Source organism: Phyllobacterium sp. CL33Tsu (assembly GCF_900113985.1).
In the GTDB taxonomy this organism is placed as follows: Bacteria; Pseudomonadota; Alphaproteobacteria; order Rhizobiales; family Rhizobiaceae; genus Phyllobacterium; species Phyllobacterium pellucidum.
In genome coordinates this window covers 1,878,839-1,933,108 of record NZ_FORJ01000001.1, presented here as the reverse complement: position 1 = coordinate 1,933,108, position 54,270 = coordinate 1,878,839, and the positions used below count along the sequence as shown (strand labels likewise).

61 protein-coding genes, 2 tRNA genes and 1 pseudogene (1 of these 64 running past the window's edge) are annotated in these 54,270 nt (G+C 59.6%); 41 read left to right on the top strand and 23 right to left on the bottom strand.

Going from position 1 to position 54,270, the window contains the following annotated elements:
- Window positions 1-9 precede the first annotated feature (9 nt).
- Window positions 10-475, top strand: a pseudogene (locus BM074_RS09475) (transporter); the annotation flags it as partial.
- Window positions 476-504: 29 nt separating this feature from the next.
- Window positions 505-663: a hypothetical protein gene (locus BM074_RS22990; protein WP_162737243.1), complete on the top strand. Its 159-nt coding sequence runs from the start codon at window positions 505-507 to the stop codon at window positions 661-663.
- A gap of 236 nt (window positions 664-899) precedes the next feature.
- On the opposite strand, the gene BM074_RS09470 is transcribed toward BM074_RS22990, so the two are convergent.
- Window positions 900-3,131 carry a heavy metal translocating P-type ATPase gene (locus tag BM074_RS09470; RefSeq protein WP_091921291.1) on the bottom strand — a complete coding sequence of 744 codons (2,232 nt, stop codon included), beginning with the start codon at window positions 3,129-3,131 and terminating at the stop codon, window positions 900-902.
- A gap of 67 nt (window positions 3,132-3,198) precedes the next feature.
- Here BM074_RS09470 and BM074_RS09465 point away from each other — a divergent pair, with 67 nt between their 5' ends.
- Both BM074_RS09465 and BM074_RS09460 read left to right on the top strand, forming a co-directional pair.
- Window positions 3,199-3,624: a MerR family transcriptional regulator gene (locus BM074_RS09465; protein WP_081815718.1), complete on the top strand. Its 426-nt coding sequence runs from the start codon at window positions 3,199-3,201 to the stop codon at window positions 3,622-3,624.
- Window positions 3,625-3,635: 11 nt separating this feature from the next.
- Window positions 3,636-4,073: a YkvA family protein gene (locus BM074_RS09460; RefSeq protein WP_091921596.1), complete on the top strand. Its 438-nt coding sequence runs from the start codon at window positions 3,636-3,638 to the stop codon at window positions 4,071-4,073.
- Here the strand turns inward: BM074_RS09460 and BM074_RS09455 are convergent.
- Window positions 4,028-4,112 (bottom strand) — tRNA-Leu (locus tag BM074_RS09455). The two genes, BM074_RS09460 and BM074_RS09455, sit on opposite strands and share 46 nt — an antisense overlap.
- 245 nt (window positions 4,113-4,357) lie before the next feature.
- On the opposite strand from BM074_RS09455, the gene BM074_RS09450 reads away from it, so the two are divergent.
- A complete protein-coding gene (locus tag BM074_RS09450) occupies window positions 4,358-4,948 on the top strand; it encodes a YqaA family protein (protein WP_027231365.1) in 591 nt (196 codons plus the stop codon).
- 27 nt (window positions 4,949-4,975) lie between these two features.
- Entirely contained in the window at window positions 4,976-5,488 is a 513-nt protein-coding gene (locus BM074_RS09445; protein WP_244532754.1) for a disulfide bond formation protein B, read from the top strand.
- 90 nt (window positions 5,489-5,578) lie between these two features.
- Here BM074_RS09445 and BM074_RS09440 read toward each other — a convergent pair whose 3' ends face one another.
- Complete coding sequence (locus BM074_RS09440) at window positions 5,579-6,136, bottom strand: HNH endonuclease (RefSeq protein WP_027231363.1); 558 nt, start codon at window positions 6,134-6,136, stop codon at window positions 5,579-5,581.
- A gap of 108 nt (window positions 6,137-6,244) precedes the next feature.
- The gene (locus BM074_RS09435) at window positions 6,245-6,889 is read right to left on the bottom strand and encodes a DNA-3-methyladenine glycosylase family protein (protein ID WP_091921289.1); all 645 of its coding nucleotides are present in this window, start codon (window positions 6,887-6,889) and stop codon (window positions 6,245-6,247) included.
- Window positions 6,890-6,965: 76 nt separating this feature from the next.
- On the opposite strand from BM074_RS09435, the gene gluQRS reads away from it, so the two are divergent.
- Both gluQRS and BM074_RS09425 read left to right on the top strand, forming a co-directional pair.
- Window positions 6,966-7,829, top strand: a complete 864-nt coding sequence (gene gluQRS / locus BM074_RS09430) for a tRNA glutamyl-Q(34) synthetase GluQRS (RefSeq protein WP_091921594.1) — start codon at window positions 6,966-6,968, stop codon at window positions 7,827-7,829.
- A 64-nt stretch (window positions 7,830-7,893) separates the two neighbouring features.
- The gene (locus tag BM074_RS09425) at window positions 7,894-8,778 is read left to right on the top strand and encodes a DMT family transporter (protein WP_091921287.1); all 885 of its coding nucleotides are present in this window, start codon (window positions 7,894-7,896) and stop codon (window positions 8,776-8,778) included.
- On the opposite strand, the gene BM074_RS09420 is transcribed toward BM074_RS09425, so the two are convergent.
- Window positions 8,745-9,599 carry a YihY/virulence factor BrkB family protein gene (locus BM074_RS09420; RefSeq protein ID WP_027231359.1) on the bottom strand — a complete coding sequence of 285 codons (855 nt, stop codon included), beginning with the start codon at window positions 9,597-9,599 and terminating at the stop codon, window positions 8,745-8,747. The genes BM074_RS09425 and BM074_RS09420 overlap by 34 nt on opposite strands.
- Before the next feature lie 106 nt (window positions 9,600-9,705).
- Here BM074_RS09420 and BM074_RS09415 point away from each other — a divergent pair, with 106 nt between their 5' ends.
- From BM074_RS09415 to BM074_RS09365, 11 genes are all read left to right on the top strand, one after another.
- A complete protein-coding gene (locus BM074_RS09415) occupies window positions 9,706-10,539 on the top strand; it encodes an SDR family oxidoreductase (protein ID WP_091921592.1) in 834 nt (277 codons plus the stop codon).
- A gap of 43 nt (window positions 10,540-10,582) precedes the next feature.
- Entirely contained in the window at window positions 10,583-10,780 is a 198-nt protein-coding gene (locus BM074_RS09410) for a twin transmembrane helix small protein (protein WP_027231357.1), read from the top strand.
- A gap of 9 nt (window positions 10,781-10,789) precedes the next feature.
- Window positions 10,790-11,368, top strand: a complete 579-nt coding sequence (locus BM074_RS09405) for a cob(I)yrinic acid a,c-diamide adenosyltransferase (protein WP_091921285.1) — start codon at window positions 10,790-10,792, stop codon at window positions 11,366-11,368.
- A gap of 23 nt (window positions 11,369-11,391) precedes the next feature.
- A complete protein-coding gene (locus BM074_RS09400; protein ID WP_091921283.1) occupies window positions 11,392-12,153 on the top strand; it encodes a rhomboid family intramembrane serine protease in 762 nt (253 codons plus the stop codon).
- 204 nt (window positions 12,154-12,357) lie between these two features.
- Entirely contained in the window at window positions 12,358-13,107 is a 750-nt protein-coding gene (locus BM074_RS09395; RefSeq protein WP_091921275.1) for an electron transfer flavoprotein subunit beta/FixA family protein, read from the top strand.
- Window positions 13,108-13,128: 21 nt separating this feature from the next.
- Window positions 13,129-14,058 (top strand): electron transfer flavoprotein subunit alpha/FixB family protein, encoded by a 930-nt coding sequence (locus BM074_RS09390; protein WP_091921273.1) that lies wholly within the window; start codon window positions 13,129-13,131, stop codon window positions 14,056-14,058.
- A gap of 97 nt (window positions 14,059-14,155) precedes the next feature.
- Window positions 14,156-15,037, top strand: a complete 882-nt coding sequence (locus BM074_RS09385; protein WP_027231353.1) for a 3-hydroxybutyryl-CoA dehydrogenase — start codon at window positions 14,156-14,158, stop codon at window positions 15,035-15,037.
- Window positions 15,038-15,211: 174 nt separating this feature from the next.
- Window positions 15,212-16,249, top strand: a complete 1,038-nt coding sequence (locus tag BM074_RS09380) for a TerC family protein (RefSeq protein ID WP_091921271.1) — start codon at window positions 15,212-15,214, stop codon at window positions 16,247-16,249.
- Window positions 16,250-16,270: 21 nt separating this feature from the next.
- Entirely contained in the window at window positions 16,271-16,909 is a 639-nt protein-coding gene (locus BM074_RS09375) for an exopolysaccharide biosynthesis protein (protein WP_091921269.1), read from the top strand.
- A gap of 3 nt (window positions 16,910-16,912) precedes the next feature.
- Window positions 16,913-17,386, top strand: coding sequence for a YaiI/YqxD family protein (locus tag BM074_RS09370; RefSeq protein ID WP_091921267.1), 474 nt, complete (start codon window positions 16,913-16,915; stop codon window positions 17,384-17,386).
- A 325-nt stretch (window positions 17,387-17,711) separates the two neighbouring features.
- Entirely contained in the window at window positions 17,712-19,640 is a 1,929-nt protein-coding gene (locus BM074_RS09365; RefSeq protein ID WP_091921265.1) for a DEAD/DEAH box helicase, read from the top strand.
- Between the two features lie 75 nt (window positions 19,641-19,715).
- Here the strand turns inward: BM074_RS09365 and BM074_RS09360 are convergent, their stop codons facing one another.
- A complete protein-coding gene (locus BM074_RS09360; RefSeq protein WP_091921264.1) occupies window positions 19,716-20,393 on the bottom strand; it encodes a thiol:disulfide interchange protein TlpA in 678 nt (225 codons plus the stop codon).
- A gap of 34 nt (window positions 20,394-20,427) precedes the next feature.
- On the opposite strand from BM074_RS09360, the gene argH reads away from it, so the two are divergent.
- The 4 genes from argH (at window position 20,428) to BM074_RS09340 (ending at window position 26,056) form a co-directional block, all read left to right on the top strand.
- On the top strand, window positions 20,428-21,828 hold the full coding sequence (gene argH / locus BM074_RS09355; RefSeq protein ID WP_091921262.1) for an argininosuccinate lyase: 1,401 nt from the start codon (window positions 20,428-20,430) through the stop codon (window positions 21,826-21,828).
- Window positions 21,829-21,907: 79 nt separating this feature from the next.
- Window positions 21,908-22,093 (top strand): LPS translocon maturation chaperone LptM, encoded by a 186-nt coding sequence (locus BM074_RS09350; protein ID WP_091921260.1) that lies wholly within the window; start codon window positions 21,908-21,910, stop codon window positions 22,091-22,093.
- 9 nt (window positions 22,094-22,102) lie between these two features.
- Window positions 22,103-23,368, top strand: coding sequence for a diaminopimelate decarboxylase (gene lysA, locus BM074_RS09345; protein ID WP_091921258.1), 1,266 nt, complete (start codon window positions 22,103-22,105; stop codon window positions 23,366-23,368).
- Between the two features lie 123 nt (window positions 23,369-23,491).
- Window positions 23,492-26,056, top strand: a complete 2,565-nt coding sequence (locus BM074_RS09340; protein ID WP_091921256.1) for a TIGR02302 family protein — start codon at window positions 23,492-23,494, stop codon at window positions 26,054-26,056.
- Here BM074_RS09340 and hpt read toward each other — a convergent pair.
- Window positions 26,053-26,595 (bottom strand): hypoxanthine phosphoribosyltransferase, encoded by a 543-nt coding sequence (gene hpt / locus BM074_RS09335; protein ID WP_027231345.1) that lies wholly within the window; start codon window positions 26,593-26,595, stop codon window positions 26,053-26,055. The genes BM074_RS09340 and hpt overlap by 4 nt on opposite strands.
- Window positions 26,596-26,691: 96 nt before the next feature.
- Entirely contained in the window at window positions 26,692-26,985 is a 294-nt protein-coding gene (locus BM074_RS09330) for a hypothetical protein (RefSeq protein WP_091921254.1), read from the bottom strand.
- Between the two features lie 205 nt (window positions 26,986-27,190).
- Between BM074_RS09330 and ftsE the strand changes: the two genes are divergently transcribed.
- The 4 genes from ftsE to BM074_RS09310 all read left to right on the top strand — a co-directional run bounded on the left by ftsE (window position 27,191) and on the right by BM074_RS09310 (window position 30,481).
- On the top strand, window positions 27,191-27,814 hold the full coding sequence (ftsE, locus tag BM074_RS09325) for a cell division ATP-binding protein FtsE (protein WP_027231343.1): 624 nt from the start codon (window positions 27,191-27,193) through the stop codon (window positions 27,812-27,814).
- Window positions 27,807-28,793, top strand: coding sequence for a cell division protein FtsX (locus BM074_RS09320; protein WP_091921253.1), 987 nt, complete (start codon window positions 27,807-27,809; stop codon window positions 28,791-28,793). Before ftsE ends, BM074_RS09320 begins: the two co-directional genes overlap by 8 nt.
- A 117-nt stretch (window positions 28,794-28,910) precedes the next feature.
- The gene (locus BM074_RS09315) at window positions 28,911-29,612 is read left to right on the top strand and encodes a YdcF family protein (protein ID WP_244532753.1); all 702 of its coding nucleotides are present in this window, start codon (window positions 28,911-28,913) and stop codon (window positions 29,610-29,612) included.
- Window positions 29,613-29,695: 83 nt separating this feature from the next.
- Window positions 29,696-30,481 carry a lysophospholipid acyltransferase family protein gene (locus BM074_RS09310; protein ID WP_091921251.1) on the top strand — a complete coding sequence of 262 codons (786 nt, stop codon included), beginning with the start codon at window positions 29,696-29,698 and terminating at the stop codon, window positions 30,479-30,481.
- A 52-nt stretch (window positions 30,482-30,533) separates the two neighbouring features.
- Here the strand turns inward: BM074_RS09310 and BM074_RS09305 are convergent, their stop codons facing one another.
- Window positions 30,534-31,055, bottom strand: coding sequence for a gamma-glutamylcyclotransferase (locus tag BM074_RS09305; RefSeq protein WP_027231340.1), 522 nt, complete (start codon window positions 31,053-31,055; stop codon window positions 30,534-30,536).
- A gap of 42 nt (window positions 31,056-31,097) precedes the next feature.
- Between BM074_RS09305 and BM074_RS09300 the strand changes: the two genes are divergently transcribed.
- Window positions 31,098-32,135 carry a DUF2125 domain-containing protein gene (locus BM074_RS09300; RefSeq protein ID WP_175498944.1) on the top strand — a complete coding sequence of 346 codons (1,038 nt, stop codon included), beginning with the start codon at window positions 31,098-31,100 and terminating at the stop codon, window positions 32,133-32,135.
- 2 nt (window positions 32,136-32,137) lie between these two features.
- Here BM074_RS09300 and BM074_RS09295 read toward each other — a convergent pair whose 3' ends face one another.
- The 4 genes from BM074_RS09295 to hisC all read right to left on the bottom strand — a co-directional run bounded on the left by BM074_RS09295 (window position 32,138) and on the right by hisC (window position 34,741).
- Window positions 32,138-32,377, bottom strand: coding sequence for a type II toxin-antitoxin system RelE/ParE family toxin (locus BM074_RS09295; protein ID WP_051614768.1), 240 nt, complete (start codon window positions 32,375-32,377; stop codon window positions 32,138-32,140).
- On the bottom strand, window positions 32,374-32,634 hold the full coding sequence (locus tag BM074_RS09290) for a type II toxin-antitoxin system ParD family antitoxin (RefSeq protein ID WP_027231338.1): 261 nt from the start codon (window positions 32,632-32,634) through the stop codon (window positions 32,374-32,376). Before BM074_RS09290 ends, BM074_RS09295 begins: the two co-directional genes overlap by 4 nt.
- 64 nt (window positions 32,635-32,698) lie before the next feature.
- The gene (locus tag BM074_RS09285) at window positions 32,699-33,631 is read right to left on the bottom strand and encodes a prephenate/arogenate dehydrogenase family protein (RefSeq protein WP_091921248.1); all 933 of its coding nucleotides are present in this window, start codon (window positions 33,629-33,631) and stop codon (window positions 32,699-32,701) included.
- A gap of 3 nt (window positions 33,632-33,634) precedes the next feature.
- Window positions 33,635-34,741, bottom strand: a complete 1,107-nt coding sequence (gene hisC, locus BM074_RS09280) for a histidinol-phosphate transaminase (protein ID WP_091921247.1) — start codon at window positions 34,739-34,741, stop codon at window positions 33,635-33,637.
- Between the two features lie 223 nt (window positions 34,742-34,964).
- Here hisC and BM074_RS09275 point away from each other — a divergent pair, with 223 nt between their 5' ends.
- Both BM074_RS09275 and metW read left to right on the top strand, forming a co-directional pair.
- Window positions 34,965-36,152: a homoserine O-acetyltransferase MetX gene (locus BM074_RS09275; RefSeq protein WP_091921588.1), complete on the top strand. Its 1,188-nt coding sequence runs from the start codon at window positions 34,965-34,967 to the stop codon at window positions 36,150-36,152.
- Window positions 36,149-36,763 (top strand): methionine biosynthesis protein MetW, encoded by a 615-nt coding sequence (gene metW, locus BM074_RS09270; RefSeq protein ID WP_091921245.1) that lies wholly within the window; start codon window positions 36,149-36,151, stop codon window positions 36,761-36,763. The genes BM074_RS09275 and metW overlap by 4 nt, the downstream gene beginning before the upstream one ends.
- Here metW and BM074_RS09265 read toward each other — a convergent pair.
- Complete coding sequence (locus BM074_RS09265) at window positions 36,760-37,506, bottom strand: class I SAM-dependent methyltransferase (RefSeq protein ID WP_027231333.1); 747 nt, start codon at window positions 37,504-37,506, stop codon at window positions 36,760-36,762. The two genes, metW and BM074_RS09265, sit on opposite strands and share 4 nt — an antisense overlap.
- Before the next feature lie 146 nt (window positions 37,507-37,652).
- Between BM074_RS09265 and gloB the strand changes: the two genes are divergently transcribed.
- Together gloB and BM074_RS09255 are read left to right on the top strand one after the other, a co-directional pair.
- Complete coding sequence (gene gloB / locus BM074_RS09260; RefSeq protein ID WP_091921243.1) at window positions 37,653-38,423, top strand: hydroxyacylglutathione hydrolase; 771 nt, start codon at window positions 37,653-37,655, stop codon at window positions 38,421-38,423.
- Window positions 38,423-38,854, top strand: coding sequence for a cupin domain-containing protein (locus BM074_RS09255; protein ID WP_091921241.1), 432 nt, complete (start codon window positions 38,423-38,425; stop codon window positions 38,852-38,854). The genes gloB and BM074_RS09255 overlap by 1 nt, the downstream gene beginning before the upstream one ends.
- A 6-nt stretch (window positions 38,855-38,860) precedes the next feature.
- Here the strand turns inward: BM074_RS09255 and BM074_RS09250 are convergent, their stop codons facing one another.
- The gene (locus tag BM074_RS09250; protein ID WP_091921239.1) at window positions 38,861-39,721 is read right to left on the bottom strand and encodes an aromatic amino acid exporter YddG; all 861 of its coding nucleotides are present in this window, start codon (window positions 39,719-39,721) and stop codon (window positions 38,861-38,863) included.
- 39 nt (window positions 39,722-39,760) lie between these two features.
- Complete coding sequence (locus BM074_RS09245) at window positions 39,761-40,570, bottom strand: DUF3108 domain-containing protein (RefSeq protein WP_091921237.1); 810 nt, start codon at window positions 40,568-40,570, stop codon at window positions 39,761-39,763.
- A gap of 278 nt (window positions 40,571-40,848) precedes the next feature.
- Between BM074_RS09245 and rpmB the strand changes: the two genes are divergently transcribed.
- Both rpmB and BM074_RS09235 read left to right on the top strand, forming a co-directional pair.
- The gene (rpmB, locus tag BM074_RS09240) at window positions 40,849-41,148 is read left to right on the top strand and encodes a 50S ribosomal protein L28 (RefSeq protein WP_091921235.1); all 300 of its coding nucleotides are present in this window, start codon (window positions 40,849-40,851) and stop codon (window positions 41,146-41,148) included.
- Between the two features lie 99 nt (window positions 41,149-41,247).
- Window positions 41,248-41,898, top strand: coding sequence for a queuosine precursor transporter (locus tag BM074_RS09235; protein WP_091921233.1), 651 nt, complete (start codon window positions 41,248-41,250; stop codon window positions 41,896-41,898).
- On the opposite strand, the gene BM074_RS09230 is transcribed toward BM074_RS09235, so the two are convergent.
- The 4 genes from BM074_RS09230 to BM074_RS09215 all read right to left on the bottom strand — a co-directional run bounded on the left by BM074_RS09230 (window position 41,871) and on the right by BM074_RS09215 (window position 46,508).
- The gene (locus BM074_RS09230) at window positions 41,871-42,881 is read right to left on the bottom strand and encodes an esterase-like activity of phytase family protein (RefSeq protein ID WP_091921231.1); all 1,011 of its coding nucleotides are present in this window, start codon (window positions 42,879-42,881) and stop codon (window positions 41,871-41,873) included. The genes BM074_RS09235 and BM074_RS09230 overlap by 28 nt on opposite strands.
- A complete protein-coding gene (gene cobT / locus BM074_RS09225) occupies window positions 42,881-44,767 on the bottom strand; it encodes a cobaltochelatase subunit CobT (RefSeq protein ID WP_091921229.1) in 1,887 nt (628 codons plus the stop codon). The genes BM074_RS09230 and cobT overlap by 1 nt, the downstream gene beginning before the upstream one ends.
- A gap of 13 nt (window positions 44,768-44,780) precedes the next feature.
- The gene (gene cobS / locus BM074_RS09220; RefSeq protein ID WP_027231324.1) at window positions 44,781-45,767 is read right to left on the bottom strand and encodes a cobaltochelatase subunit CobS; all 987 of its coding nucleotides are present in this window, start codon (window positions 45,765-45,767) and stop codon (window positions 44,781-44,783) included.
- Between the two features lie 93 nt (window positions 45,768-45,860).
- Window positions 45,861-46,508 (bottom strand): J domain-containing protein, encoded by a 648-nt coding sequence (locus tag BM074_RS09215; protein WP_091921228.1) that lies wholly within the window; start codon window positions 46,506-46,508, stop codon window positions 45,861-45,863.
- 124 nt (window positions 46,509-46,632) lie between these two features.
- Between BM074_RS09215 and BM074_RS09210 the strand changes: the two genes are divergently transcribed.
- Window positions 46,633-46,935, top strand: a complete 303-nt coding sequence (locus tag BM074_RS09210; RefSeq protein WP_091921226.1) for a BolA family protein — start codon at window positions 46,633-46,635, stop codon at window positions 46,933-46,935.
- Between the two features lie 125 nt (window positions 46,936-47,060).
- Here the strand turns inward: BM074_RS09210 and BM074_RS09205 are convergent, their stop codons facing one another.
- The 3 genes from BM074_RS09205 to BM074_RS09195 are packed head-to-tail and all read right to left on the bottom strand — an operon-like array spanning window position 47,061 to window position 50,091.
- Complete coding sequence (locus tag BM074_RS09205; protein WP_091921224.1) at window positions 47,061-48,347, bottom strand: HlyC/CorC family transporter; 1,287 nt, start codon at window positions 48,345-48,347, stop codon at window positions 47,061-47,063.
- A complete protein-coding gene (gene aroB / locus BM074_RS09200) occupies window positions 48,344-49,474 on the bottom strand; it encodes a 3-dehydroquinate synthase (protein ID WP_091921222.1) in 1,131 nt (376 codons plus the stop codon). Before aroB ends, BM074_RS09205 begins: the two co-directional genes overlap by 4 nt.
- Window positions 49,471-50,091 (bottom strand): shikimate kinase, encoded by a 621-nt coding sequence (locus tag BM074_RS09195; RefSeq protein ID WP_091921587.1) that lies wholly within the window; start codon window positions 50,089-50,091, stop codon window positions 49,471-49,473. The genes aroB and BM074_RS09195 overlap by 4 nt, the downstream gene beginning before the upstream one ends.
- Before the next feature lie 135 nt (window positions 50,092-50,226).
- Between BM074_RS09195 and BM074_RS09190 the strand changes: the two genes are divergently transcribed.
- The 6 genes from BM074_RS09190 to BM074_RS09165 form a co-directional block, all read left to right on the top strand.
- On the top strand, window positions 50,227-50,388 hold the full coding sequence (locus BM074_RS09190; RefSeq protein WP_051614764.1) for a hypothetical protein: 162 nt from the start codon (window positions 50,227-50,229) through the stop codon (window positions 50,386-50,388).
- Window positions 50,389-50,392: 4 nt separating this feature from the next.
- A complete protein-coding gene (gene xerD, locus BM074_RS09185; protein ID WP_091921220.1) occupies window positions 50,393-51,319 on the top strand; it encodes a site-specific tyrosine recombinase XerD in 927 nt (308 codons plus the stop codon).
- A gap of 38 nt (window positions 51,320-51,357) precedes the next feature.
- Complete coding sequence (locus BM074_RS09180; protein ID WP_175498942.1) at window positions 51,358-51,870, top strand: hypothetical protein; 513 nt, start codon at window positions 51,358-51,360, stop codon at window positions 51,868-51,870.
- 132 nt (window positions 51,871-52,002) lie between these two features.
- Complete coding sequence (locus BM074_RS09175) at window positions 52,003-52,956, top strand: acetyl-CoA carboxylase carboxyltransferase subunit alpha (protein WP_027231318.1); 954 nt, start codon at window positions 52,003-52,005, stop codon at window positions 52,954-52,956.
- A gap of 252 nt (window positions 52,957-53,208) precedes the next feature.
- A tRNA-Arg gene (locus BM074_RS09170) sits at window positions 53,209-53,285 on the top strand.
- An 85-nt stretch (window positions 53,286-53,370) separates the two neighbouring features.
- On the top strand, window positions 53,371-54,270 hold the 5' portion of the coding sequence (locus BM074_RS09165; RefSeq protein ID WP_175498940.1) for an RNA-binding domain-containing protein. The gene runs 483 nt beyond the window's last position; the window shows 900 of its 1,383 coding nt (coding positions 1-900); the start codon lies at window positions 53,371-53,373; the stop codon falls past the right edge of the window.

Sequence of the window (54,270 nt, the reverse complement as noted above, 5' to 3'; positions counted from 1 at the left end):
GTTTTGATGACGTCGTCGCGGCCAACGGATGACGGCATTATCCGGGGCGCGGGCCCGATTTTCCTTTTACCCACGGCAACGAACGACCTTCTCGGCGGTGAAAAAATGGGGTGCCGGCCCAACAGTCGTCGTGCTGAAACAGTCGCAGTTCTGGACTTACGGCCTGCTTGCCAACCATCTCTGGTCATTTGCCGGTGGCAGGAACCGAACCGATATCAGCACGAGCTTTGTCCAGCCGTTCATCGACTATACGACCAAGGATGCATGGACATTTGAACTTGGCTCGAAGTCGAACTATGATTGGCAGAGCAGCGAGTCGTCCATCCCGATCAACTTGGATGTCTCCAAACTGGTGAAGATCGGCGACCAACCGGTGAGCATCGGCAGCGGGGTCCGCTATTGGGCCGCCAGCCCGAAAGATGGGCCTGAAGGTTGGGGTGCACGCTTTGTGGTTACGTTCCTGTTCACAAAGTAAGTCCACATAAATTGCAGGAGACCTGAGACATGATCCGTTTGACGATGCTCCTTGCACTCACACTTATCGGCCTTTCGGGTTGCACGTCGAGCGCCAATGTAAGCCCCCTCAGATTTTGCGACAGGCCGACGGACATCAATGCCCGGGTCTTCACAAACTGCACGCCGAGAGTAGACGACAGGGTGTGACCTGCCGCATGGCTGGGGCTCTCGGTGGGGCATGCCCGAACCGGTGACGCACGCAATTTCCAGATTGTTCGGGTGGTGCATCGGTGCCCCCTGCCGGTCCATCTTGGGCAAAATCGAACCCTACCACCAACAGAAAATCCATCAACAATATTAATACCTTGAAGGAAGCTCGCCCGGTAGGTCTGCGCGTTTGAACAGTACCTCGTACTATGTGAAATCAGTACCCCGCTTCCAATTTATTTTGCCCCCCGCCAGCCCAACAACCTCATGGCATTCGCGGTTACGATGACGGTCGCACCCGTGTCGGCAAGGATGGCGGGCCACAGCCCGGTGATGCCGACAATCGTGGTGACGAGGAACACTGCCTTCAGACCCAGCGCGACGGTGATGTTCTGGTGGATATTCCCCATGACCTGTCTCGAAAGATCGATCATGTTCCACACATCTATTACGCGGCCATGCAATATGGCTGCATCTGCTGTCTCCAGTGCAACGTCGGTACCGCCGCCCATTGCAATTCCAACATCGGCTGCTGCAAGCGCAGGTGCATCGTTGATGCCATCGCCAACTTTGGCAACAATAAGCCCCTCGCGTTTCATTTCGCTCACAGTGCGTTGCTTGTCTTCAGGCATGAGTTCGGCCTTTGCTTCAATGCCCAATTCGTCTGCAATTGCCTCTGCGGTCCTCCGGTTGTCACCGGTCAACATGACGGTCTTGATGTCGTTATTTCGGAGCATCTCTAGCCCTTGCGCGGCGTCCTGACGGGGCTCATCCCGCATCGCAATAAATCCCGCTACTTCACCTGCGACGATCAGGATGGATACTGTCTTGCCAGCTTCATTCAATCTTTCCACCGCATGGCGCTGATCCATGGAAAGTTGAACCATGTCCGTTGCCGCACGGGCAGAGCCCAAGAAGACCCTCTGACCACCGACGTTGCCTTCGACGCCTTTTCCGGAGAGTGCTGTCGCAGCTGTTGCAGGTGGAATGGGTACATTCTCTGCGGTCGCTTTGGCGAGGATGGCGTTGGCGAGCGGGTGGCTTGACCCTGTTTCGAGGGCGGCCGCGAGGGACAATATTTGCCGTTCAGCATGTCCGAACGAGATGATGTCCGTGACGACCGGCTTGCCCTCGGTCAGCGTTCCAGTCTTGTCGAATGCAACCGCAGTGATCTTCCCGATTGTCTCAAGGACGGCCCCTCCCTTCAGCAGAAGACCGCGTCGTGCCCCTGCCGACAGCCCTGCCGCGATTGCAGCTGGTGTGGAGATGACTAGGGCACATGGACAGCCGATCAGCAGGATTGCGAGGCCCTTGTAGACCCAATCAACCCAAGAGCCTCCCATCACCATGGGAGGGACAACAGCGACGAGGGTCGCAACGACCATAACGCTTGGCGTGTAGTAGCGCGAGAACCGATCAATGAAACGTTCCGTAGGTGCCTTACTCTCTTGGGCTTCCTCCACCAGACGCACCACGCGAGCTATCGTGTTGTCAGCTGAGGTTGCTGTGACACGAATACGCAGCAAACCATCCGTATTGATGGTACCTGCGAAGACACTATCGCCAGCGGTCTTGCGCTTTGGCGTGCTTTCGCCGGTTACGGGTGCTTCATCAATCTCGCTGGTGCCTTCAGTGATGTCACCATCGGCGGGTATCCGGTCGCCTGGACGAGCAAGCACCACATCACCGATAGCCAACTTGTCGGCCGCAATGGACACGGTCTGTCCCTCGCGTTCAACCAGAGCTGTCTTCGGTACAAGGTTGGCCAACCCCTGAATGCTCGCCCGAGCCCTACCAGCCGCTACGCCCTCCAGAAGTTCCCCAACGAGGAACAGGAACACAATTGCGGCTCCTTCTTCCCCGGCTCCAATGATCACAGCTCCAACGGCGGCAACCGTCATCAGCATCTCAATGGAGAATGGAGTACCTGCAAGCGCCGCCATCAGTGCCCTACGAGCAATTGGCAGGAGACCCACGAGCATTGCGACGGCAAATGCCCACTGCGAAATGTCAGGAAACAATTTGCCAAGCCCATAGGCGGCCACCAGCGCCAGTCCGCTTGCGATGGTCAGGTGGGCCTTCTTGCTTCGCCACCAAGGCCCTGACGAAGGTCCATGGTCATGCCCATGCAGCCCCGATAAGCCATCTGCTTGCTCTTTTGCGTGATCATGCTTGGAGTGATCGTGGTCCGCGTGGTCATGAGAAATGTCGTCCAGCGATGCCTTCTCTCTACGAACATCGCTGCTGCCGATTGGGGCAATCGTGTAGCCCAGCCTTGCAATGCTCTTTTGAAGCTCCTGCAGGTCCGCCTTTGCTCCATGCATCACTGTCATAGTCCCAGCACTGACCGACACCGAGACGTCTTCAATGTCAGAGAGCCTACGCGCAGCCGTGTCGATCTTTGACGCGCAACCAGCGCAACCCATTCCCTCTACGCGAAACCTCGTCTGCGTTGATGCCGTATCCATCTGTCAGCTCCATTGACTTCTCCACTGACCAGCCTACATCCTCTAGCGACTAGAGGAGCAAGCGCAAATGTCGGAACAAATTTCCATAGGCGAGGCTGCGAGACGCAGTGGAGTGAAGGTGCCAACGATACGCTACTACGAGCAGATTGGCTTATTACCGGCCCCTGAACGCACCGAGGGCAACCGAAGGAACTACAGGAAGGACGAGGTACAGCGACTGGCTTTCATTCGCCATTCACGCGAGCTTGGCTTCGAGATCGATGCCATCAAGACATTGCTGGTTCTGCAGGACGATCCCAATCAGCCCTGTGGTACAGCCGACCAGATAGTCATTGCCCGACTTCAGGACGTCGATCAACGTATCAATAGCCTCAATGCTCTGAAAGTCGAGTTAGAGACGATGCTTGAGCAATGCAGCCATGGTCGCGTCAAAGAATGCCGTGTGATTGAGACCCTCGCCAATCATGACCGATGCATTCATGGCCATCACTGAAAGGGCGCTTCATGCTTGCCGACGTAAAGCTATGGGCAAGAAGGATCAAGCGGGACATTGTGGCTCTTTGGATTGCAGCACGAGACCCTCGAACACCTCTGCTCGCAAAGTTCGTAGCGGGAGCTGTGGCCGCGTACGCTCTTTCTCCTATCGATCTGATCCCGGACTTCATTCCAGTACTCGGATACCTCAATGATCTACTGATAGTCCCGGCGGGCATACTAATCGCTGTCGCGCTCATCCCGCCAGCACTGATGGAAGAGTTTCATGACGACGCAACTGGTCGAGAGGGACTAGCTCCATCATCTGCATTTCATAGCAGGTTCTCAATCAGTACGCCAAACAGTAGCCGGAGGACGATTTTCAGTGCAGGATTAAAGAGATGCAGGATTTTTGGTGCTTATGGTGCCCCCTGCCGGAATCGAACCAGCACTCCTCTCGGAACCTGATTTTGAGTCAGGCGCGTCTACCAATTCCGCCAAGGGGGCCGCAAAAGCGTCGGGTGCGGCGAACCGCACCGTCAAAGCCAAATACATGCTGGAGCGGCCCGCGGTCAACACCATTCCGCCAATTTCTCGCGATAACGCACTCGTGTGTTGCCGGTCGCGCGGGCCACAAGTAGAGGCGAAGCAGCCTGGCTGGCAAAAATCGACTGCAGCGATTCCATTTGGGTGAAGTTTGCTCTAAGGATCACCGACTTTCTCGAACAACTTCCCCGGACAGGAACCGCCATATGCTTCGCAAACTCTATGATTGGACGATGTCGCTCGCCGCGCGCAAATCCGCGGAAGTCTGGCTCGCCATCATCGCCTTCGTGGAGAGTTCGGTTTTCCTCGTTCCCGCCGACGTCCTCTATCTTCCCATGGCGCTGGCACGGCCGGAGCGCGCCTATCGTTATGCGCTCGTGGCGACGGTCGCCTCGGTGCTCGGTGGCATTGCCGGCTGGCTTCTCGGCTATTACGCCTATGAGACACTGGCAAAACCCATTCTCGAAATGTACGGCAAGCTCGATGCTTTCGAGGCGCTGCGCGGCTCGACCAGCGCAGATGCGATCCTCCTGCTGCTCATCACCTCCGGCCTTGCGCATCTGCCCCCGATCAAGGTGGTGACGATCCTCTCCGGCGCTGCTGCGATCAACATCTGGGTATTCATCGGATCGGCAATTCTTGCACGCGGGGCGCGGTTCTTCTTCCTCGCCTGGCTCCTGCGCCGCTATGGCGAACCGATCCGCCATTTCATCGAAAAGCGGCTCGGCCTCATCGCCGGTGCAGCCGCTGCGGTGCTGATTTTGCTCTACGCCGTATTCCACTATTATCATCTATAGTTCGAGGACGCTTCGCGCATCATGACAATGGCAACGGCACCCGCGATGAGTTCGACGCATTTCCGGACCGCTTTGTTCCTTCTCGCTGCAATGATAGTGACGGTCGGGTCGGCGCTGGCCTTCCAGTATGTGGGCGGCTACCTGCCCTGCAAGCTCTGCCTCGAGCAGCGCTATCCCTACTATGCCGGCATACCGCTCATGGCGCTTGCCGTCGTCGCCTCTCTCCTGCGCTGGCCGTCAGGCCTGACACGGCTGCTGATCGCATTGGGCGGCATCCTCATGTTGATCGGGCTTGGCCTTGCAATCTTCCATGCAGGCGTCGAGTGGAAGTTCTGGGCGGGACCGACGGATTGCACCGCGGTCGCAATGTCCATCACCACCGATGCCGGCAATCTGCTAAGTGACCTCAACGCAGTCCATCCACCGGCATGCGACACCGCCGCCCTGCGCGTGCTCGGCCTGTCATTTGCCGGCTGGAACGCCATCGCCAGCCTTATTCTGGTTGTCGTGGCGTTTCGTGGAGCGATGAGGCGGGGTTAAGCCCTTGCCAATCTGCTGAGCAAATTATGCATCGCAGAGAGCTCAGCAAAAAATAGCCAGGCGCGGCGCAGGGACCGACGGCCGGAACCCTCAAGGCTCCAGTTCGACATCCCAGTAGAGATAATCCATCCAGCTGTCGTGCAGGTGGTTTGGCGGGAAGAGCCGTCCATTGTTGTGAAGGTCGTGCACCGTCGGCTGGAATGGCTTCTGCCGCGGCCACATTTTGGCGCGGTCTGGCATCAGCCCGCCCTTGCGAAGGTTGCACGGCGAACAGGCGGCGACGACATTTTCCCAGATCGTCTCACCACCGGCGCAACGTGGGATCACATGATCAAAGGTCAGGTCTTCTTCCGAACCGCAATACTGGCACTCGAACCGGTCACGCAGGAAGACGTTGAACCGGGTAAAGGCAGGGTTGCGCGACGGCTTGATGTAGGTCTTCAGCGAAACGACGCTCGGCAGCCGCATGGCGAAGGAAGGCGACGACACCTCGTGCTCATACTCGGCGACGATGTTCACACGGTCGAGAAACACCGCCTTGATCGCGTCCTGCCATGACCAGAGCGACAAGGGATAGTAACTGAGCGGACGATAATCCGCATTGAGCACCAGTGCCGGCAACCCGTCCGGCGAGACGGCTATTGTCAAGGAATCAACTCCAATCCAACCATCAGGCCCTATTATTGTAAGCTGGACGTGACAAGAATGTGAAGCGAATTGCTCGCTTATGCAGCGAAAAACGCCGCTATATCAAATTCATGCGATTGGTGTGCCGTCGCGGCCACGCGTCGCGGCATAATAGGCCCAGAAAAGCCGGGCCGCCACCCCGCGCCAGGGCGACCATCTTTCGGCAAAACGCTGCAGCGCCTTGGAATCGGGCCGGGCTGATTCGCTGTAGGCGTGGGCATAGGCATGCTGCAGGGCAACGTCGCCGGACGGGAACACATCCGCATGCCCGGCCGAGAACAGGAGGTAGACCTCCGCCGTCCACGGCCCCACGTCCTTGATGCGCGTCATCAGCGCCATGGCCTCCTCGATCGGCCGTTCGCAAAGATCGAGAAGGTCGAGCTCGCCGGCAATGATCGCCTCGCTGATCCGCGCGAGGGTCTCCTGCTTGGCGCGTGAAAGGCCGGCCGCGCGCCACGCCTGCTCGCCGGCCGCAAGGTAGTTTTGCGGCGTCAGCGGGTCGATGAGCCCTATGAGCCGCGACCATATCGATGCGGCGCTCGCCTTGGAAACCTGTTGCGAAACGATGACCGAAGCAAGGCTGGGAAAGCCGGGCTCGGAGCGTCGCAGCGGCAAAGGCCCTGCCCGTTCCGCAACTGCCGCCAGCTCCGGGTGAGCCTTGAGCAATGCGGTCAGGCCTTCGGCCACGTCATCGAGCGTATCTATCCTGCGCATGTCGTCACTTTGAATCGTCGGGAAAACACAGTATCAACCCGCGCATATGGTCACGCAAGGACACCAGTTCACGCTCATGACAGTTCCTGTCTTTCGCTTTGCGCCTAGCCCCAATGGATACCTGCATCTCGGCCACGCCTATTCGGCACTTCTCAACCAGAAGATGGCGCGCGAAAGTGGCGGCCGCCTGCTTCTGCGCGTCGAAGACATCGACCGCGAGCGCTGCTCGCCGGAACTCGAAGCGGCCATGCTCGAGGACCTGCGCTGGCTTGGCATCACCTTCGAGGAGCCCGTTCGCCGCCAGTCGGAGCATTTCCCGGTCTACCAGCAAGCGCTGCAGCGGTTGACCGATATGGGTTTCGTCTATCCGGCGTTTCTCAGCCGCGGTGAAGTCAGGCGGATTGCCGAAACGATTGGAGGCGGCATTCAGCATTGGTCGCGCGATCCGGACGGCGCATTGCTCTATCCGTCCAATGACCGGAAGCTTTCGCAGGACGAGCGTACTCGGCGCATCGAAGACGGTTCTCCCTATGCGCTGCGCCTCGACATGGAGCGGGCGCTGGCGGCGATTCCGGCTCCGCTAAGCTGGCACGAAGAAGGAGCTGGCGAAAGCAGTGTCGAAGCGCGTCCGCAGGATTGGGGCGATGTCATCATTGCCCGCAAGGATGTACCGACGAGCTACCATCTGTCGGTCGTCATCGATGATGCCGCGCAGGGAGTAACCCATGTCGTGCGCGGCAGGGATCTCTTCCAAAGCACCAGCGTCCATAGGCTCCTGCAACATTTGCTGGAGATCGAGCCGCCGGTCTACCACCATCACGCGCTGATACTTGACGGTGACGGCGAGAAACTGTCGAAAAGCCGCAAGGACACGTCTTTGCGGGAATTGCGCCAAGCGGGAGTGACGCGTCAGCAGATTTTCGCCATGGTCGGCCTCTGACCTTTCGCTACGCATCGTTCGGGTATAAACAGCCCTGCCATCCTCGTTCCGCCGGTCCCCCGACATGCCCGTTCGTCTTTTCCCTGCACTCTTCGTTCTGCTCTGGGCCACAGGCTTCATTGGCGCGCGCTATGCGATGCCCTATATGGAGCCGTTCCTGTTCCTTACGCTGCGGTTTCTTATCGCTGGCACGATCCTCGGCGTCTGGGTCGCGCTCACGGGCAATGCATGGCCGGGCAGACGCGGGGCGATGCATGCAATCATTGCCGGTTGTCTCATCCACGGCGTTTATCTTGGCGCCGTGTTCTGGGCCATCCACCAGGGCCTGCCCGCCGGTATGTCGGCGCTGGTCGTCGGCCTGCAGCCGCTCATCACCGCGCTGATTGCCGGTGTTGCCCTTGGCGAGACTATCCAGCCCCGCCATTGGGCCGGTCTGGCCGTCGGTTTCGCCGGCGTCGCCATGGTGCTCTCGCCGAAGCTCTCTGTCTCGTCGGACGGGATCACGCCCGCCACTGTTACCGCATCGATCGTGTCGGTTATCGCCATCAGCGCCGGCACCGTATGGCAAAAGCGCTTCGTCGGCGCGATCGACCTGAAGGCAGGGACGGCTCTGCAATATTTCGGTGCCGCGGTCCTCATGGGGTTGCTATCCCTGATCCTTGAAACGCATCAAGTCACGTGGGCCGCCCCGCTTGCCTTTGCGATGTTCTGGCTGGTCTTCGTGCTTTCGATCGGTGCCGTGCTGCTTCTCATGATCCTGATCAAGCAAGGCGCCGTTTCCAAGGTCGCTTCGTTGTTCTATCTCGTGCCGGGCGTCACCGCGCTCATGGCCTATGTATTGTTCGGAGAAACGCTGACACATTTTCAGCTTATCGGCATGGCGATTGCCACGCTCGGAGTGGCGCTGTCGACGGGTCAGAGACGTTCCGCTGCCTTGCCTTCGCGGTAGCGGATGATCGCCGCATTGACCTCAGCGCCGATGATGAAGATCGCGGCGATGATATAGAGGAAGACGATAGCGACCATGATCGAGGCAAGACCCGCATAGGTCGTCACATAGGAGGCGAAGGTCTCGAGATAGCTTGCGAAAATGGTCGCGCCAACGGTCCATGCGATCAGGGTGATGAGAATGCCCGGCAGGATGTCGACAAACCGCCTCTGCCCGGCTGGCAGCCAGAGGTGCACGACGAGGAGACCGACGACAAGCACCGCCGTAGCAATGACATAGCGCCAGAAGACAATCGTACCCGATACGAGCACAAGTTCCGGTATCCACCGTGTTGCAATGCGCAGAGCGAGCGGTGCAAGGACGAGCAGAAAACTGATCGCCATGATGCCGATCGTCGCCACCATGACGAAACCGAGACTTTGCAGCCGGCAGAAAATGATCGAGCGCGTATCGATGACGCGGTAGGCGCGGTTGAGGGCAACGCGCAGCGCCTCGATGCCGTTGGAGGCGAAATAGGCCGCCGCGATGACGCTGACCGTGAGTAGTCCGCCGCGCTGCACGTTGAGGACGTTGCGGACCTCCTGCGCGATCGGTCTTGCGATGACATCGGGCCAGGTATCGAAGATGACGTGCACGGCCGTATCGGTAAAGGCGCTAGCGCCAAGAAAGCTCGCAAGCGACGTCGCAAAAATGAGGAACGGGAACAACGCCAGGATGCCGGAAAGGGCGACATGGCTGGCAAGCGCCCAACCGTCATCGGTCAGGAAATGCCCCAGCGCATCGGCGACCACACGCCGGAGAAACCCAAACACTTTACGCATCTGCGATGATTGCCCCCTGTGAAGCCCAAGATTGCAAGGCACGGTCGAATATGTGAAGTCTTTTATTGTCTTGGATCAAACGAACAATTTGAAAACATTCAGCAACATGGCCGATTCCAGAACGATTCTCCTTACCGGATGTTCCAGCGGCATCGGCGCGCATTGCGCAAGGGCGCTGAAGGCCGACGGATGGACTGTGTTCGCAACCGCGAGGCAACCCGCCGATATCGAAGCCCTCGATGCAGCCGGCCTCACAGGCCTCTACCTCGACTACCGGGAACCGCAATCGATCGCCGCCACCGTCGATGCTGTGTTTTCCCGCACGGGCGGAAAGCTCGGCGCCCTGTTCAACAACGGCGCCTATTCGCTGCCCGGCGCGGTCGAGGACTTGCCCATTGCCGCCTTGCGCGAACAGTTCGACGCCAATTTCTTCGGCTGGCACGAATTGACGCAAATGGTGGTTCCCGCCATGCGCCGACAGGGACACGGACGGATCGTCCATTGCTCCTCCATCCTCGGCTTCTTGCCGATGAAGTGGCGCGGCGCCTATGTCGCCTCGAAGTTTGCCGTCGAGGGCCTGATGCTCGTGCAGCGCATGGAGCTTGCGGGATCCGGCATCGAGGTGTCCCTCATCGAGCCGGGGCCCATTGCAACACGGTTTCCCTTGAAAGCGCTCAAGCAATTCGAAACGCATATCGATGCGGAAAAATCGGTGCATCGCGATGCCTACCGCAAACTCGTAAGCCGGCTCGGCGGTGGCGGAACCAAATCCCGCTTCAAGCTTGGTCCGGAGGCAGTTTATGCGGTGCTCAAGGACGCCTTGGAAAATCCACGCCCGAGGCCGCATTATATCGTCACTCGCCCGGCAAAAATTAGCGCATTCGCAAGCAGATTTCTCAGCGCACGTGCGCTATACGCCATGCTTGCACGCCAATCATAATGAGATCAGCCTATAGTCTGGCCGGTCTGAAAGGAAATGCATCATGGATATCATCTTCAAGTTTCTGGCGGTCGTTGCCATTGCGGCGGTCACGATCGTTCTTCTCATCGGACTGCGCAACATGATGAAGGGAGGCGATGCCAACTTCTCCAACAAGATGATGCAACTGCGCATCTTCCTGCAGTTGATCGCCATCATCCTCATCGTCGGCGCACTCTATTTCCATCGTGCGGCAGGCTAGGTTTCACAAATGGTCAAGCTCAACAAGATCTACACGCGCACGGGCGACGACGGCAGCACGGGTCTTGGCAGCGGCGAGCGGCGCTTGAAGCATGACCTTCGCGTGGAAGCCTACGGTACCGTCGACGAAGCGAATTCCTGCATCGGGCTTGCACGCATCCACACGGGCACCTTCCCGGAGCTTGATGCAATGCTCGCACGCATCCAAAACGATCTGTTCGATCTCGGCGCCGACCTTTCAACGCCCGATACCGGCGAGACACTTGCCTACGAGCCGCTACGCATCATCGACAGTCAGGTCCAGCGCGTCGAGGCAGATATAGACGCGCTCAACGCCAACCTTGCACCCCTGCGCTCCTTTGTGCTTCCCGGCGGATCGCCAGCATCGGCGGCACTTCACCTGGCGCGCACCGTCGCAAGGCGCGCCGAGCGTCACATGGTAGGGCTGTCGCAGAAACCGGACGAAACCGTGACACCGGCGGCGCTCAAATACATCAACCGCGTTTCCGACTTTCTCTTCGTCGCCGCACGGGTCGTCAATGACAATGGCGCGAAGGACGTGCTATGGGTCCCCGGGCATAATCGCTGAGTGCAGAGGGGATAGAGGCGCCGATGTTCATTCCACTGCATGACGCCAACAGCCTCAAATATATTAAGGTCCAATATGTCACGCTGACCCTGATTGGCATCAATGTCCTGGTTTTCGCGGTGATGAGCGTTGCCGGCGACGTATCGCAGGCCGCCGCGATCGGCCTAGGTTACATTCCCGCCGTCATCCACCATCTGGTCAACCTCCCGGCGAATTACGATTTCGTGCCGCCGGATGCGACCTACATCACATATGCCTTCCTGCACGCCGATATCTTCCACCTCGGTGGCAACATGCTATTCCTCTGGGTGTTCGGCGACAATGTCGAGGACGCCCTTGGACATGTGAAGTTCCTGATCTTCTATCTCCTTTGTGCGGCGGCGGGTGCGTTTCTGCACGGCGTCATTCTGCCTGCTTCGGAAATGCCGCTCATCGGCGCGTCGGGGGCAATCGCCGGCATTGTTGCGGCCTATCTGCTGCTCCACCCGCGTGTTCGCGTATGGGTACTGGCCTTCGGGCGAATCCCGTTGCGCATCCCCGCTATCTACCCGCTCGCGCTGTGGGTGGCGACGCAATTTCTCATGTTGGGGTTCGGCGGCGCTGAACAGGTTTCCTGGCCGGCCCATGTCGGTGGCATCATTGCGGGTGCGCTTCTGATCATCATCATGAAGCGCCGCGGCGTGCCGCTTTTCGACAGGGCGATTGTCTCTCCAAAGGCAGTCATAACCGAAAAGGCGCCCGAGCAGGCAACCTCAAATGTGCCGCCGGTCCGGTGGGGGCGTTAGCACCCGAGACATGAGATTTATTCAATCGTTTGAACTTAAAAATCGCCCGCCGCACCGATTGACCTTTACTTCCCTCATATTTACGGTCCGGCGCAATTCCGGCACCTGACGTGTCGTTTTTTTCACCTCAATGTCGGCATCCGGCAAGCGGGTACTATATTGAGGCAGTTAAATCTGCCTTTCTTTTTTGAAGAGGGAGTCCCCATGAAAGTCCTCGTACCGGTAAAGCGGGTAGTCGATTACAACGTGAAGATCAGGGTGAAGGGCGACGGTTCGGGTGTTGAGCTTGCCAACGTCAAGATGTCGATGAACCCGTTCGACGAAATCGCGGTCGAGGAAGCGTTGCGGCTGAAGGAAGCCGGCAAGGTCGAGGAAATCGTCGTTGTGTCCATCGGCCCGGCGCAGGCGCAGGAGACGATCCGTACCGCGCTCGCCATGGGCGCCGATCGCGGCATCCTCGTCAAGGTCGACGACATTGTCGAGCCGCTTGCCGTTGCCAAGATCCTGAAGGGTGTCGTCGAGGCCGAACAGCCCAAGCTAGTCATCCTCGGCAAGCAGGCCATCGATGATGATGCCAACCAGACCGGCCAGATGCTTTCCGCGCTGCTCGGCTGGAGCCAGGGAACCTTCGCCTCCAAGCTTGAACTCGGCAGCGACGACGCCAAGGTGACCCGCGAAGTCGATGGCGGCCTGCAGACCATCGAGATCAAGCTGCCGGCGATCGTGACCACGGACCTGCGCCTGAACCAGCCGCGCTATGCCTCGCTCCCGAACATCATGAAGGCGAAGAAGAAGCCGCTCGACGAGAAATCGGCCGCCGATTACGGCGTCGACACCAAGCCCCGCCTCAAGGTCATCAAGACCGAGGAACCGGGCGGCCGCAAGGCCGGCGTCAAGGTCAAGGACGTCGCTGAACTCGTCTCCAGGCTGAAGAACGAAGCCGGCGTTCTCTAAGATTTAGGAAAGGAACATAAAATGGCTATTCTTCTGTTTGCCGAACACGACAACGAGACCCTTTCCGACCAGACCGCCAAGGCGTTGACGGCCGCCCTCGCCATCGGCCCCGAAGTGCATGTGCTTGTCGCCGGCAAAGGCGCCAAGGGCGTTGCGGAGCAGGCCTCCAAGCTTGGCGGCGTCAAGAAGGTTCTCCTCGCCGAAAGCGACGATCTTGCCAACCGCCTTGCCGAGGCAAGCGCCGCGCTCATCGTTTCGCTTGCCGGCAACTACGACACGATCATTGCCGCTGCCACCACCAACGGCAAGAACATCCTGCCGCGCGTTGCAGCGCTCCTTGATGTCATGCAGGTCTCGGACATCATCGAAGTGGTTTCCGCCGACACCTTCAAGCGTCCGATCTATGCCGGCAACGCCATCCAGACCGTGCAGGCCACCGATGCCACGAAGGTCATCACCGTGCGCACCGCGACGTTCGCCGCCGCCGGCGAAGGTGGTTCGGCATCGGTCGAAAGCGTCAATACCGCTGCCGATCCCGGCCTGTCGAAATTCATCGAAGCCAAGCTTTCGGGCGGCGATCGTCCGGAACTGACCTCGGCGAAGATCATCATCTCGGGTGGCCGTGCGCTCGGCTCCAACGAGAAGTTCAAGGAAGTGATCCTGCCTGTTGCCGACAAGCTCGGCGCAGCGGTGGGTGCGTCGCGCGCGGCCGTCGATGCCGGCTACGCCCCCAACGACTGGCAGGTCGGCCAGACGGGCAAGGTCGTGGCTCCTGATCTCTACATCGCGGTTGGCATTTCCGGTGCGATCCAGCACCTTGCCGGCATGAAGGATTCGAAGGTCATCGTCGCCATCAACAAGGACGAAGAAGCACCTATCTTCCAGGTGGCGGATTACGGCCTCGTCGGCGACCTCTTCACCATCCTGCCGGAACTCGAAAAAGCGCTTTGAGATCCTTCAAAATTTGAAATGAAATTATCTGGCCGGGGTAGACGATACTACCCCGGCCATTTAGTTTGTATGGTACATATAACAATCGGATGGAAACATGGCTGGCACGATCAAGACTGTAGGCATTATTGGCGCAGGGCAAATGGGTTCGGGCATTGCCCAGGTTTGCGCAGTCGCCGGTTACAATGTTTTGATCCATGACCAGTCTGCCGAACAGATCGAGAAGGGCATCGCCACGGTCAACGGCAACATGGCTCGCTCGGTTTCCCATGGCAAACTCGAGGAATCCGCCCGCGTCAAGGCCCTGTCGCATATCCGTCCTGCCCTGAGCATGGAGGATCTGGCCGGCGTCGATCTCGCCATCGAGGCGGCGACCGAAGACGAAACCGTCAAGCGCAAGATTTTTGCCCAGCTTTGCCCGAATCTGAATCCGGAGGCGATTCTCGCCACTAATACGTCGTCGATTTCGATCACGCGCCTTGCCGCCACCACCGACCGGCCCGAGCGCTTCATTGGCATTCATTTCATGAATCCGGTGCCGGTGATGAAGCTCGTCGAACTCATTCGTGGCATCGCCACCGAAAATGTGACCTTCGAGACCGCGCGGGAGTTCGTCGCCAGCCTCGACAAGACGATTACTGTCGCTGAGGATTTTCCCGCCTTCATCGTCAATCGCATTCTGCTGCCGATGATCAACGAGGCGATCTATGTGCTTTATGAGGGCGTCGGTTCGGTAGAGGCGATCGACACGGCGATGAAGCTCGGCGCCAATCATCCAATGGGGCCGCTGCAGCTTGCCGATTTCATCGGTCTCGATACCTGCCTGTCGATCATGCAAGTCCTCTATGACGGCCTCGCAGATTCGAAGTACCGCCCCTGCCCCCTCCTCGTCAAATATGTCGAAGCCGGCTGGCTCGGGCGCAAGGCGGGGCGCGGCTTTTACGACTATCGCGGCGAACACCCGGTGCCGACACGCTGATCCTCCCCTAGCCGCCTGCCGCAAAAGTATATTTCGATCAAACCCTTGCATTGGTCTCCGCCTCTTCCCAACTGAGGCAGAATTGCAGCACCGGGCCCCTCTGGCGGGAGTTACCGGCTCTCCCGTGATGTCGGAGCTGTAATCTGGAACCGATGCCGGCGGATCTTTTTCAACATGGAGCTTCTATTTACCGACGCCATGGGCCAGCCCCTGTGGATGTGGCTTGGCTTTCTCACCCTCGTTCTCGTTCTTCTCGTCCTTGATCTGGGCGTTCTCAACCGTAAAAATCACGACATAGGCATGAGCCAGAGCCTTTTGCTCTCGGCTTTTTATATCAGTCTCGGCCTCGCCTTCGGCGGGTTCATCTGGTGGGAACTCGGCCCCGAGGCCGGAATGCAATATCTCACCGGCTTCGTCGTCGAAAAAAGTCTGGCGATGGACAATATTTTCGTCATAGCGATGATCTTCGGCTATTTCGCCATCCCAAAGCAGTATCAGCACCGCGTCCTCGTTTACGGCATCCTTGGCGTCGTCGTCCTGCGCGGCATCATGATCGCCGCTGGCGCTGCCATCGTCCAGGAATACCACTGGGTGCTTTATCTCTTCGCGGCCTTCCTTGTCTTTACCGGCATCAAGATGCTCGTTTCCGGTGACGAGGCGTATGACGTCTCGGCCAACCCGGTCTTCAAGTTCATGAGCAAGCGCTTCCGCGTCACGCCGGAACTGTACGGCGAGAAGTTCATCGTGCGCCGCACAGATCCACTGACAATGAAACGCCAGACCTGGATTACGCCGCTGCTTCTGGCGCTCGTCATGGTCGAACTTGCCGACGTGATCTTCGCGGTCGACTCGATCCCGGCGATTTTCGCCATCACCACCGACCCCTACCTTGTCTTCACGTCGAACATCTTCGCAATTCTTGGCCTGCGAGCGCTTTATTTCGCGCTGGCGAGCCTCATCCACCGTTTCGTTTACCTGAAATACGCGCTCTCGCTCGTCCTCGTTTTCATCGGCGGAAAGATTTTCGTTGCCGACGCATTGGGGCTGGCAAAGATACCGCCGATGTGGTCACTGTCGATCACGCTTGGCATACTGCTCGCGGGTATCCTCGGTTCGCTTTGGAGCACCCGGCACGAGCATAAGGCCGGATTGTCACATGATGGAAAACCCTCCCCTGCCGCAGCTGCCGCTGACACGTCGGGGAAAGTCTGAACCATCGAGCAGGAGGACGCGATGAACGCTGACGGAACACCGTCCGACTGGGACCCGACCGGGTCTGCTGACGAACGGCGCCTCTCTAGCGTTCTTGTCCATCTTGGCGACAGACAGGCGGACAGGATATCGCTCGATGATATCCTGTCCGCACTTTCGGAGCGCAGCTTTGGCGCGCTCCTGATCTTGTTTTCGGCGCTCAACCTGGTGCCGCTCCCCCCCGGGACATCGACAATATTCGGCATTCCCCTCGTGCTGCTCTCGATCCAGATGCTGATCGGTTTCGAGAACCCGTGGTTCCCCGCCTTCATCCGCCGCAAATCCATGCGTATCGAAACTTACCGCGCCTTCATCGGCCGGATACAGCCCATTCTGCTGCGGTTCGAAAAGCTGGCTCGACCGCGCTACTGGCTGGTGCCGCAGATCATTGTCGAGCGCGTCGTCAGCATTGTCGCGCTGGCAATGTCACTGATCGTGATTTTGCCGTTTCCCCTGATCAACCAGATGCCTGCACTGAGTATCGTTCTGCTTTCGATCGGGCTTGGCGAACAGGACGGATTGTGGCTCGGCACCGGGCTGCTCGTTGCGGCGCTCGCTGCCGGCATTGCCATCGGCCTTGGCGCCTCCGTGGGCCTTGCCGCCTTGCATATTTTCGGCTGAACCATGACCGAGACCAACAAGATCACGATCTATGTCGATGCCGACGCCTGTCCGGTCAAGGCGGAGATATACCGTGTGGCCGAACGCCATGGCGTCAAGGTCTATGTCGTGTCGAATTCCTTCATGGCGATCCCGCGCGATCCGATGATCGAGCGCGTCATTGTCAGCGACGGGTTCGATGCGGCCGACGACTGGATCGCGGAGCGCGTCCACCGGGGCGATATTGTTGTCACCGCGGATATTCCGCTCGCCAGCCGCTGCGTCAAGGCCGGCGCCGACGCGATTTCGCCGACGGGGCGGGCTTTCACCGAGGCCTCGATCGGCAACACGTTGGCGACCCGCAACCTCATGGAGGAATTGCGCCAGGCGGGACAGATCACCGGCGGCCCGCGGCCCTTCTCGCCGAAGGACCGCTCGGCTTTTCTTTCAGCGCTCGACCTTGCCATCGTGCGTCTGAAGCGGGCGGGGTTCGTTTAGCCAACGAATCCGCGCCGCAACAGCGCCTCTAGCGCAGCAGCATCACCGCCGCCGGCCCTTCTGGGTACAGTCCTTTCGAAAGCCCGTGTGCGACCAATGTGCTCCGTGCGCCTTTCCCTAATGCTTTACCGTCAACGCAAAAAACTTGATCATCGCAGGATTTCCCGAGATGGCCGAGGCGGATTGTCCGCGCGCCGAGCCGCCCGCCATTGACGAAATGCGCGATAAGTTCTACGAGGACGCAACAAAGCTATATGCGTGCCGCTCGTGCTCCCATTGACGCCGAGCCCAGACACCAGCCAAACCCATACTTGAAAGTTCATGAATGACCATCTTCGATTCTATCGCCCCGGCGTTGTCCGGTGCATTGGCAGCCCGTGGCTATGAGACGCTGACCCCGGTCCAGACCGCCGTGCTCGCCCCCGAGGCGGAAGGTGCAGACCTTCTCGTCTCCGCCCAGACAGGCTCCGGCAAGACCGTTGCCTTCGGCATCGCCATCGCACCGACGCTGCTCGATGGCGCTGAGCGCTTCGAATCCATCGGCGCGCCCTATGCGCTGGTCATAGCACCGACGCGCGAGCTTGCGTTGCAGGTGCGGCGCGAGCTCGAATGGCTCTACGAGCAGACCGGCGCGCGCATTGCTTCCTGCGTCGGCGGCATGGACATGACCAAGGAACGCCGCGCCCTGCAGGGCGGCGCTCATATCGTCGTTGGCACCCCCGGCCGTCTGCGCGATCACATTACCCGCGGCTCGCTCGACATGGCGGACCTGCGCGCCGTCGTTCTCGACGAAGCCGACGAGATGCTCGATCTCGGCTTTCGCGAAGATCTCGAATTCATCCTCGGTGAGGCGCCGGAAGACCGCCGGACATTGATGTTCTCGGCGACGGTGCCGAAGCCCATCGCCCAGTTGGCCAAGCAGTTCCAGAACAATGCGCTGCGCATTTCCGCCACGAGCGAAAAGGAACAGCACAGCGACATCGAATACCACATCATGCCGGTGGCGCCGCGCGAGCGCGAAAATGCCATCATAAACGCATTGCTCTACTACGATGCGCAGAACACGATCATCTTCGGTTCGACCCGCGAAGCGGTCAAGCACCTGACGAGCCGTCTTTCCAATCGCGGCTTCAATGTTGTGTCGCTTTCCGGCGAACTCAGCCAGGCCGAGCGTACCAACGCCTTGCAGGCGATGCGCGACGGTCGCGCCCGCGTTTGCGTTGCGACCGACGTCGCCGCCCGCGGTATCGACCTGCCCAATCTCGACCTGGTCATCCACGCCGACCTTCCCAATAATTCCGAGACCTTGCTCCACCGCAGCGGCCGCACGGGACGCGCCGGACGCAAGGGCGTCTGCGTGCTGATCGTGCCGCCATCACGCCGCCGTACCGCGGAACGCCTGCTGCAGGGTGCCAAGCTCGCGACGTCCATGGTCCCGCCGCCGGATGCGGCAGCCATCAACAAGCGCAATCGCGAACGTATCCTCAACGATCCGTCATTGACCGAAACCGTCGCTGAGGACGAGACGGATTTCGTGCGGGAACTCCTTGAAAAGCATTCGTCAGAGCAGATTGCGGCCGCATATCTGCGCCAGCAGATGGCCGCCCGCCCTGCTCCCGAGGAACTGTCTTCGACGCCGTCGCATGTGCTCGAACCAATGCGCAAAGGGGGCCGTTTCGACGAGCGTCCGGAGCGGGGTGAACGCGCTGACCGCGGAACGCGCTCGGCGCGCAATACGGAGTTCGAAAGTGGCGCATGGTTTTCCGTCAGCGTCGGTCGCAAGCAGCGCGCCGAACCGCGCTGGCTGCTGCCGTTGATCTGCAAGGCTGGCGATATCACCAAGACCGATGTGGGATCGATCAAGATTCTCGACACCGAAACGCGTTTCGAGATCACTGCAAGCAAGGCTGATGATTTCCTCGCCCGCATCAAGCAGTACGGCAGCGGCGAAAAGGGTGTGAACATTACCCGCAGCGAAGGCCCTGGCTCTGCTGGTGCGCGCCGCAGCGATGGGGGCGAATACAAGGGCAAGAAGAGCTTCAGCGAAAAGCGCGATTGGGATGACAAGCCGCGCACTCGCGACGACAAGCCGAAAGGTGATTGGTCAGCCAAGCCGGCCAAGGCGAAGCCCGAAGGCTGGACGGCCGAAAAGCCGAAAAAGCAGCCGAAGGAGCGCAAGCCCGGCGAGTTGCATGGCTTTGACAAGTACAAGGCAAAAAAGGCACGCAAAGCCGCCGCCGGCGGGGGCGAATAATAAGCGATACGCCGGGGCTGCTTTGTTCGTCGGCCCAAGGATCGCGGTAGCGATCAGGGAAGCATTAGCCCTGACTTAGAGAGCCTTTGCCGCGTCGATAAAGCGGGAGGCGTCTTCGCCGGACCATTCGGCGGGGCCGTTCATGGCGGCAATCTGGCAGCCTTCCTTGTCGACAAGCATTGTGACGGGAAGGCCGAAGGCGAGGTTCTTGCGCTTCAGATCGTTGAAGACGCCCATCGACGGATCGCGATAGAGCTCCAGCGATTTGACGCCGATTTCATTCAGGAACGTCCTCGGCTTCGTTTCGTCGCCAGTATCGATATTGATCGTCACGACCTTGAAGTCGTCGCCGCCTTTCTTCGCCTGTAGCGCGTCGAGCGCCGGCATTTCCTCGCGGCAGGGCAGGCACCAGGTGGCCCAAAGATTGACCAGCAGCGTCTTGCCCTTGAAATCCTCGAGCCGTACCGGCTTCCCGTCGGGGCCGGTGAAGCTGAGCGACGTCATGGATTGCGGCGTATCGGCGCCGCGCATCGCCGCCACGGCACCGGTTGCCGACTTGTCGATCGTCTTTGCATTGGCGGTTTTCAGCGCACATTGATCGCCTGTGTTTGTCGCGGTGGCAATATTGCCAGAGGGCCGCTCCATCACGTATACCGCAACCGCACCGGCAAGGATGCCAGCGAGCGCGGCAAGGGAAATGATCCTCCTGCTGCCGCTCCGTTGGGTTTTGCCTGTCTCGTCGCTGCCTGCCATTTTCTACTCTTTTCGCTACTCACCAAGGCGCATCATGTCCGACAAGAAGAACAGCAATGAAATGTGGGGCGGCCGTTTTGCCTCCGGTCCCGCCGCGATCATGGAAGAGATCAACGCTTCCATCGGTTTCGACCAGAAACTCTACGCCCAGGACATTCAAGGTTCACTTGCCCATGCTGGCATGCTTGCGAAAACCGGCATAATCGCGGCAGAGGATTACGACAAGATCGCGGGCGGCCTGAACACGATTTTGTCAGAGATCGAGAGCGGAAAGTTCAATTTCTCACGCAAACTTGAAGACATTCACATGAATGTCGAGTCGAGGCTGGCCGAACTCATCGGTGCAGCGGCGGGCCGCCTGCACACGGCGCGTTCGCGCAATGATCAGGTCGCGGTCGATTTTCGCCTGTGGGTAAAGGCGGAATTCGAAAAGGTCGCGGTCGCCTTGAAGAAGCTTATCGAGGCGTTCCTTCGCCGCGCCAAAGAACATACGGCAACACTGATGCCGGGCTTCACCCATCTTCAAACCGCCCAGCCCGTCACCTTCGGCCATCATTGCATGGCCTATGTCGAAATGTTCGGGCGCGACCTCAGCCGCGTCAAGGATGCTATCGCCCGAATGGACGAATCGCCGCTCGGCGCCGCGGCCCTTGCCGGGACCGGCTTTCCCATCGACCGTCACATGACCGCGAAGGCGCTCGGCTTTCGCGAACCGACCAGGAACTCGCTCGACAGCGTATCCGATCGCGACTACGCGCTCGAATTTCTCTCGGTGGCCGCAATTGCCGCGACGCATCTATCACGCCTCGCCGAGGAGATCGTGATCTGGTCGACGCCGCAGTTCGGTTTCGTGCGGCTGTCGGATTCCTTCTCGACCGGCTCATCGATCATGCCGCAGAAGAAGAACCCCGATGCCGCCGAACTGGTGCGGGCCAAGACCGGCCGCATCACCGGTTCTTTGGTCGGTCTCCTGACCGTCATGAAGGGTCTGCCGCTCACCTATTCAAAGGACATGCAGGAGGACAAGGAGGCAGTGTTTGACGCTGCAGAAACCCTCGAGCTTGCCATTGCGGCGATGACCGGCATGGTCGGCGACATGACGATCAATGTGGCGGCGATGAAGAAGGCCGCGGGCTCGGGCTATTCCACCGCGACGGACCTCGCGGATTGGCTGGTGCGCGAGCTCGGACTGCCGTTTCGCGAGGCGCATCACGTCACCGGACGCGCTGTCGCCCTCGCCGAGCAGAAGAAATCCGATCTCGGTAAATTGTCGCTCGCCGAGCTTCAGGGCATTAACCCGGGGATTACCGAGGCTGTGTTCGGCTTTCTGACCGTCGACAAATCCGTGCGCAGCCGCAAATCCTATGGCGGAACAGCCCCGGAACAGGTTCGCAAGCAGATCAAGTTCTGGCAAAAGCGAATTGCAAAACTCTAGGTAGCGGGTGACCCTTCCCTAAGTCGCCATCATGCACTAGACAAGGACAACGCCCTTCCGGACGACAGGATCAAGACCTATGGCAATCCGTTCCATTCTGACGACAATTCTGGTCACACTGGCGATTGCGAGCGCCGTTTCGGCTTGCGGCCGCAAGGGTCCGCTCGAATTGCCGCCAGCCTCCGTGACCTCCGCGCCGGGCGAGCCGAAGACGGCCGCTCCTCCCGCCCAGGACAAGCGTTTCATACTCGACCCATTGATCTAGGCCATTGCCGTGAACCATTTCGAATACAAGGACGGCGTTCTACACGCCGAAGGCGTCAGCATCCCCGATATCGCGCGGGTCGTGGGCACGCCGTTCTATTGCTATTCGACCGCAACGATCGAACGGCATTTCAAGGTCTTTTCCTCCGCTTTTGCCGAAATGGATGCGCTCGTCTGTTACGCGCTTAAGGCCAATTCCAACCAGGCCGTGCTGAAAACGTTGGCAAAGCTGGGTTCAGGCGCCGATGTCGTCTCGGAAGGCGAACTGCGCCGTGCACTGGCCGCCGGCATTCCCGCCGGCAAGATCGTCTTTTCCGGCGTCGGCAAGAAGCCCGGCGAGATGGACTATGCCCTCGCTGCCGGCATCCATTGCTTCAACGTCGAATCCGAGCCTGAACTCGAACTCCTTTCGAGCAGGGCCGTGGTCGCGGGCAAGGTTGCACCGGTATCACTCCGCATCAACCCCGATGTCGATGCCAAGACTCACAAGAAGATCTCGACGGGCAAATCGGAAAACAAGTTCGGCATTCCGCTTGCAAGGGCAAGTGAGGTCTACGCCCGGGCCGCAAAACTTCCGGGACTTAAGGTCATTGGCGTCGACATGCATATCGGCAGCCAGATCACCGATCTCGAACCCTTTGACAATGCCTTCCGTCTCCTCGCCGAGCTGGTCGCCCAGCTCAAGGCCGATGGTCATGACATCCAGCATGTCGATCTCGGCGGTGGCCTCGGCATCCCCTATCATTTCGACAACAACCCGCCGCCACTGCCGGATGCCTATGCCGAGATCGTTGCGAGGCACATCAAGCCGCTCGGCCTGAAGACGATCTTCGAGCCCGGGCGGCTCATCGCCGGCAATGCCGGTATCCTCGTCAGCGAGGTAATCTTCCTCAAGGAAGGCGACGCGCGCAACTTCGTCATCGTCGATGCGGCAATGAACGATCTGATCCGCCCGACCTTGTACGATGCTTTCCATATCATCCGGCCTGTCAGGGAGGCTTCGGCTTCGCAGCCGCGTATCCGCGCCGATATTGTCGGGCCAGTTTGCGAGACAGGCGATTACCTCGGGCTCGACCGCGACCTGCCGCGGCCGGCGCCAGGCGATCTCATCGCCATCGGTACGGCCGGTGCCTACGGAGCCGTGCAGGCCGGCACCTACAACACGCGCCTGCTCGTGCCGGAAGTCCTTGTCAGTGGCGATCAATTCCATGTTGTCCGCCGACGCACGAGCTATGAGGAACTGATCGGGCTTGATTCGATCCCTGAATGGTTGTGAGTTTCTTACAGACCTAAACACAAAACTATGATCGGTTTTTTCGGCCAAGGCCTCGCCTTTGCCATGATGGATGTTATTGTTCTTTAGGGCCATCATCGTCGATGTTGCCGAGATGGAGTGCGTATGACCGATCAACACCCCGACCAACGGGACGCTGAAGGGGTCAGGTTCGATATTTTCAGAAGTATCGATCGCCTCCGTTTGTCCACATGGGTCGCGATCAGTTTCGAGCGCCTGTGGCCGCTGCTGCTGCCGTTCCTGCTGCTGGGCGGCGTCTTTCTTTGCCTGTCCTGGTTTGGAATATTCCGGCTGATGCCGGATCTCTTGCGCCTCGGTACACTGGCGCTTTTCCTAATCGGACTCATGCCGTGCTTCTATTTCCTTTTGAAATTCCGCCTGCCGGATCAGGAGGAGATCGATGCGCGGCTCGAAAAGGTCAATGCCCTCGACCATCAGCCAATCACCGTGCAGTCGGAAGAATTGGCGACGAGCAGCTCCGACCCCTTCGCCCGCGCACTCTGGGACGAGCACCGCCGGCGGATGGCGGAACGCATTCGCAATCTCAAGAGCGACCTGCCGCAGACACGTGTGCCCGAAATCGACCCGTGGGGTTTGCGCGCAATCGTCGGCCTGTTTCTGGTGATTGCTTTCGCCTTCTCTGGCGGGCCTTTGGGCGGGCACATCAGCGATGCTTTCCGCAGCCATGGCGGTAGCAACGTGGCGCCGCCGCGGATCGATGCCTGGGTCACGCCGCCGCGTTATACCGGGCGCGCACCGCTGTTCCTGACGTCGGCAGCCAACACCGCCGAGAAACAGTTCACGGTTCCAGAAGGCAGCATCCTCACTATCCGCGTCATTGGCGGAAACGGTACGGAGAAGGTGACACTGCGACCACAAGGCGGAATTGCCGCGGACGTTGCTGCCAAGCAGGAAGGCAAGCAGCCTGAAGGCGAGGCCGTAAAGGACAGGCCGCGCAATTTCGAGATGTCGCTCGGCGCTACCAGCAACGTCGCGCTGTTTGTCGATGGCCGCGGCAACGCCGAATGGACCTTCTCCGTCATCCCGGATGAGCCGCCTTCTATCCGCTTCACCAAGGACCCCTCGAGCGCGGCAAACGGGACCATGGAGGTGACCTACGAAATCAAGGATGATTACGGCGCGGTCAGTGCCGTCGCCAGGATGGAACCGGCCAAGCCTGCCGACAATGACGCCCGTCCGCTCTACAATGCGCCGGATCTTCCGCTTGCACTGCCCCGCCGCGGCGAAGCGGCAAAGGAGACCAAGACCACCAAGGACCTTACGGAGCATCCATGGGCGGGCTCCGAAATCCGCATGACGCTTGTTGCCACCGATGACGCCAAGCAGGAGGCGCGCAGCGAAACCAAGACGCTCATCATGCCTGAGCGGCCGTTCGCCAATCCGCTGGCCCGTGCGGTAATCGAGCAGCGCCGCAACCTGGCGCTGAATGCCAACGCCCGGCAGGATGTGCTCAACACGCTGGACGCAATCACGATGTGGCCGGAAGAAACCATCAAGAATGCCTCGCATTATCTGGCCTTGCGCAGCGTCCACACACGGCTCGACATTGCCCGCACCGATGACCAGTTGCGCGATGTTGTCGCCTATATGTGGCAGGTCGCGCGCGGCATCGAGGATGGCGCCCTTTCTGACGCTGAACGACGGCTGCGTGAAGCGCAGGAAGCGTTGAAACAGGCGTTGGAACGGGGCGCGAGCCAGGAAGAAATCGAACGCCGCATGGCCGAACTGCGCCAGGCGATGAACCAGTATCTGCGCGAATTTGCTGAAAAGGCGCAGAAAAATCCCAACATGGCGCAAGCGCCGAACCAAAACATGCAGGAACTGCGCCAGGAAGACCTCGACCGCATGCTCGACCAGATCGAGGATCTTGCCAAGCAGGGTTCGCGCGATCAGGCGCAACAGTTGCTCTCCGAATTGGAGAACATGCTCAACAACCTGCAGATGGGGCAGAACCAGCGTGGTCAGAACGGCCAGCAAGGTCAGATGCGCCAGCAGATGGACAAGCTCGGCGAGTTGATGCGGCGCCAGCAGGACATGATGAACCAGACCCACCGCCTTGAGCAGCAGCGCCAGAACGGCATGCAGCAGGACTACGGCCAGAATGGTCAACAAGGGCAAAATGGCCAGCAGGGCAACCAGGGCCAGATGTCAGATCAGGAGATCGAGAACGCCTTGCGCGGCCTGCAGGAAGGGCAGAACAAGCTCAGATCCGATCTCGACCAGATGATGGACGATCTTAAGGGCCTCGGCATCAATCCGGGCAAGGACTTCGGCGATGCCGGCAAATCAATGGGCGATGCCGGCAAGTCGCTCGGCGAAGCTGATGGGGGTCAGGCGCTCGACCAGCAAAGCAATGCGCTTGACGCGTTGCGCCGCGGCGGCCAGGACATGATGAAACAGATGCAGCAGGCGATGGGTCAGGAGGGCCAGACCGGACCGGAAGGACGCCAGCAAAACGGCCGGCTCGATCCGCTCGGCCGCGAGCGCCGCACTGGCGGCATCGACGACGGCACCAGCACAAAGGTCCCCGGCGAAATCGATATCCAGCGGGCGCGCGAGATCCTGGATGCCATCCGCCGCAGGCTTGGCAATGCGCTGAGCCCGCAGATGGAAAAGGACTATCTCGAGCGGCTATTGAAGTTCGATTAAGCGTCGTCAGTCACGACGCCGACATAGGGCAGCTGCCGGTACGAGTGGCCGACATCCATGCCATAGCCGACGACGAAATAGTCCGGGCATTCAAAACCCTTGAAATCGGCCTCGATATCCGTCTTGCGCTTGACGCTCTTGTCGAGGAGCACGGCAATGGAAACGCTGCGGGCGCCGCGCGCCAGCATCAATTCGCGCGTGAATTTGAGAGTCTTGCCCGATTCCAGAATGTCATCGATCAACAGCACATCGCGTCCATGCACATCGCTGTCAATATCACGCAAGAGGTGCACTTCGCCGCTCTCGGTTCCCTTGCCGTAACTCGATACGGTTATAAATTCGACATCGGGTTCCGCGCCCGCGTCGTGCATGGCGCGGATCAGGTCGGCCGCAAAGATGAACGATCCCTTGAGGATGGAAATGACGAGGAGGTTCTGGAAGTTACGACCGACAATGGCCTTTGCAAGTTCGAGGTTCCGCTCTGCGATCGTTTCGGCGCTGAATAGAACGTCAATGTTTCTTCCGCTGACCTTTGGCATGCGTGTCTTTCCGGTTTCATATACGGGCTGGTTGCGCAGATGCGCTCTATAGCCTGATCCTGAGGCAAAAAGCAAAGTTGAACATGTGCGGGCGGCTTACTGTCCGATGAAAAGCACGTGCCCGCCAGCGATCCAGAATGCCGACAGGGCCGCCAAAGCGACGACCAGCCAGTAGCCAAAACCGGGAAGGTTAGGACGGCGCGAAACGCCAGGAGTGAATATTGCAAAGCCGCCTGCCGTTGCAGCCACCTCAGCATGTGCGTCGATCGCGCTTCCACCTGGCATTATCGTCTCGAACGAAGCGTCTTCGATGTCGGAAATGGCGAATGCCTGCGCCGACGCAATATTCATGGCCTCGTTCGCAAGCGGTACTGCAGATTGTGCGTTCATCCGGTTTTCCGCTCACCCTGCCATGTTGCAGTCATGTTTGTCCGAATCATGCCCAGGAGCCTAGCGCGCAAAAATTAACGTTTCGGCTGTTGTTCAGGCATGTTGATGGGTGGTCAAATCTGTCCGCGCCAAATAAAACGGGCATGGATTTGAGATTGGAAAACTACGCTTGATTCGCTTTGAGAATGTCGGACTGCGATACGGGATGGGCCCGGAGGTGCTGCGTGATGTCAGCCTCCATATCTCGCCCCGCTCGTTCCAGTTTCTGACCGGTCCCTCTGGCGCCGGCAAGACCTCGCTGCTGCGTCTCCTCTTCATGACGCTGAAGCCGACACGCGGTCTGATTACGGTTTTCGGCAAGGACATTGCCACCATCTCATCGAAGGAAATGCCGCTGCTGCGCCGCCGCATCGGCGTCGTCTTCCAGGATTTCCGCCTTCTCGATCACATGACGACCTATCAGAATGTAGCGCTGCCGCTGCGTGTGCGCGGCAAGGAAGAGGCGACATACCGCGCCGAAGTCGAGGAACTCTTGCACTGGGTCGGCCTTGGCGAGCGCATGCACGTGCTCCCGCCCGTTCTCTCCGGCGGTGAGAAGCAGCGCGCGGCAATCGCCCGCGCCCTCATTGACCAGCCCGAGATTCTGCTTGCCGACGAGCCTACGGGCAATGTCGATCCGCCGCTGGCGCGGCGGCTGTTGCGGCTCTTTGGCGAGCTTAATCGTTCCGGCACCGCCGTTGTCATCGCCACCCACGATCTCACGCTGATGGACCAGATCAATGCGCGGCGCATGATCCTCGATCAGGGGAGGCTCGACATCTATGATTGACGCCGCCCGCCTCAAGGAACAGGCGTTCTCCGCCATTGGCGTCCTTGTCGCGCGTGTGCGCGGCGGCAACGGCCAGGCGCCGATCGTTCCTGCAGGCAATGTCGTCGGACATGCTCTGATGATCGTGATTGCCATCATGACCTTTCTTGCCTGCCTCACAATAGGCGCCGTCAGCCTTGTCCAATCGACAGCGGCCACCTGGCAGAGTCAGATTTCGACTGAAGCCACCATCCAGATACGCCCCGTCGAGGGCGAGGACATGGAAGCGCTGCTCGCCAAGGCAAGTGGTATTGCGCAAGGTTTCGCCGGCGTGAAGGCAACGCGGATCATCGACAGGGCAGCGACGGCGCGGCTGCTTGAGCCGTGGCTCGGCACAGGGCTCGACATTGATGAACTCCCGGTGCCGCGCCTCGTTGTCGTGACGCTCGACGAGGCCGCCCTGCCCGATTTTGCCGCCATCCGCGCCGCGCTCGTCAAGGATGTGCCGGGGGCAAGCTTTGACGATCACCGCAACTGGGTGGACCGCCTCGTCTCAATGGCCCGCTCGACCGTGCTCATCGGCACCGCGGTCCTTGCCCTCGTCGTGGCGGCAACGGTGCTGACGGTTATCTTCGCAACGCGCGGCGCCATGGCGGGCAACGGCCATATCATCGAGGTGCTGCATTTCATCGGCGCTGAACAGAAGTTCGTTGCCCGCCAGTTCGAGCGGCATTTCTTCTGGACCGCGCTCAAGGGAGCACTCTGCGGCGGCGCGCTCGCGATAGCCATTTTCCTGATGATTGCGTGGTGGTCGTCGCGCAATCTCGCCACGCCGGAGGCAGATCAGGCGACCGCGCTTTTCGGCAATTTTTCCATCGGATCGAGCGGCTATACCGGTGTTGTCCTTATTATTCTGGCGGTCAGCGTCCTCACGATGATTACAACGCGAATGACGGTCATTGCACATTTAAGACAGGTGGACAGACGCGACGAAACCTAACTTTGTTAATTTAGTTTCAGTAACATGGATTTGGCAAAAGGCCCCTGCAAGGCCGCGGTTGACCTCCATTTGAATAACATATCTCAGACAAGGCAATTTGCGCGCAAGATGAACGGCGTGAACGACAGAAACGGCAACCAGGATTCCGACGATATGAGACGTGATGGGCGGGTCGTGACATTCGTCCGCAATCGCATCGTCTTGCCTTTGTTCGTCCTCGCAATTCTTGCCCTCGGACTGTTCATCGGCGGCTTCATCATTTTCAGCGATCGGGTGACGATGATGGAACCGCCCGATTTGACCGAGCCGGCCGATGGGATCGTCGTTCTCACGGGCGGTTATTCGCGTATCGAGGGGGCGCTCGACCTGCTCAAGAACAAGCGCGGCAAGCGGCTTTTCATCAGCGGCGTTCATGCCTCGGCCAACCGCGCCGAATTGCAAAGGGTCACGGGCGGCGATGCGGAACTGTTCGACTGCTGCGTCGATCTGGACCGTTCGGCACTCGACACCATCGGCAATGCCGAAGAGAGCGTCAAATGGGCCAATGCGAACAATTACAAGCGGGTGATCGTCGTCACCAACAACTACCATATCCCGCGCACCATGGTCGAACTCACCCATGCCTCGCAGGATATCGAATTCATTCCCTATCCGATCATCAATAGCAACCTGCGTGATGGCGACTGGATATCGCGCGGCCTGATCGTGCGCGTACTCTTCGTCGAATACGTCAAATATCTCGGCGCTGTCCTGCGCTCCAATCTGCCCGACAGTCTGTCCGATGCCACCGCGTCACTTCTGCACCGTTTCAAGGGGTAATTTCACGGGCGCCGGTTTGCCGGTTCACGGCCACGCTGAATTGGTATAACGAAGACCGCAAGCCGACAGCACCAGAGACCCTCATGACGATCATCCGGTCACTTCTCTTCAACACCGCCTTCTATCTCAACCTGATCATCCAGATGATCATCTTCACGCCCTTCTACTTCCTCAGCCCGCGCAAGCAAGCCTGGATCATCCCCAAGAACTGGGCAAAATCCAATCTCTGGCTGCAGAAGGTCATTGCGGGCGCCGAGCCGCTTATCGAAGGGTTGGAAAACCTCCCGGAGGGCCCCTATATCTGCGCGCCGAAGCACCAGTCGTTCTGGGATACCTATGCCTTCCTGCCGCACATCGCCGACCCGGTCTATATTCTCAAGCGCGAACTGACGTGGATCCCGCTATTCGGCTGGTATATCGCCAAGATGAAAATGGTGCCGATCGACCGCGGCAGGCGTTCAGCGGCGATGAAAGCCGCAGTACGGGGTGCTCGCGATGCCATTGCGGACAACCGGCAGCTGATGATCTACCCGGAGGGTACCCGGACGGCTCCCGGTGCTCCGCCGCATTACAAATACGGCGTTGCCCACATCTATGGCGAACTCGGCGTCCCTGTGGTGCCAATTGCCCATAATGCCGGGCTTTTCTGGCCGCGCCGCAAATTCTTGCGCTACCCCGGAATAATCCGCTGCCGTATCCTGCCGCCGATCCAGCCGGGTCTCGACAACGACGCCTTCCTCAAAAAGCTGGAAGAGGTCACGGAAGCTGCATGCGACGAGCTATTGATCGCAACGGCGAAATCCGACAACGCGCCACCAATGCCGCCAACAGCGGTCCAGCGGCTGAAGGAACTCGGCCTCGAGGTTTGATTATTCAATACTACGGTTGCTACTTCCTCAAGCCTCGCCTCAGGACCAGGCGTCAGCCCTGGTCGACAGCAGCCGCGACTGCCTCCATCCAATGGTCCCGAATATCCATCTTGCGCATATGTTCAAGCGTACTGTGCACATAGTCTTCGTTACGGCCGGATTTTCCGACCGAACCGCGGACCGCCATTGCCGCATCTTCAACGGACAGTGCCCCAGCATATTGCACATGGTCGCGGTCCACGATGTAGGTTAGCGCCTCGACCTTGCGGCCGTCCGCAAGGCGTACGCCGAGGCGGCGTTCGAGATAAACATGGGTCACAAGCTCGCGCTCGCGCAGATACGCCACAACCTCATCCTCTAGCTCTCCAGGCACGCGAAACGCCATGCCGAGACATGACCCACCTCGATCAAGCCCGAGGACGAGGCCCGGTCGCTCCGGCGTGCCACGGTGAACGTAGGAACGCACACAAAGCGCGCGCCGATAGCCGTGGAGCCGCGCATGGGTGGTCTCCACATGAGCGAAGCCGGGTTTCCACATCAAAGATCCGTAGCCAAAGACCCAAAAATCGCCCATATCCATCCTGATAGCTGTACTCCCACCCAGCGGAGCTTCCTCATGATCGATAGCGAGAGCCGGACCATGCCGTCAAGCACCCCCGAAACTGTCAAGAAGCCGCGCAGGCTGCTGAAATTTCTTATCGGCGGGCTTGTCGTGCTTGGCGTGATCTACACGGCCGGCTGGTACTACCTCGCCCGCGAGCTCGAGACCCGTGTTGCGACCAACATCGCCGCCTTCAAGGAAAGAGGCATTGACGCGACTTGCGAGAACGCAAGGGCCAGCGGCTTCCCCCTGCGCGTCGGGCTCGATTGCACCAAGGTCGGCTGGGCCGACAAGGCAAAAAATCTTTCAGTGACAGCAGGAAGCTTCCGCTCGGCGGCACAGCTTTACGATCCAATGCGTATCAACAGCGTCATCGAGGGGCCTGCTGCGCTCGATCTGCCGGGGTTTATTCCACTTGATGCCAAGTGGGACGGCCTGACCTCCAGTATCCGTCTCGACCGGCCGCTTCCGAAGGAAATCAGGATCGACGGGAAGAATGTCGTCGTGAGCGGGCGTGATCCGGGCGCGGCGCCAATCGCCGTCGTGGGAAGCGGGCAGCTCGACTTTCGCGCCAATGATCCGCAGATGGATGTCTCGCTCAGTTTCAACAAGCTCAAGCTCGCCGATAACGTCGTTCCCAACCGTTCGCTGCCTGAACTCACCGGCGCTGCGGACATCGGACTTGCCAACGGTTTCGCGCTTCTGGGTAAAACCGAGCGCAACCTGACTGTCCTGCGCGGGCAATCAGGCACTTTGCGCAAGGTCGATCTCTCCTTTGAAGACGGCAGCGGCGTCGGCATTACCGGACCGTTCTCGGTGGCTGAAGATGGGCGCATCACCGGCGAATTCCGCGTGACATTGCGCAACCCGGAGGGCTTCGCCAAGGCCGTCCAGGACATCGTTCCCGAGGCCGGCAATACGATTTCGACCGTGCTGCAGGCGCTTGCCTTTGCGCCGCGCGACGCCAACGGTGCACCGACACTGCCGATCAGTGTGAAGAACGGAAAAACGTCCGTCGGCTTTATTAATATCGGCCGCCTGCCGGCGCTGTGACTTTATTGGGACGACGGATCGCCTGCAAAAAGTACCCTCTCATGGTCCATTGTGGACGGCGCACCTGATTCCCCTACCTTGTCGGCCGGTACCGCAGGCGAATTCGGGAAATCCACGATGCTCGCGCATCGCGCCTCCAACTCCTCAAGGAATGTAACCGCTCGCCAGGGATTGTCGTCTGCGATGTAATCGCCAATCGACAATAAGTCGCTTCGCGCGGCGTCTGTGAAGGCAAGCTTCAAAAGCCGCGTTCTTTTGCCATGGCGGTGTAGCGGGCCTTCAACTCGTCGAAGACATCCTGCGCAGGCCTGACCCGGCCCGCCTCAACGTCTTCAAGACCTCGTGCCAGGGCTGCGTCCAGCGCAGCCAGACGCTTCTCACGTTCATCGACGAGGCGAATACCTTCGCGCAGTATCTCGCTCTTCGAATTGTAGCGCCCGCTCTTGATAAGGCGCTCAACGACCGCCTCCAAATTTCCCAGTTCAACACTATGTGCCATGGCTTCACCTCTCGACTATTATGAATAATCGATAATAGTTATCAAGCGCCTTCTATCGATCGCTCTAACTCCCCGGCTGGCTTGCCTTCTGGCGGCCGAAATCGGGGGCGTCGATTTCCTGCCCTGCGTCGATGATGCCGCGGCGCACCGCGCGGGTGCGCGTAAACAGGCTGAAGAGGGCATCGCCGTCGCCCCAGCGGATCGACCGCTGCAACGAGGATAGATCTTCCGAGAAGCGTGCGAGCATTTCGAGGATCGCCTCCTTGTTGTGGAGGCAGACGTCCCGCCACATTGTCGGGTCGGAGGCCGCAAGGCGCGTGAAGTCGCGAAAACCCGAGGCCGAGTATTTAATAACTTCGGAATTCGTCACTTCCTCAAGGTCGCTGGCGGTGCCGACAATATTGTAGGCGATGATGTGCGGCAGGTGCGAGACAATGGCGAGCACCCGGTCGTGGTGCACAGGATCCATCGTATCGAGCCGCGAGCCGCACGCTTCCCAGAATTTCGTCAACCGGTCGAGCGCGTCCGGGTCGGTACCTTCGAGCGGCGTCAGAATGCACCAACGATTGTTGAAGAGTTCGGCAAAGCCTGAATCCGGTCCGGAATATTCAGTACCCGCCAGGGGATGGCCGGGAATGAAATGTACGCTTGCGGGAAGTTCCGGCTGCATCTGTGTAATGACAGAACCCTTGGTCGAGCCGACATCCGTGACGATGGCGCCAGGCTTAAGCGACCCGGCAATCTGTCGCGCAACTTCGCCGGAGGAGCCGACCGGCACGGAAATGATCACCAGGTCGGCCTGCTTCACCGCCTGGGCGCTGTCGAGCGTGTAGCTGTCGCCAAGCCCCAGTTCCCTGGCCCGGGCAAGCGTAGTGGAACTGCGTGTGGAGATGACGACGTGATCGGCAAGGCCCTCGCGCTTGATGACGCGCGCAAGGGAGGAACCGATGAGGCCGATGCCGATCAGTGCGATTGTGTCAAAGTGGATTTTGGACATGGTCTACTTCAGAAATTCGGAGAGTGCGGCGACTACGCCGCGATTGGCTTCCTCGGATCCGATGGTAAGGCGCAGCGCGTTGGGGAATCCGTATCCGCCGACGCGGCGCAAAATATAGCCCTTGCTCGTCAGGTAGGCGTCGGCCTTTTCGGCCGACTTCGCCGGATCGTCCGGGAAGTGCACGAGCAGGAAATTGCCGACTGACGGCGTGATCCGCAGCCCGAGCGCCGTCAGTTGCTCGGTCAGCCACGGCAGCCACTTCTCGTTGAATGCGACGGCGGCATCGACATGAGCGCGGTCGCGGATGGCTGCGGCGCCGGCGGCGATCGCCGCCGAGTTCAAGTTGAACGGACCACGAATGCGGTTGACCGCGTCAATGACATGGGCGGGCGCAAACATCCAGCCGATGCGCAGGCCGGCAAGCCCGTGAATCTTCGAGAATGTTCGGGTCATCACCACATTTTCAAAGTTCGAGACGAGTTCGACCCCGGCTTCGTAATCGTTGCGACGCACATATTCGGCATAGGCGGCGTCAAGCACGAGAAGAACATTCTTCGGCAGCCCGGCATGCAGCCGGCGCACTTCCTCGAACGGCACATAGGTGCCCGTCGGGTTATTCGGATTGGCGAGGAATACGATCCTGGTACGCGGCGTCACTGCCGCAAGAATGGAATCGACATGCGCCTGCTCGGTCTTTTCCTTGGCGACGACAGGCGTTGCGCCAGCCGCCATGATGTAGATCTTGTACACCATGAAGCCGTGCTCGGTATAAACCGCCTCATCGCCGGGCGCGAGATAGGTCTGGCAGAGCAGTCCGAGCAGTTCGTCGGAGCCATTGCCACAAAGGATATTGCCGGCATTGAGGCCGTGCATTTCGGCGATCGCCTTCTTCAGCGCGGTCGCCTGCCCGTCCGGATAGATTTCCAGCCGTTCCGCCGCGGCGCCATAGGCTTCGATCGCGTGCCGGCTGGCGCCAAGCGGCGTTTCGTTGGACGAGAGCTTGTGGACCTTCGCGACACCCGGCGCATGTTCCTTGCCCGGCACGTAGGCTTCAATGTCGAGCACACCGGCTTTGGGGGTTGGGCGTAGGTCTTTAAGCGTCGTCGTCATGATTCTATGTTCCGTGGCATCGTACGTTTCGAGGGGCAATGCTCGTCGTTCACTGGAAAGCAACCGTGCGGACATAGCCGCACACGGGGCGGATGTCGAGAAAAATGGCATTTCACCTTCTTGGCCTTGATCGCCATGGATGACGGCCAGCACCAAAGTAACCATTGACTTTGTCTCTACCGCAACCATAGCTACCGGCATCTTGCTCAATTTTCGCGTAAAGATGACCAAAGCCAGCCGAGCATCAGCAACGACCGATCAGAAGATTCAGGAGGCGACCAATCCCCATAGTCCCGTGGTGGATTTTGGGGCGGACAAGCCCTTGCATCTTGATAGCGGCGTGTCGCTGTCTCCGTTCCGCTTGGCCTACCAGTCCTACGGCGAACTCAACGCCGACAAGTCCAATGCCATTTTGATCTGCCACGCGCTCACCGGCGATCAGCACGTTGCCAACGTGCACCCGGTGACAGGAAAGCCCGGCTGGTGGGAGACGCTCGTCGGGCCGGGAAAGCCTGTCGATACAGACCGCTATTTCGTGCTTTGCTCCAACGTCCTTGGCGGCTGCCTCGGATCGACTGGTCCGGCATCGATCAATCCGGAGACAGGCAAGCCCTATGCGCTCGATCTGCCCGTCATAACCATTGCCGATATGGTCCGGGCTCAGGCCATGCTCATCGACCATTTCGGCATCAAGCAACTCTTTGCCGTCATCGGCGGGTCGATGGGCGGCATGCAGGTGCTCGAATGGGCATCGAGCCATTCAGATCGGGTGTTCGCCGCAGTGGCGATTGCGACAGGCGCGCGGCATTCGTCGCAGAACATCGCCTTCCACGAAGTTGGCAGGCAGGCGGTCATGGCCGATCCTGAGTGGAAGGAAGGGCGTTATCTCGAAGCAGGGACAGTGCCCCGCAAGGGTCTCTCCGTTGCCCGCATGGCTGCGCACATCACCTATCTTTCGGAAGTTGCCCTGCATCGAAAGTTCGGCCGCAATCTTCAGGACCGGCAGAACGTCACGTTCGGCTTTGATGCGGATTTCCAGATCGAAAGCTATCTGCGCTATCAGGGCATGAGCTTTGTCGATCGCTTCGATCCGAACTCCTATCTCTACATGACCCGCGCCATGGACTATTTCGATCTGGCGGCCGAGCACGAGGGGCGCCTTGCCGACGCCTTTGCCGGCTCGAAAACACGTTTCTGCATCGTATCGTTTACCAGCGACTGGCTGTTTCCAACGAGCGAAAGCCGCACAGTCGCCCATGCCCTGAATGCCGCGGGTGCTTCGGTGTCTTTCGTCGAGATCGAATCCGATCGCGGTCATGATGCCTTCCTGCTTGATGAGCCGGAGATGTTTTCGGCCATCAACGGCTTCATTCGTTCGGCGGCGCGCGCCAAGGGGCTCCTGGCCCAATGAGCGTCAACACCAATGCCCGCGTCGATTTCGAAGTCATCGCCTCGCTGGTCAAACCCGGTTCCCGCGTCCTCGATGTAGGATGCGGCGATGGCGAACTCCTCGAATTGCTGCAGAGTGCAAAAAATGTCGATGGCCGTGGCGTCGAGCTATCGCAAAAGGGCGTCAATGAATCGGTGGCCCGCGGCCTTTCGGTCATCCAGGGCGACGCCGACAGCGATCTCAAATACTACCCCGATTCCGGCTTCGACTATGTGATCCTGTCACAGACCCTGCAGGCGACCCGCAATCCGAAAAACGTCCTTACCGAACTCCTGCGCATCGGCGAGCGCGCAATCGTATCCTTTCCCAATTTCGGTCACTGGCGCGTGCGAACATCGCTTGCCCTTAACGGGCGCATGCCGGTCACCAAGGATCTTCCCTACAGCTGGTATGACACGCCGAATATCCATTTCTGCACGATCAGCGACTTTGTCGACATGACCAGGGAAGTCGGGGCCGAGGTGGAATCCGCCGTCGCGCTCAATGCGCTCGGCCAACGGCTCGGCTTCAACATGCCGTGGGGATTCTGGAACCTATTCGGCCAGCAGGCCGTGTTTCTGCTCAAGCGTTAGATCCCATCCCGCCGGGCACTGGCCGTACCTGACGGTGACAGTACCGGGACGAAAACGCGCCGCGAGGATCGCTGCGCAACCGGCAGGCCCTGGTAGATTCGCTTTTGCGCTTCGACGATATGAACGCCCGAGAACATTGGCCAGAAGCGCCGACCCGCCCGCTCGAAAAGCGGCGACGGCCGCATGACGGAGCGCCTCGACGACGGCGGAAAGAACAACGCCTCTGCCCAGGGACCCGGCGTGAAGTTTGCCTCGCGCAGGAGCCGCGTCAGCTGCCCGCCGCTATAGGGCCTGCCGCTGCCGAAGGGGGTATGCTCGAAGCGCGCCCACAGGCCGCGCCGGTTCGGCACGACAATGACCAGCCTGCCGTTGGGCGCCAGCACGCGCCACATTTCCTTGAGCGTTTCGCGCGGGTCTTCTGCATGCTCCAGCGCATGCACCATTAAAATCCGGTCGACGGAAGAATCGGGCAGCGGCAATTCCTCTTCGAAGATCAATGCCGTGGCGGAAGGCTCCGCCGGCGGCCAGCTCGCGGCGCCTTGCCCCGCCGGCATGAAGGCAAACGTACGCTCCGTATCGCCGCGGAACCGGTCGAGATAGGGGACGGCGTAGCCAAGGCCGACGAGCCTTTCTCCCGGCAGTTTCGGCCAGATCGAAGCGAGTGCCATCGTAATCGAACGCTCGGTCAGGTGGCCGAGCGTCGATGCGTAGAATGCGCGGAGATCGATAATGTCGAGATGCATGCGGGCAACCTAAAGCGTTCCTGCCTTAAATAGAAGCAGATACGAGTATCGCCAGCATGAACATAAAACTTAGAGGGACAGGTGGGTTGCGCCGCTCAGTAGCAAGGCTATCCTGTTTCCGCTCCCCTTTCTCCAAGAGAACGATCATGTCCAATCTCCAAATCGAACAATTCACGGCACGCAGCGACAATTTCGGCGTGTTGATCCACGATCCGGACGCTGGCCTCACTGCTTCGATCGATGCGCCCGAAGAGGCGGCGATCCTCGATGCCCTGAAGCGGCGTGGCTGGAAGCTGACCCACATCTTTACGACGCATCATCATGGCGACCACGTCGAGGCGAACCTTGCCCTCAAGAAACGTTTCGGGGCCGAAATCATCGGACCCGCCGACGAGCGGTCGAAAATACCGGGGATTGAGCGCGTCGTGAAGCATGGCGAGCGCTTTGCGTTCGGCAACTTCGAGGTCGAGGTCATTTCGACGCCCGGGCACACGGCAGGCGAGATTTCCTATTACATACCGAACGGCAAGGTCGTGTTCACGGGCGATACGCTGTTTTCGCTCGGCTGCGGCAGGCTCTTCGAAGGGACACCATCGACGATGTTTCAGTCGCTGCAGCGCTTGATGGCGCTACCCGGCGACACACAGGTCTATTGCGGACACGAGTATAGCGAAAGCAATGCGCGTTTCGCTCTGACAATCGATCCGGACAATTCGGCGCTGAAGGAGCGCGCCAAGGAGATCATGGCCTTGCGCGAGTCGAGCCTGCCGACCTTGCCGACGACGATATTTCGCGAGATGGCGACCAACCCATTCCTGCGCGCCCATGATCCCGTTATCCGCAAGAACCTGAAGATGGAGAACGCCAGCGACGAGGAGGTGTTCGCCGAAATCCGCAAGCGCAAGGACGTGTTCTGATGACGCTGACGCCCGAGGCCATCCGCAGCTACCTTGGACTTGCGCCGCATCCCGAGGGCGGCTCCTACGTGCAGACGTTTCGCGATAACAGGGAATGGCCGGTCGGCGGTCGCGGCCATTCGACGGCAATCTATTTCCTCCTCGAAAAGGGCGAGGTGTCGGCCTGGCACCGGGTCAAGGACGCTGCCGAAGTCTGGCACTGGTATGGCGGCGCGCCCTTGTTGCTGGCGATTGCATCTGCCGATGGAGCGCGCGAAACCCACCGCCTTGGTCTTGATCTTGCCGCGGGGGAACGGCCGCAAGCGGTCGTTCCGGCGGGACAATGGCAGAGTGCACAATCGACCGGCGACTGGACGCTCGTCGGCTGCACCGTCGCACCGGGCTTTGATTTTGCCCAGTTCGAGCTTGCGGAGCCCGGCTGGGAACCCTGATGTTTTTTATCGGCGCTTGAACAGCATTTCCTTGGCTGCCAGCACCGCGCCGAGCGTGATGAGCAGGCAGGCGAGCATGACACGCGTGGTCGGCTCCGTCACCCCGGCAATGATGAGGACAAGGGTCGAAAGCAACGGTGCAGCATAGCTTGCTGCGCCCAGCACCTGGATGTTGCCGTGCTTGACGCCGTAATCCCAGACGTAGAAGGCGGCGCCGACCGGGAAGAGGCCGAGGCCGAGCACCGCCAGCCACTGAACCGCGCCCTCCGGCCAAATCGTCTGTTCAAGCATCAAGTGTGAGACGAGAGAGAGGACAGATGTAGCCGCGCAAAAGCCGGTCACTGCATCGGTCGGCACATGGGCGAAGCGTCGCGACAGCAACGAATAGGCGGCCCATGTGAGCGCGCACAGCCCGGCCATGGCATAGCCGAAGCCATATTGTGCATCAAAGCCGAAGCTGCCGCCCTTGGTAATGATCAGCACTGTTCCAGACAGGCCAAGCAGCGTACCGACCATGTGGAACCAGCGCAGCTTCTCGCCCGGCATGAGCGCGGAGCCGACAACGATGAAGAGTGGCCAGAGATAGGCGATAAGGCTTGCATCAACCGCCGGGGCATTCCGAAGCGCGGTAAAATAGAGGAAGTGGTAGCCGAAGAGACCGGCTATACCCAGCAACCAGACTTTTGCCGGCTGGCGCAGGTTGCGTGCAGCGCCGGGACGCCAAAGCCAGGAAATCAGGCCGAGACTCGTACCGATGGCGAAGGTCATGGCTGTGAGCTGGAATGGTGGCACCTTGCCGGACACATCGGTGAAAAGGGCAAGCATTGCCCACATGATGATCGCAAGAAACCCGACGAACGTGGCCACGCGGCGCCCCCAATTTCGAAACGACCGCCCCCGGCCGCGCTATTTTGTCTTTTCGAAACGGGTCGCGTAAACGGTAACCGTACCGATCTGCGTGCCGATCCTCGCCTGCACGGGCGAATAGATAGCTGACTTGCCCAGCGAAGCAAAGGTGAGACTGATCTTGCTGGAGTTTTTCAGATATTCTATCGCCTTGCGGCCCGCCTGATAGCCGGCGATCGGGACGAATTTCGCGGTACACGTTATGGCATCGCCTTTGAAGCCGCGGGTCGCGAAGGGGGCGACACCACCTGATGGCGACAGCTTGAGATCGACGCGCGTCTGCCCGTCATAAAGATGCAAGGTCTGGGCGCAGACCTCATCGGGACGATCCGCCGCAACCATCACTCCGGATATGGGATCGGCAACGGATTGAAGATCGGCAGGCGTCAGCTCCACCCAGTTCTTCTTCTTGCTATTAATGGGCGGAACGTTGGTTGTATTGGTCACATTGCCATTGGTGAAGGCAATCGAGGTCAGCTTGTCGCGGTCGCCGTGCCGGTACTTCACCTCGTAGGAACTCGGCACAGGTCCGTTCTTGGCAAGGTGCCCGGTGACGTCCAGATTCCCATTCGTATCGTCGAAAATACTGGCTAGGCCGGAACTCGAAAGCTTGCCCGTGACCTTGTAGGCACCATTTTCCTCAACGCTGGTCGAAAAACTCGCCTTGGCGATCGACAAGCCATATATCGAAACACGGTAGTCGGTCTTGAACGACTGCGCCCCATGTGCCGGCACGGCTCCGATAAGCGCGGCGGCGGCCAACGGAAAGAGAGCTAGTCTTCGGATGGCAAGATGCCGGGTAGGCTTCATTCTGTCATTCCCGTCGGTGCGCGTCCCTTTCTGCGTTTCGAACGTAGAAAGCAGGCAAAGTTGTGATAAAGATGTGAACTGACGGCCTGCCACGCAAGAGCTGTGCCAAACTTCGCAGCCGGCAGCAGAAGTGGACTTGACGCGCGCGGCTCATATCACTATAGAAACGCGACTTCCCAATAGGCCGCCTGTCCGATAAGCGCGCCGCTGCACGGCGACGTGCGATGGTAACAAGAAACGTTCGGGCTATAGGTAATGAAATTTGAAGGTGAGACCCAATGTCCCGCACATGTGAATTGACCGCTAAATCGGTACAGTACGGTAACAATGTGAGCCATGCGAACAACAGAACGCGCCGCCGCTTTTTGCCGAACCTCTGCCACGTTACGCTGATCTCCGAAGCTCTCGGTCAGAGCTTCCGTCTGCGCGTCTCGGCTCATGCCCTGCGCAGTGTCGAGCATCGCGGTGGTCTGGACGCGTTCCTGGCCAAGGCTGACGAGAAGGAATTGTCGCAGCGCGCTCGTCTCTTGAAGCGCCAGATCGCCAAGAAGCTTCTAGAGGCACCTGTTGCTGCCTGATCAGGCAGCGGCTTCCATTTGATTGCCGTAAGGCCAGCTTCGGCTGGCCTTATTGTTGTCATCATCGTTTTGGCTGGTTCCATTACCCAGGATAAAAAAATGCCGCTCAAAAGCGCTTATTCTCCTTCGGATTTCATTCTTCCCGTCCTCGCCATGTGCGCCGTGGTCGCTGCCTCCAACATTCTGGTGCAGTACCCGTTCAACCATTTCGGCCTTGGTGAAATACTCACCTACGGGGCTTTCACCTATCCGATTGCATTCCTGGTCAACGACCTTGCCAACCGCAGTTATGGCCCCGCCTTTGCGCGCAGGGTAGTCTATGTCGGCTTTACGATCGCTGTGGTCCTGTCGATCTGGCTGGCGACGCCGCGCATTGCGATCGCCTCTGGCACTGCCTTCCTGACAGCCCAGTTGCTCGACATCACTGTTTTCAACAAGCTCCGGCAGTTGACCTGGTGGAAGGCCCCCTTCGCCTCGGCGATCTTCGGCTCGCTCCTCGACACGCTGCTGTTCTTCTCCATCGCCTTCGCCGCGAAATTTGCCTGGATCGATGCAGTGACGGGCCGTCCCGACTCGTCACTCGCCATGCCTGTTCCATTCTTCGGCCACGAGATCCCGCTGTGGATGTCGCTGGGCTTCGGTGACCTCATGGTCAAGATCGTCATGGCCGTGGTGATGCTCGTCCCCTATGGCGCCATTCTCGCCATCTTCGCGCCGGCGATCTATTCGGCCAACCGGAATTCCAGATAAAGATTGCGCTGGACGATCGAGTGGTTGTCGTCGGAAACGAGTGACACCCGCGTCGAGCCGTCCTCGGCCTGCCAGACGTCAAGCGCTTCCATATTGTCGATCTGGTAGCGCATGTCAGCATCAAGAATGACGGGACCGTCCACAGTCGCGCCGGGTACGATGGCGGCGGCGGCTATCCGGCGAATGCGCAGCGCAACGCCGCTCGCAATGCTGAAGCTGCGCTCCAGCAACAGGAGATCGCCGTTCGGCAAAAAAACTCCATCACTAATGTCGAAACCGTCGATGCGCTTGACGTAGAAGATCCCCTTGCGCGGCCCCTCAAGCACGGCTGCAAACATGTCGCCGGCCTTGTTGATGCTCTTCTCGGTAACGGCAACGCGGGCGCCCTGGAGCGGCCCTCTCTCCGGCGCATAGGCGATCGTTTCGATGCCGCGATTACTGCGGAGCTCGTTCTCCGGTATCGGCAGCGGCAGAAATCTTGGCTTTGACGCGAAGTTTTCGAGATCGAGATCGAATTCTGCGATCCGGTGCACGCGTTCGAATGAGACCGTCACCGTGCTGCCCGAAACACTCATGCCTTCGGCGTCGGAATTCCATTTGCCCTCAAGAGGCGCGCCATCCTCGCTCGGGATCGGCGCGAGGCGGAATTTGCCGACCCCGACCGGCCTGCCTTTCTCGTCGCGTTCCATCGTGCCGGCATACCAGAAGCCCGTATCGGTAATGCCGAGAAACGAGCCTCCCTTGTCGAGATAGCGGAACGCCGAAAGGCCGCCGAAGTCGCGATTGGTCGAAGAAAGGTCGAGACCGCCGACGAACTCCAATCCGCCAAAACGGGTTTCTGACGATCCGATCCGAAAGTTACTGATCGGATATGCCTTGATGACGGCGGGCGACACGCCCTCGTCCTGGGCTTGCGCACTCAGGGGAATGAGAATAGCGGCTGAGAGCAACGCGCGCCGGAAAGCCAGCGCGGGTCGCCGCATTAACGCTTCCGCGCGGATTTCGGCGCCCGTTCCGGTTCCTCGAACAGCGAGGCGAGTTGCTCGGTCATGGCACCAGCAAGCTCCTCCGCATCGACGATGGTGACAGCCCGTCGATAGTAGCGCGTGACATCGTGACCGATGCCGATCGCGATCAGCTCAATGGGCGAGCGCGTCTCGATCTCTTCGATGACGGCGCGCAAATGCCGTTCGAGATAGTTGCCCGGATTGACCGAGAGCGTCGAATCATCGACCGGCGCGCCATCCGAAATCATCATGAGGATGCGACGTTGCTCGGGACGGCCTAGCAGGCGCTGGTGCGCCCAGATCAGCGCTTCGCCGTCGATATTCTCCTTCAGAAGTCCCTCGCGCATCATCAGGCCGAGATTGCGCCGGGAACGACGCCACGGCGCATCGGCGCGCTTGTAGACGATATGGCGCAGATCATTGAGGCGCCCGGGATTGGCGGGCTTGCCGCGTTCGAGCCAGGCCTCGCGCGCCTGCCCGCCCTTCCAGGCCTTGGTCGTGAAGCCGAGGATTTCGACCTTTACGCCGCAGCGCTCAAGCGTGCGCGCCAATATATCTGCACAGGTGGCAGCCACCGTGATCGGACGGCCCCGCATCGACCCGGAATTGTCGATGAGGAGGGTGACTACCGTGTCGCGGAAATCCGTATCGCGTTCCTGCTTGTAGGACAGCGGCTGTGTCGGGTCGATGACAATGCGCACGAGCCGCGCGGAGTCGAGATAGCCCTCCTCGAGATCGAAATCCCAGGACCGGTTCTGTTGCGCCATCAGGCGGCGCTGCAACCGGTTGGCGAGGCGCCCGACGACGCCGGAAAGATTGGCCAACTGCTTGTCGAGAAACGCCCTCAGCCTGTCGAGTTCTGCTTCGTCGCAAAGCTCTTCGGCGTCGGTCGTCTCATCGAACTCCTGGGTGAAGACCTTGTAGCCGCTTTCGCTGCCGAGATTGGAGAAAGGCGGATTGGGCCGGCGCGCCTCACCCGGAATTTCAGCGTCGGCGTCGCTATCCTCTTCCATCTCGTCCGACGAAGCATCGGTGGCCTCGGTCTCCCCGGCCTGGCTGTCATCGCTGGACGTGTCGGAATCATCGCTTTCGGACGAATCGCTGCCTTCGTCCTGCTCGGAACCGCCCTCTTCGTTTTCCTCCGGATCGGGCGAATCCTCGCTATTGTCCTGGTCCTCGTCCTGCTGGCTGTCCTGGGCGAGATCCTCGGCCATTTCCATGGAGGCGAGCATCTCGCGCACGACGCGGGCGAAGGCGTTCTGGTCGTTGATTTTGGCGGCCAGGTGGTCGATGTCGCCGGCGGCCTTCTCCTCGATCCAGTCGCGCCAAAGATCGAGGACGTTGCCCGCCGATTCCGGCGCCTTGCGTCCGGTCAGTTTCTCCCGCACGAGAAGCGCCACGGCTTCTTCGAGCGGCGCTTCGGCCTTGTCCGTGATCGCGGGAAAATTGGCCCGCGCATATTTGTCCGAAAGCATCGAAGTCAGGTTTTCGGCAACGCCGTCCATGCGCAAGGCGCCGATCGCCTCGACACGCGCCTGTTCGACGGCATCGAATATCGCCCTCGCCTGCTTGCCTTCGGGGGCGAGCGTCGCGTGGATACGGTCATTGTGGCAGGCTTTGCGCAGTGCCATCGAATCGCCAAGACCGCGGGTGACTGCGATGTCGTTGGCGGACGGGCGCTTGGGAAGGTCGGGAAGGCGGGCGCGATGGCCGGTCAGCGCCGGCTTGTCATTGCCAAAACCGACTTCGAGTTCATGATCGCCGGCAATGGCGCGCATGCAGGCGGTAACGGCACGCTTGAAGGGCTCGGAATCGACCGGGCCTTTCGGATTTGTACGTAAGTTATCTCCCGGACCTGCCATTTCCAACAGCCGCTCAGCTTATGACGACGTTGGCCGTTGATTCGGGCAGTTCCTTGCCAAAGGCGCGCTGGTAGAACTCCGCAACGATCGGCCTTTCAAGCTCATCGCACTTGTTAAGGAAGGTAAGCCGGAACGCGAAACCGACATCCTTGAAGATATCGGCGTTTTCCGCCCAGGTGATGACTGTTCGCGGGCTCATGACCGTCGACAGATCGCCGTTGATGAAGGCCGAGCGTGTCATATCGGCGACGCGGACCATCTTCGAGATGATCTCCTTGCCTTCCTTGTTCTGGTAGTGCTTGGCCTTGGCCGCGACGATTGCAGCCTCGTTGTCATGCGGCAGATAGTTGAGCGTCGTCACGATTGACCAGCGGTCCATCTGCGCCTGGTTGATCTGCTGCGTGCCATGATAAAGGCCCGTCGTATCGCCGAGACCGACGGTATTGGCCGTCGCGAACAGCCGGAAGGCAGGGTGCGGACGGATGACCCGGCTCTGGTCGAGCAGCGTCAGGCGCCCGGACGATTCCAGCACGCGCTGGATCACGAACATCACGTCGGGCCGGCCCGCATCATATTCGTCGAAGACGAGCGCGACATTGTGCTGGTAGGCCCAGGGCAGGATGCCGTCGCGGAATTCCGTAATCTGCATGCCTTCCTTGACGACGATCGCATCCTTGCCGACGAGATCGATACGGCTGACATGGCTGTCGAGGTTGACGCGGACGCAAGGCCAGTTCAGGCGGGCGGCGACCTGCTCGATATGGGTGGATTTGCCGGTCCCGTGATAGCCGGAAACCATGACGCGGCGGTTATATGCAAAGCCTGCGAGGATCGCGAGCGTCGTCTGCTTGTCGAAGAGATAGTCGTTGTCGATTTCCGGCACATAGGCATCGCCCGCCTTATAGGCAGGGACCATCATGTCCGAATCAAACCCGAAGAGCTTGGAAACCGAAACCGTTGTATCCGGCAAATTCGCAATATCGCGATCAACCTTGTTCATCATGCCTCCAGCGCGACTGCACGCGCAGACGCAAAACGATAGTCACACCCTGAAACCTCCGGCGAGGTCTCGAAAAATAAGCCGACAGCGGTCCTAGCAGAAACCAGCCTGCTTAAGCAATTGATAGGCCTGGATTACGTCACGGAAACGATCCTCGGAAGCCCGATCACCGCCGTTGGCATCGGGATGATGGCGCTTCACCAGCTCTTTATAGCGCGACTTGATGTCTTCGCTACTGGCTTTTGCGCCGAGTCCCAGCGTATCCAGCGCTTTCGCTTCCAAGGGTTTCGGCTTGCGCACATGAACCCGCGCCTCATTGAAGACGCTGTTGGGATCACGAAAACGATTGAGATAAGCCGCGCGGCCCGAGCGCAGCTTGGAAAAGTCCGGCGATGTGCGCGCCCCGCCAGCGCTTGCAGCCTGGGCGCTTGCGCCGGCGCCCGTTCCAGGCAGGCCAGCGATGGTCCAGGTCGGGCGGTCGCCTGTCAGGGCTTCCTTCTGATAGCGCGCAACTTCGGCATCGGAGAGACCGGAGAAATAATTGTAGCCCTTGTTATACTCGCGCACATGATCGATGCAGAAGTGGAAGAATTCTCCCTCCTTCATGCGGCCCACGGGGGAGCGATGCGGGCCCGGCTTTTCGCAGCCGTCCCACTGACACACCGGAGTGCGCGATTTTTCCTCTTCCGCCTTCTTCGGCCGGATGCGGATGCTGTCAAAATATTTCGAATTCGAGGTCATCTATCTTTGCTAAGCATGAATTGACATTTGCCCATGGATCGACCTAACGCCTGAAATGGCGGTAAATTTGTGATCATGTACGGATTTGCCAAATGAAACTACCATATGGGCGCAGGAGAACGAAATGTCCACTCAGTCCGCAATCGAAAACAAACTGAACGAGGCTTTTCATCCCGTTTCTTTGGCAGTCATTAATGAAAGCCACCTTCACGCCGGTCACCATCATTCAGACGGCGATCATCATGGCACATTTGACGGGTCGGGCGAAACGCATTTTCGGGTGCGTATTGTCGCGGACGCCTTTACGGGACTATCGCGCGTTGACCGCCACCGCGCCATCAACGACGTCCTCAAGGAGGAATTGAACGGGAGCGTTCATGCGCTGGCGCTTGAGCCGGCAGCGCCTGGCGAGCCTACACGTAAATAGCGTTCAACGCTCCATGAACTGCCTTTCAGGCCTGGCAATCGCGCTGGATTGCGGATCACAGATCTCGCGGAATGTAGCCGGGTCGCGCCAGTCGCGCTAAAGGAATATTCAGGATTGTCGTGATTCTAGCGGGATTCGGCCTTGTCATCTTCCAGGGGACGGATGCGCAGACGCGTGATGCGGTTTTTTTCCCGCCGCAAAATGGTGAAGCGCTTGCCGTGGAAGGTGAAGGCCTGCTTTTCCTTGGGGATGCTCTGCGTTTCGTGGATAACAAGCCCCGCGATGGTTGTGGCTTCAGCATCGGGCAGGTTCCAGTCGAGCGCGCGGTTGAGGTCGCGAATCGGGACCGAACCGTCGACCAGCACTGAACCGTCCGGCTGCGGCCGGCAGCCCTGCACGTCGATATCGTGCTCATCGGCAATGTCGCCGACGATTTCCTCAAGGATGTCCTCAAGCGTGATCAATCCCTGAACATCGCCATACTCATCGACGACGATCGCTATATGCGCCTTGCGCCGCAAGAACGCATTGAGCTGATCCTGCAATGTGGTCGTATCGGGCACGAACCACGGCTTGGTCGCGACCTTCATGATGTTGATCTTCGCAAAGTCGCGGTCTGCGTCACGAATGGCCCGCACGAGGTCCTTGGCATGGACGACACCAACTATATTGTCGCTCGCCCCCTTCCAGACCGGGATACGTGTGTGATGGCTCGCCAGAATTTCGCCGATCACCGTTTCGACCGGATCGTCGGCATTGACCGAATCCATGTCTGTGCGATGGATCATGACGTCATAGACTTCGAGCTCGCGCAGATCGAGCAGCCCGCCGATCTGGTCGCGGTCGCCTTTGACGACTGAGCCTTCCTTGTGCAGGAGTTCGACCGCGCCGCGCAGTTCTTCCTGCGCCGACAACATGGATGTTCCCGCAGCAAGGTTGATGCCGAAGGCGCCCAGCATCTTGCGCACGATCCAGTTGACAAGGTCAGAGATTGGGCCGAGCACGAAAACCGTGCCCTGGGCGAAACGCACGAGCGCCAGCGCGTGCCGATCCGGGCTCGCAACGGCCCATGATTTCGGCAGGACTTCGGCGAAGATGACAAGCATCACTGTCATGATCGCGGTCGCATAGGCGACACCGGCCTGCCCGAAGAGATCAAGCAGCATGCTTGTCGTCAGCGACGAGGCGAGGATGTTGATCAGGTTGTTGCCGATCAGCATGACGCCGATCAGCCGGTCGCGCTTTTCGATAAGATTGGCAACGATCTTCGCCCGGCTGTCGCCACGGTTGGCGAGGCGATGCATTCGCGCCCGCGATGCCGCTGTCAGCGCCGTTTCGGACCCGGCAAACAGTCCGGAGATCAGGATCAGACCGAAGATGACTCCGCAAAAGATCCAGATTTCCAGGGTCATCTTTGCTGCTTCTCCTGCAAAAAACTCAATACGGCGGATGCCGGCACGTCCTTGGCTATGAAAGACTGGCCGATTCCCCGCGTGAGTATGAAGGTAAGCGCACCGCGCGCCACCTTCTTGTCCTGGGCAATATACTCCATCAGCCTTCCGGCGGGTGGCAAATCACCCGGTATTTCGTGGATTGATGTCGGAAGGCCGACCATGCGCAAATGCGTTTCAACCCGCGCGGCGTCGTCGGGGCTCGCCAGGTTCATCTTGGCCGAAAACTGATGGGCAAGGACCATGCCTATCGCTACAGCCTCGCCGTGCACCAGCCTCGAAGAATCATAGTGCGTTGCCGTTTCAAGCGCGTGCCCGAACGTATGGCCGAGATTGAGCAAGGCCCGGTCACCGGTTTCCCGCTCGTCGCGGGCCACCACGTCCGCTTTGGACCGGCAGGAGACGGCGATCGCCTCCGTCCGCTCCGGACCGCCTTCGAAGATGCCGCGCCAGTTCTTTTCGAGCCACGCGAAGAAATCGGGCCGGTCGATCAGGCCGTATTTGGCAACTTCCGCATAACCGGCGCGGAACTCGCGTGGCGACAGCGTGTCGAGAACATCCGTATCGGCAAGGACAAGCTGCGGCTGGTAGAACAGGCCGACGAGGTTTTTGCCGTGGATGGTATTGATGCCGGTCTTGCCGCCGACAGAGGAATCGACCTGCGCGAGAAGCGAGGTCGGCATCTGGATGAATCCCATGCCGCGGCGGGCGATGCCCGCGGCAAAGCCGGCAAGATCGCCGATGACGCCGCCGCCAAAGGCAATGACAATGTCGCCGCGCTCAAGTCGCGCCGAAAGGATAGCGTTGGTCACGGTTTCGAGCGTGGCAAAGCCCTTGGACTTTTCGCCCGGCGCAACGATGATCGGCGTCACGTGAACGCCCGCTGCGTTGAGACTGTGCGTCAGGCGTTCAAGGTGCAGGCCGGCCACCGTTTCGTCGCTGATGATGGCAACGCGCATGGCATCGGTCCGATCGGCGATCGCACGACCGGCGCGCTCGATAAGTCCTGATCCGATGACAATATCATACGAGCGGTCCCCGAGCTTGACGGGAACGACGGTTGTTGCTGCGGCGGATGGTTCCGTCATTTACTCGATTCCTCACCGGTCATCACCACGCCGCCGAGGTGCTCGGCAATCGCCTGCATCGCCTCGAGCGCAATGATCTCTTTCTTTTCTTCGCGCGAATTGATCGTTAGATCGGCCCGGGCATAGATCGGATAGCGCTCGGTCATCAACCGCTCCATCACGCCGCGCGGGTTGTCGTTCTTCAGAAGCGGCCGGTTCTGCTTGCGCGCCACGCGCTGCATCAGCACATCGAGCTCGGCCTTCAGCCAAAGCGAAACGCCCTCCGAGGCGATAGCCCGTCGCGTCTGGTCGTTCATATAGGCACCGCCTCCGGTCGCAAGCACGATCGGTCCATCCTCCAGCATGCGGGCAATTACCCGGCGCTCGAGGTCGCGGAACTCGGCCTCGCCATAGGCTTCGAAGAGTTCCGGTATCGTCATCGTCGAGACCTTTTCGATCTCGTGATCGGCGTCGAAGAAGGGCAGTTCGACCAATGCGGCAAGCTTTTTGCCGACCGTCGACTTGCCGGCGCCCATCAGCCCGATGAGCACGATGGATTTGTGCCCAAGGCGCTCGCGGATGGACCTTGCAGTCTCTGATACGTCCGTATGTTCTACTTGGTCTTCAGTGGTGTTCATCATTGCGTATCGACAGGAAAACTCTGTTTTCGTCAAGCAAACTATAGTGGTCCTGCCCTTCTTGCCAGTTTCATGAAATCATAAGGTTTCGACGGCAGGATTATGGAACCTCAAATCTGACCATATGAAGCGAAAATGCCTACCCTGACACGATTGATCCTTGTCCTCGCGATCCTCGCCGGGCTCGTTTATGCCGGCATGGTCGCGCTGGTGACCTTCGTGCATCCCAAGCAGACCGAAATGACCATTCGCATTCCAAGCGAGAAGCTCAACCCGAAGCCCGACCAGAAGAAGTGACGCCATGCGCGCTGCCGCCGCCATTGAAACATTTCTCGAAATGATGAGTGCCGAACGCGGCGCCGCCCGGAACACACTCGAATCCTATCGGCGCGATCTCGAAGACGCAGCCGCCTTCAGCGCGGCGGCTGGCGAGCAGCTTACAGATGCCGCCAATGCGACGGTTCGCGCTTATCTTGACGATATTTCGGCCCGTGGCTTCGCCGCGACCTCGCAGGCCCGCCGGCTCTCGGCGCTCCGCCAGTTCTTTCGCTTTCTGTATACCGAGAATCTCCGGGGTGATGATCCAACGAGCACGCTCGATGCCCCCAAGAAGGAGCGAGCGCTTCCTAAAATCATGAGCGAGGCGGATGTCGAGAAACTGCTTGGGCGCGCCGAGCTTGAGACGAACGATCCGCAAGCCTCCGGCGCATCGCCGATGCAGGCCCTGCGCCTGCATGCTCTCCTCGAAATCCTCTATGCAACGGGCCTGCGCGTTTCCGAGCTTGTCGGATTGCCGGTGGCTGTCGCCCGGCAGGACAGCCGGTTTTTGATGGTGCGCGGCAAGGGCTCGAAAGACCGCATGGTGCCGCTTTCGACAAAGGCGCGCGATGCGATGAACCGCTACCTCGCCGCCCGCGATGCACAGCCCAATCTGGCCGACAATTCCTGGCTCTTTCCCGCTGGTTCCGAAACCGGCTTTCTGGCGCGGCAGGTTTTTGCCCGCGAGTTGAAAGGGCTGGCGGCCCGCGCCGGGCTAAAAACCTCCGCGATCTCGCCGCACGTCCTGCGGCACGCCTTCGCCAGCCACCTCCTTCAGAATGGCGCCGACTTGCGCGCTGTCCAGCAATTGCTGGGTCATTCCGACATTGCGACGACCCAAATTTACACGCATGTGATGGAAGAACGCCTGCACAGGCTTGTCACGGAGCATCACCCTCTGGCAGACTAGGGAGAAGGGCGAAAAAGCATTCAACCAGAGGTCTGTCCATGTGGCACTTGTTGAAGAAGATGATCACCCGACCGGAGCCGCCGCCCGCCGAGGCCGACGGCGAAGTGATGCATTTTCATGATCGGGGCTTCACCCGCACCAGCCACCTCACCCGCTCCATGGGCTGGCGGCAAAGCTGGAGCTGGAACGAGGTAACCGCCTTCGGCTTTACCTTTACGCCCGCTATGTTTCCCGACCCGTGGTTTGGCGACTATATGGAAAGCCAATGGTTCTTTACCGTCGATGACGGCGAGCGCAAGGAACACATCTACTTCGATGTCACCTGGCTCGATCTTGACCGCCTGCCTCCCGGCCTTCTCGATCGTATGCCGGACCTTGACCGCGACATGTTGCGTGAAGGGTTGCAAACCGCAGCTCTGGGCCCGCGCCATTTTGCTGGCGAAGGCCGCTGGATCGGCTGGCAACACGCGGAACCGAAACCGAAGCGGCGCAAGACTGCCGCGCCGCCAAGGCCGCCGAAGCTTGCAAGGCGCAAACCCGCGGCGAAGTAGCACCACACCTTCGCCTGAATTCCCCCCAATAAGTTGCGCCGCCGGCCCGCCGTTCGGCCATGTTTCTTGACATGCGCCTCGGCAACAGCCAGTTAGAGCAAAATTCACCGTTTGCAGGCAGACATCTCGTCCATGTACAACTACCTTGATTTTGAGAAACCGGTCGCCGATCTCGATGGCAAGATCCTCGAGCTGAAGAAGCTCGCCGAAGAAGGCGACGCGCTCGATACCAATGACGAGATCGCACGGCTGGAAAAAAGGTCGGCCGAGGCCCTGCGCGATCTCTACCGCAAGCTTACGCCCTGGCAGAAGGCGCAGATCGCCCGCCATCCGGACCGTCCGCATTGCGTGGACTATATTTCCAAGCTCTTTACCGACTTCACGCCCCTTGCCGGGGACCGCAATTTTGCCGACGACGATGCAGTGCAGGCCGGCCTTGCCCGTTTCAACGGCCAGGCAGTCGCCGTAATCGGTCAGGAAAAGGGCAACGACACCAAGTCGCGCCTCAAGCACAATTTCGGCATGGCCATGCCCGAAGGTTACCGCAAGGCCGTGCGCATCATGGAACTTGCCGACCGCTTCCAATTGCCGGTGCTGACCCTCGTCGATACGGCCGGCGCCTTTCCGGGCATTGCCGCCGAGGAACGCGGCCAGGCGGAAGCCATTGCCCGCTCCACTGCGGCCTGCCTCAACCTGAAGGTGCCCGTCGTCTCCGTCATCATCGGTGAAGGCGGGTCCGGCGGCGCCATCGCCATCGCCACGGCGAACCGCGTCTACATGCTCGAACATTCGATCTATTCGGTCATTTCGCCGGAAGGGGCAGCCTCAATTCTCTGGCACGATTCGACGCGCGCCAAGGATGCGGCAACCTCGATGCGCATTACGGCGCAGGATCTCTACGAACTGAAGATCATAGACGGCATCATCCCCGAGCCCATGGGCGGTGCGCACCGCGGCAAGGACGCCGCCATCGAGGCGACCGGCAACATCATCAACGTCGCCCTCAAATCCATGGGCAACATGGACGGCGACGCACTGCGCCAGGATCGCCGCGACAAATATCTCTCGATCGGCCGCAATCTTTAGAGCGTTTCTCTCCAAGCAGTAGGCGCTCAAGCTCCTCGCCTTCGACCTTTGATTGAGCAACGGCCGCTTGTCTCCGGGCTTTTTTTGCGCTGCGCTTCACCGCATGCTGCAGCGAATTTGCTAAGTCGCCGAACAATCCGCGCCGCGACCGCACTGCCGAAAATAGTTTCGGTTTTTTTACGAAGCAGCTTGCAATTCGTTTCCCAACCCATTACGAACCGCGCTGCGCAGACGAACGCGCATAAGTGGTACGCGCCCGTAGCTCAGCTGGATAGAGCACCAGACTACGAATCTGGGGGTCAGAGGTTCGAATCCTTTCGGGCGCGCCAGTTTTCCGCCACTTCAGAACAAAACTGGGCGCATGAGGCAGGCCGATTTTTTTGTTCCAAAGACTGCGATATGCTAACTTTGGACATGTTTTCGAAGAAGACCACTAAGACAGTAACCGCGGATACCGCCTCGCTCCTGCAGGCCGGAGAAGGTGATCGCGCGGACTTCAAGCGCGGCCCTGACGGCGTGTCTGCTGAGGACCTAGTCGCGTTCGCCAACGCGGGCGGCGGAGCTATTCTTGCTGGCGTCGATGAACGCACCGGGGATGGAGGCGCACAAGTTGGCGTCGTGGTGGGATGTGATGTCGGCGATGGAACGATACTTCAGATCGCCAACAAAGCTCTGGGATGCATCCCACCGGTCGCCATCAATGTCAGCATCGAAAATGACGACGGCAAGTCGTTTCTGCGGATCGATGTCCCGAGCAGCGCCACGAAGCCACACTGCACTCCCAGGGGCATCTACTGCACGCGTGATGGGCGACGTAATCGCGCGCTGCATCCAACCGAGCTTCTGAAAATCTTCCTCGAAAGCGAAGCGCGCGCATTTGCCGAGCGGTTTGAGGCGGCAGCAGGCCGCATGACGAAAGAACTCGGCCGGCTCGAAGCTTCTTTGGATGCCAGCATCCAAAGCATGGCCGATCAACTCGGCTGGGCCGACAGCAAGCTTGGCGATACGGAAAGCGCCCTCGACACCATCCAAGCTTACGTCACTCGCATCAATTCAGAAACCAACGATGTTGCCTCAAGACTTCGAACGATTTTCCGTCAGGACAAGCGCGACGATCCCGTCACGGAGCGTGAGCGAACCAAGCTTCGCGACGAGCTGGTCGACCGACTTCTAGACGATAGAAAGCTTCTGGACTCCATCGCGAAAGGCACCGCCAACTTCACGATCAGCGCGAAGGGTAAGGCCGCAGAAGAGCTAACGAAGGAAGATCTCCACCCGATTTTCCAGGACGCGCTCAAGATCGTGGTCGACAAG

Bases quoted from the DNA above. Each gene is read 5' to 3' on its own strand.
- BM074_RS22990 (WP_162737243.1), top strand. From the start codon at position 505: ATGATCCGTTTGACGATGCTCCTTGCACTCACACTTATCGGCCTTTCG.
- BM074_RS09470 (WP_091921291.1), bottom strand. From the start codon at position 3,131: ATGGATACGGCATCAACGCAGACGAGGTTTCGCGTAGAGGGAATGGGT.
- BM074_RS09465 (WP_081815718.1), top strand. From the start codon at position 3,199: ATGTCGGAACAAATTTCCATAGGCGAGGCTGCGAGACGCAGTGGAGTG.
- BM074_RS09460 (WP_091921596.1), top strand. From the start codon at position 3,636: ATGCTTGCCGACGTAAAGCTATGGGCAAGAAGGATCAAGCGGGACATT.
- BM074_RS09450 (WP_027231365.1), top strand. From the start codon at position 4,358: ATGCTTCGCAAACTCTATGATTGGACGATGTCGCTCGCCGCGCGCAAA.
- BM074_RS09445 (WP_244532754.1), top strand. From the start codon at position 4,976: ATGGCAACGGCACCCGCGATGAGTTCGACGCATTTCCGGACCGCTTTG.
- BM074_RS09435 (WP_091921289.1), bottom strand. From the start codon at position 6,889: ATGCGCAGGATAGATACGCTCGATGACGTGGCCGAAGGCCTGACCGCA.
- gluQRS (WP_091921594.1), top strand. From the start codon at position 6,966: ATGACAGTTCCTGTCTTTCGCTTTGCGCCTAGCCCCAATGGATACCTG.
- BM074_RS09425 (WP_091921287.1), top strand. From the start codon at position 7,894: ATGCCCGTTCGTCTTTTCCCTGCACTCTTCGTTCTGCTCTGGGCCACA.
- BM074_RS09420 (WP_027231359.1), bottom strand. From the start codon at position 9,599: ATGCGTAAAGTGTTTGGGTTTCTCCGGCGTGTGGTCGCCGATGCGCTG.
- BM074_RS09415 (WP_091921592.1), top strand. From the start codon at position 9,706: ATGGCCGATTCCAGAACGATTCTCCTTACCGGATGTTCCAGCGGCATC.
- BM074_RS09410 (WP_027231357.1), top strand. From the start codon at position 10,583: ATGGATATCATCTTCAAGTTTCTGGCGGTCGTTGCCATTGCGGCGGTC.
- BM074_RS09405 (WP_091921285.1), top strand. From the start codon at position 10,790: ATGGTCAAGCTCAACAAGATCTACACGCGCACGGGCGACGACGGCAGC.
- BM074_RS09400 (WP_091921283.1), top strand. From the start codon at position 11,392: ATGTTCATTCCACTGCATGACGCCAACAGCCTCAAATATATTAAGGTC.
- BM074_RS09395 (WP_091921275.1), top strand. From the start codon at position 12,358: ATGAAAGTCCTCGTACCGGTAAAGCGGGTAGTCGATTACAACGTGAAG.
- BM074_RS09390 (WP_091921273.1), top strand. From the start codon at position 13,129: ATGGCTATTCTTCTGTTTGCCGAACACGACAACGAGACCCTTTCCGAC.
- BM074_RS09385 (WP_027231353.1), top strand. From the start codon at position 14,156: ATGGCTGGCACGATCAAGACTGTAGGCATTATTGGCGCAGGGCAAATG.
- BM074_RS09380 (WP_091921271.1), top strand. From the start codon at position 15,212: ATGGAGCTTCTATTTACCGACGCCATGGGCCAGCCCCTGTGGATGTGG.
- BM074_RS09375 (WP_091921269.1), top strand. From the start codon at position 16,271: ATGAACGCTGACGGAACACCGTCCGACTGGGACCCGACCGGGTCTGCT.
- BM074_RS09370 (WP_091921267.1), top strand. From the start codon at position 16,913: ATGACCGAGACCAACAAGATCACGATCTATGTCGATGCCGACGCCTGT.
- BM074_RS09365 (WP_091921265.1), top strand. From the start codon at position 17,712: ATGACCATCTTCGATTCTATCGCCCCGGCGTTGTCCGGTGCATTGGCA.
- BM074_RS09360 (WP_091921264.1), bottom strand. From the start codon at position 20,393: ATGGCAGGCAGCGACGAGACAGGCAAAACCCAACGGAGCGGCAGCAGG.
- argH (WP_091921262.1), top strand. From the start codon at position 20,428: ATGTCCGACAAGAAGAACAGCAATGAAATGTGGGGCGGCCGTTTTGCC.
- BM074_RS09350 (WP_091921260.1), top strand. From the start codon at position 21,908: ATGGCAATCCGTTCCATTCTGACGACAATTCTGGTCACACTGGCGATT.
- BM074_RS09340 (WP_091921256.1), top strand. From the start codon at position 23,492: ATGACCGATCAACACCCCGACCAACGGGACGCTGAAGGGGTCAGGTTC.
- hpt (WP_027231345.1), bottom strand. From the start codon at position 26,595: ATGCCAAAGGTCAGCGGAAGAAACATTGACGTTCTATTCAGCGCCGAA.
- BM074_RS09330 (WP_091921254.1), bottom strand. From the start codon at position 26,985: ATGAACGCACAATCTGCAGTACCGCTTGCGAACGAGGCCATGAATATT.
- ftsE (WP_027231343.1), top strand. From the start codon at position 27,191: ATGGGCCCGGAGGTGCTGCGTGATGTCAGCCTCCATATCTCGCCCCGC.
- BM074_RS09320 (WP_091921253.1), top strand. From the start codon at position 27,807: ATGATTGACGCCGCCCGCCTCAAGGAACAGGCGTTCTCCGCCATTGGC.
- BM074_RS09310 (WP_091921251.1), top strand. From the start codon at position 29,696: ATGACGATCATCCGGTCACTTCTCTTCAACACCGCCTTCTATCTCAAC.
- BM074_RS09305 (WP_027231340.1), bottom strand. From the start codon at position 31,055: ATGGGCGATTTTTGGGTCTTTGGCTACGGATCTTTGATGTGGAAACCC.
- BM074_RS09300 (WP_175498944.1), top strand. From the start codon at position 31,098: ATGATCGATAGCGAGAGCCGGACCATGCCGTCAAGCACCCCCGAAACT.
- BM074_RS09290 (WP_027231338.1), bottom strand. From the start codon at position 32,634: ATGGCACATAGTGTTGAACTGGGAAATTTGGAGGCGGTCGTTGAGCGC.
- BM074_RS09285 (WP_091921248.1), bottom strand. From the start codon at position 33,631: ATGTCCAAAATCCACTTTGACACAATCGCACTGATCGGCATCGGCCTC.
- hisC (WP_091921247.1), bottom strand. From the start codon at position 34,741: ATGACGACGACGCTTAAAGACCTACGCCCAACCCCCAAAGCCGGTGTG.
- BM074_RS09275 (WP_091921588.1), top strand. From the start codon at position 34,965: ATGACCAAAGCCAGCCGAGCATCAGCAACGACCGATCAGAAGATTCAG.
- metW (WP_091921245.1), top strand. From the start codon at position 36,149: ATGAGCGTCAACACCAATGCCCGCGTCGATTTCGAAGTCATCGCCTCG.
- BM074_RS09265 (WP_027231333.1), bottom strand. From the start codon at position 37,506: ATGCATCTCGACATTATCGATCTCCGCGCATTCTACGCATCGACGCTC.
- gloB (WP_091921243.1), top strand. From the start codon at position 37,653: ATGTCCAATCTCCAAATCGAACAATTCACGGCACGCAGCGACAATTTC.
- BM074_RS09255 (WP_091921241.1), top strand. From the start codon at position 38,423: ATGACGCTGACGCCCGAGGCCATCCGCAGCTACCTTGGACTTGCGCCG.
- BM074_RS09245 (WP_091921237.1), bottom strand. From the start codon at position 40,570: ATGAAGCCTACCCGGCATCTTGCCATCCGAAGACTAGCTCTCTTTCCG.
- rpmB (WP_091921235.1), top strand. From the start codon at position 40,849: ATGTCCCGCACATGTGAATTGACCGCTAAATCGGTACAGTACGGTAAC.
- BM074_RS09235 (WP_091921233.1), top strand. From the start codon at position 41,248: ATGCCGCTCAAAAGCGCTTATTCTCCTTCGGATTTCATTCTTCCCGTC.
- BM074_RS09230 (WP_091921231.1), bottom strand. From the start codon at position 42,881: ATGCGGCGACCCGCGCTGGCTTTCCGGCGCGCGTTGCTCTCAGCCGCT.
- cobT (WP_091921229.1), bottom strand. From the start codon at position 44,767: ATGGCAGGTCCGGGAGATAACTTACGTACAAATCCGAAAGGCCCGGTC.
- cobS (WP_027231324.1), bottom strand. From the start codon at position 45,767: ATGAACAAGGTTGATCGCGATATTGCGAATTTGCCGGATACAACGGTT.
- BM074_RS09215 (WP_091921228.1), bottom strand. From the start codon at position 46,508: ATGACCTCGAATTCGAAATATTTTGACAGCATCCGCATCCGGCCGAAG.
- BM074_RS09210 (WP_091921226.1), top strand. From the start codon at position 46,633: ATGTCCACTCAGTCCGCAATCGAAAACAAACTGAACGAGGCTTTTCAT.
- BM074_RS09205 (WP_091921224.1), bottom strand. From the start codon at position 48,347: ATGACCCTGGAAATCTGGATCTTTTGCGGAGTCATCTTCGGTCTGATC.
- aroB (WP_091921222.1), bottom strand. From the start codon at position 49,474: ATGACGGAACCATCCGCCGCAGCAACAACCGTCGTTCCCGTCAAGCTC.
- BM074_RS09195 (WP_091921587.1), bottom strand. From the start codon at position 50,091: ATGAACACCACTGAAGACCAAGTAGAACATACGGACGTATCAGAGACT.
- BM074_RS09190 (WP_051614764.1), top strand. From the start codon at position 50,227: ATGCCTACCCTGACACGATTGATCCTTGTCCTCGCGATCCTCGCCGGG.
- xerD (WP_091921220.1), top strand. From the start codon at position 50,393: ATGCGCGCTGCCGCCGCCATTGAAACATTTCTCGAAATGATGAGTGCC.
- BM074_RS09180 (WP_175498942.1), top strand. From the start codon at position 51,358: ATGTGGCACTTGTTGAAGAAGATGATCACCCGACCGGAGCCGCCGCCC.
- BM074_RS09175 (WP_027231318.1), top strand. From the start codon at position 52,003: ATGTACAACTACCTTGATTTTGAGAAACCGGTCGCCGATCTCGATGGC.